Here is a 57,671-nt window from a genome sequence, read left to right as displayed (position 1 = left end):
GCCAGGTCAAGGTCTTCAGTCACGCGTCAAGGTGTACCACCGTGACCCCGTCCGTCCCCGCGGCCCAGGACGCGTCGCTCACCGCGCCGACGAGGCGGATGTGCCCGCGCTCGCACATCCGCGCCGCCAGCCGCAGCAGTTCGCCGCGCTGCCACGGGTCCAGGGCATGGTCGAAACCGTCGGCGAGGACGGTGAGCGTCTGCATGGCCGCGGGCACCTCTCCGGCCGGGTCGACCTCCAGGACGCCGGGCCCCGTGAGCAGGACCAGCGTCAGGGCGAGGTGCCTCAACTCGCCGTCGCCGAGCCGTTCGAGGGCGGTGCGGATGCCGTCGCCCCGGTCGAGCACGGCGCGGACCGTGCCGTCGCCGAGCGGTTCGGCGAGGACGTCCGCGACGGGTCCTGCGCATCCGGCACGCACCGCGGCGACGAGTTGCGCGTGCCGCCGGCCGCACTCGGAGCGGGTGCGCCACAGGACATCGGCGAGGTTGTCGCAGCCGCCGAGGAGCCGGCCGGAGCCGAGGGGCACGGGGAGGCGCATACGGTCGGGCCGTGGGGTGCAGGGGAAGACCGAGCGCAGGGCGACGACCATCTGTTCGGCAGCGGCGAGGACGCGCCGCTGTCCGTCCGTCTTGCCTGCCACGCGCAGCGGCAGCAGCGCGGTGCCGAGCCGGTCGTCCGGCAGCGGGGCGCGGGTGACGGGCGCCGATCCGGCCGTGTGCCAAGCGGCCTGTACGGCGCGGCGCCCCGGGTCGCGCAGGGCGGTCTCCAGGAGGACGAGGCCCCCGGCCGTCAACCGCTCGCCCACGATACGCAGTTCGGGCTCGGCCTGGACGGCGACGTCGAGGTGGACCGGGCCCTCGGGACCGTCGGCCGTACACCCGATACGGAAGCCGCGGCGGCGCTGGGCGTCGGGGCGGGCCCGCTCCGGGACGCAGGTGACCGGGTCGGCGAACACCTCGCCGAGCTCGGCTCCTCCGCCGAGCCGCGCCAGTGCCTCGTACGCCCGCAGCGCGCTCGTCTTCCCACAGCCGCTCGGACCGGCGAACAGGGTGAGCGGGCCGAGCGGAAACCCGGCCCGCCGATGCCCGGCGAACGCCGACAGCCGCAACTCGGTGACACAGGGCCGGTCCGGACAGCTCCCGCGGGTCGTGGGCGCACAGGGCACCGAGGGCGAGGGTGATACGGATGACAGAGGCATATCCGGACCGTAGGACCGCGCCCGTCAGCCGAACCGTTCCTCCCTGTTCGGCTTCCTACGATCGGGGGACGGCAGTGGCTTCACGGGCCGGCGACGCCCTCCATCAGCGCGCTCACCTCGGTACCCGGCGGCGTCAACAGGAACACATTGCGGTCGACGCGATGCATCCCGCTCGCCAGCCCGAAGACGACGCCGGTGCTGAAGTCCAGGACGCGCTTGGCGACCTCGCTCTCCGCGCCGGTCAGGTCGAGCAGGACCGGGACGCCGGCCATCAGGGTCTCGGCGACCTCGCGGGCGTCGCCGAAGACACTGACCCTCAGGACGACGAAGCGGCGGCGTGGCTCGGTGGCCGCTTCCGGAAGCGCTCGGTGGTCCACCGCGGACGGCCAGGCGTCACGGCCGCGCAGCGGTACGACCTGGGCGAGCCCTTCCCACTGTTCATCGGTGACGTCGTGACCGTTCACCTGTACCCCCGAACTGACTCGCCTTCACTGCCTGCACCAGCCAATTCTTACGCCACACCACCCGTTCGGCCCAACCGCGACACGGCCCCGGGACCGGCACATGACAAGGGTCACTCCGGTCCGGATCCTGCCGGGTCGCCCCCTCTTACTGCGCTCACACTGGACTCTTCACCTCCGTCGGCACCTCACTCACCGGGCGCGCCTATGGTCCGGTGGCGTGTACGTGGCAGAACGGGTGACTCCCCCTCAGCAGGCAGCAGCGCAGGCACGGGCCCGGTCCGAGGTGTCCGCGTCCGGATCCCCCGCCCAATGGCACCGCGTCCTGACCCTGCTCGCCGACATCAGCCTGTTCGTCGGGACGCGCGGGATCTGGACGCAGGAAGTCGACACAGGGCACCGCAGCGTCCGCTAGGCTGATGCAGCCAGTCTGCGAGCCCTTAGAAGGCACGAACCGGCTTGCCCGGGGACACGGTTGTGGTTGGTGTCGACCAGGCTGGCGTCACCGGGGTCCCCCGGTGTGGGGCCTTGTCACCGGTCCCGCGCCCGTCAGGGCGGATGCGACCTCGATGGCGCAGCCAGCGGCAGCCGAGGAGCGCGACGAGGTGTGAACAACTGAGCACACAAGCTCATCCGTTCACGGCCGAGAAGGTGACCTACGGCTATCCCCCACTGGCGCCCCTGCTGTGGGTGGGGCACGGCGCCGCGGCGGCCACGCTGCTGAGCACGGGCGCGCTGGTCGTCGCGACCGTGCTGCTGTGGCGGATGCTGCCCGTGGCGTGGCGGCCGGCGGCGACCATGGTGTGCCTCGGTTTCGGGGTACTGCCGTCGTACGGCCGACTCGGCTATCCGGCGATCGTGGCGCTGGCCCTGCTGGTGCCGGTGGTGGTGCGCTGGCCGCGGATCGGGCGGGGCGGGCGGCTCGGGGCCGCCGGGGTGGCGCGGGCCGCGTGCCTGGGGGCCGCGTGCGCGGCGCAGCAACTGCCGTGGTTCCTGGCGCCGTTCCTGCTGGCCGGGATCTATGCCGTGCGGCGCGGGGAGCTGGGGTCGCGGGCGGCGACGCCGGTGCTGCTCAGGGTTGCCGGCATCGCTGCCACGGTATGGCTGCTGATCAACACGTACTTCAGCGTGAGCGAGCCGGGTGCCTGGCTCCGGGGCATCGCGCTGCCGCTGACGCAGGGCGCGGTGCTGCACGGGCAGGGGCTGGTGGATGTCTCGCTGTACCTCACGAACCGCAGCGGCCGGCTCGACTGGTACTCCCACGCCAGCCTGCTGCTGGCGGCGGCGGCGCTGCTGGTGCTGTTCGTGCTGTTCGTACGGCGGTTGGGTCCCGCGGCGACCGTGCTGCCGTGGTGTGCCTTCTTTCTCGCGACGCGTTCGCAGGACGGCTACTACCTGCTGATGACTCCGCTGTGGCTGGCGGCCGCGGTGAGCGCGCCGGCGTCGGAGTTCGCCGGGGCGTGGCAGCCGCGTGCGCTGTCCGGTCCCGGCCGCGGTCCGGTGCGGATCGCCGCGACGGTGCTCCTGCTCGCCCCTGCGCTCGGGAGCGCGCTCTGGGCGGCGACGGGGACGCCGCCGCTGCACATGCGGGTGACTTCGGTGCGGCGGGCCACGGCCGACACGGTTTCCCTGCTGGACCTCCGCGTCACCAATACGGGCGGCGCCGCGCTCGCGCCGCACTTCATGCTCACCACGGGCCAGGGCACGCACCCGTACTGGTCGATCGTACGGGGCCCGGCCATGCTGCCCGCCCACACCACAGCGCCCTACGAACTCCTGCCTCCCGGCGGGAAGTTCACGCTTCCGGGGCCACGGGGCCGGATCCGGCTGCGTGCTTTCACCGCCGGACCGCAGACACTGTCGAGCGCGGATGTGCCGCTGCGCGCGGGTGGTTGACGCCCCGTCAGGCGGCGGTGCGGACGAAGCGAAGCGTGGTGGTGATCGTGGTCAGGCCGCGGATCATGCCGAGCTGGTTCCAGCCCATGCCGAACTGCTCGCGGTTCACGGAGAATTCCGCGTCCAGGGTGAGAGAGTCGGCGTCCGAGCCGATCAGACGTGCGGTGAAGGACTGGGGCCGACTGACGCCACGCGCGGTCAGCTGACCGACGACGTGCACCTTGTCACCGTCGCGGAGTTCGGCGCTGCGGACCGCGAAGGTGATCTCGGGGTGGTTGTCGGCGTCGAAGAAGTCGGCGGACCGCAGGTGCTTGTCGCGCTTGGCATTGCCGGTGTCCAGGGCGGTGGCATCCAGGGTCACGGTGCCGATGGCGGAGCCGTCGGACCGCACCTCACCCTGGCCCGTGACGGCGGGGAAGGTGCCCTTCACGGTGACCATGCCCCACATCGTCTTGTGCCGGAGGGCGACGGTGGAGGCGGTGGTGTCGAGCTGCCACAGTCCGGTTTCCACAGCGACGGTCATGATCGTTCCCTGCTTTCCTGATACGTGCCTGGTGTTCAAATTTGGATGACCTCACGCTAGCCGACTATCCAAATCTGAACAACCCCTCGGTCCAAAAATGGACAACAGGTAGACTCAGATCCATGGCCGACTCCGACGCACCCACCGCCGATCTGCCCGAATGCCCGTCCGCGCAGGGTGGCGGACTGCTGCCCACGGAGCTGCGCGCCTGGATGGTGCTGCTGGCCGCGACGGGAGCCGTCGAGCAGCGGCTGCGTGCCGTGGTCAAGGAGCGGCTGGACGTCTCGCACGACGAGTTCCTGGTGCTGTGCCTGCTGGCCGAGCAGCCCGAGGCGGCCCTGCGCATGACCCGGATCGCGGAACTTCTCGGCCGCCCCAAGACCCGGCTCACCTACCAGATCGCCTGCCTCCAGCACACGGGCCTGGTCACCCGCAGGTCGGTCTGCGGCGACAAGCGCGGCATCGAGGTCGCCCTCACGGACAAGGCCCGCAGCGTGCTGACGGAGGCCTCCGACGCCCTGGCCGAGACGGTCAAGGAGTCACTGGCCCAGTTCATGGGGCCCGCTCAGCGGGAGGCGATGTGCGGTCTTGTGCCCGACCTCGTCGAGGAGACGAAGGGGCACTGACGTCCCGGCCGTCCCGCTGCTCGAAGTGACTGGGGGATGACGCCGGGGCGCGGTGGTGCGACCGAGGTGCGCACGATGGTCGCGGGGAGGGGGTCGGCGGTGAGTGCCACCGGCCCCCTTCCCCAAGGCGGATGCCGGACCTACGCCGCCAGCAAGGGCGCGGGCTCCACCGGCGCCTGCGGCTGCGGCGCGTCCGCCTCCGCCAGCAGATCCATCAGCGTCGCCCGCGCGCGAGCCACCCGCGAGCGGACCGTCCCCACGGGGCAGTCGCTCACCTCGGCGGCCTCCGCGTACGGCAGTCCGAGCAGCTGGGTGAGGATGAACGCCTCCCGGCGCTCGTCCGGCAGCACCGCCAGCAGATCGAGCAGCGCGACGCCGTCGTCGAAGCCGGGCAGGTCCCGCGGCTGGGCCAGCTCGATGGCCAGCTGCCAGTCCGGTACGTCGGACCGACGTGGCCGGGCGGCGGCGTACCGATAGCCGTCGATCACCGCGCGCCGGGCGATGGACAGCAGCCAGGCGCGGGCCGAGGAACGGCCCTCGAAGCGGTGCAGGCTGCCGAGCGCCCGCAGGAACGTGTCCTGCGCCAGGTCGTCGACGGCCTGTGGGTCGGCGCAGAGATGGGCGACGTACCGCAGGACGTCGCGGTGCAGCGCACGGACGAACTGCTCGACGGCGTGCGCGTCTCCGCCGCGGGCGGCGAGCGCCCAGGCGGTTATCGAGTCGTCGAGGCTTGCCTGGTCAATGACTTCTGTCTGGCCAAATACTTCTGTCTGGCCAACTACTTCCGTTCTGCCGTTTTTGTCGCGCGAGTGCGGCAGGGCAGGAGTGATCACCTGGTGTCCTTCTCGGTCATCCGGAATCGGACCGACGGCGCACGCGGGTGCGGCGGTCCGGTCAGTGGGGAGACGGCCGTAAGACGTCTGCGCGGGCGTGAGGCACTGGCTCACGCCGCCTACGTGGACGTACGGCCGAGGCCCGAGGCGCGCACGGGCGGGCTCGGGTTACCGGCTGTCTTCAGACGACAGCGGTCCCCAGGGGCGGACCCCGAGACGTGATCGCATGGACGAGAAGGAGAAGCCGCGGCGCCCGATCCGAGCGCCGACGGCGCACGACGAGGCGGGGGCGGTGCGGCGGGGCCGGAAGCGCGAGCAGCAACCGCAGGGGGGCCGCGAGCCATCCGGCCACGGCGCGCAGGATACGGAAGGCGGCGCGTTCGCCGTACGCCAGCCACAGGCCGCTCAGCAACGCGGCGAGCAGGTGGGCGGCGAGCATGCCGAAGGACGACGAACCGCCCATCGACAGGGAAGTCAAGGAGGACAGGGCCGACATGGAGTCCGAAGCCGTTTGTCCCATGTGATCCATATGGCTCATGTCCATATGGGCCACGCCCATGGAGTCCATGGCGTCCATATGCATCGAGCCCGTGTGCGCGGAGCCCATGTCCATGTCCGAGTTCATGGAGGTCGAGCCGTTCGCCGTCCCTGCCTGCGCGTACGAGAACGCCTTGTGCAGGGCGGTCTGGGCGATGACCGCGACGGCCACGACGAGGGCGAGGCCGCGTTCACGGCCCGCCAGGCACCAGCCGGCGACGCCGGTGCCGGCCGCGCCCGCGGCCAGTGTCCAGGCGGGTACCTGGGAGCCGGACATCAGGACGTGGCCCAGAGCGGCGAGCACCACACAGACGGCCGCGAACACCGCGGCCCGTACTGTGCGAGAACACCACCCTGCTGTCATGGCGACACATCCTCGCATCCTGACGTCGGCCGTCACCCGTGGGTACGGAAATCCACCCCGCACCGCACTCAACTCGAGGCGCGTGATCCACGCCACGACAACCCTCGGGAACCTACCGGGAGTCGACTCCGACGGCTGTACCAAGAACGTTAATTACAGCGAACGCGACGCTCACGACCCCGGCCGGACCACCACCGCGGGGACGTGCACCGGGTCGCTGTGCCGGAAGTGCAGCGTGAACGCCACGAGATCACCGGTCCGCCAGTCGGCGCCCGCCCGCAGGACCGAGTCGATCCCTTGCGGCGACATCGACAGCTCGCCGCCCGCGGGCACGGCGGCGGACTCCACGCCCTCGGCGTAGGCGGCCCCGCCGCCGGTCATACGGTGGCGGCTGAGCGTGATCTTCCCGCGGACGTCCTCCGAGGTGACTCCGGTCAGCCGGTCGTCCGCGCCGCCGGAGTTGGCGATGTCGAAGAAGGCCGCGGTGTCGGTGGTGTCGCCGTACGGCAGGAACACGCGCGCGTTCGAGACGTCGATGCGGGGCGGGGTGCCCGCCTTTCCGGCGCTCACCCAGGTCGTGAGTCCGCCCAGCGTGACGCTGCATGCGGCGACGGGGACCAGGGCGGCCAGCAGGGTGTCGGTGAGGCGGCGGCGGGTGGGGCGCCAGGGATGGCGGGTCGGGTTCATCGCGTACGCCCTCCTGCTCGCGCCGGCTGCCAGGCCCGCAACCGCAGGCTGTTCCCCACCACCAGCACCGAGCTGAGCGACATGGCCACCGCAGCGAACATCGGGGACAGGAGACCCACCATGGCGAGCAGCAGAGTCACCGCGTTACAGGCGCGTCGGCGAGTGGGGCGCGTCGGGTTCATCGCGTACGGCCCCCCGCTCGCGCCGGCTGCCAGGCCCGCAACCGCAGGCTGTTCCCCACCACCAGCACCGAGCTGAGCGACATGGCCACCGCGGCGAACATCGGGGACAGGAGACCCACCATGGCGAGCGGCAGCGTCACCGCGTTGTAGCCGAAGGCCCAGACGAGGTTGGCGCGGATCGTGCCCAGGGTGCGGCGGGCCAGGAGGATCGCGTCGGCCAGGGCGTCGATGTCACCGCGTACGAGGGTCACGTCGGCTGCGCCGGCCGCCACGTCCGTGCCGGTGCCCATGGCGATGCCGAGGTCGGCTCCGGCCAGCGCGGCGGCGTCGTTGACGCCGTCGCCGACGACCGCGACGCGTTCACCGCGCTCCTTCGACTCCCGTACGAGGTCGGCCTTGTCCTCGGGTGTGCAGCGGGCGTGCACCTCCTGGATGCTCAGGTCGGCGGCGACGGCCCGGGCGGCCGCCTCCCGGTCGCCGGTCGCCAGGACCGGACGTACGCCCAGGCGCCGCAGCCGGTGGACGGCCCGGTAGCTGCCGGGGCGGACGACGTCCCCGAGTTCGATCAGGGCCTGGGCGACGCCGTCCACCCGGACCAGGACCGGCGTGTGCGCGGCGGCCTCCGCGACGGGCAGCGCGTCCGCCAGGGCGACGGGCAACTCCTCGTCGGGGGCGAGGACTTCGACGAGCCGCCCCTCGACCCGTCCGCGCACGCCGGACCCCGCCTCGGCCCGGAAGTCGCTCACGTCGGGCAATGACCGCCCCCGTCGCGCGTACGAGGTGATCGCCCGGCCCAGCGGATGCTCCGAGCCCTGCTCGACTGCGCCGGCCAGTCGCAGCACGGCCTCGCGGCCGAGGCCGCCAGGCACCGCGGTGACGCGGGCGACGGTCATGTGGCCGGAGGTGAGGGTGCCGGTCTTGTCGAGGACGACGGTGTCGATGTGCCGCAGCCCCTCCAGGGCCTGCGGTCCACGGACCAGGACGCCGAGCTGGGCGCCCCGGCCGGTGGCGGCCATCAGCGCGGTCGGCGTCGCCAGGCCCAGCGCGCACGGGCAGGCCACGACGAGTACGGCCACGCACGCGGTGATCGCGGCCTGCGGATCGGCCCCGGCGCCGAGCCAGAAGCCGAGCGTCGTGACGGCGAGCGCGAGCACGACGGGGACGAAGACGCCCGCGACCGTATCCGCCAGCCGCTGCGCCCTCGCCTTGCCCGCCTGAGCTTCCGTCACCAGCCGGGTGATGCGGGCGAGTTGTGTGTCGGCGCCGACCGCGCCGGCCCGCACGAGCAGCAGTCCGCCCGCGTTGACGGCCCCGCCGACCACCGCAGCGCCCGGCTGCACCTCGACCGGCTCGCTCTCGCCGGTGACCAGGGACAGGTCCACCGCGGAACTGCCCTCCACGACCTCGCCGTCGGTGGCCACCCGTTCCCCGGGCCGCACCACGAAGACCTGGCCGACCCGCAACTCGCCCATGGGCACCAGACGTTCACTGCCGTCGGCGCGCACCGAGACGTCCTTGACCGTCAGTGCGGCCAGCGACCGCAGCGCCGCTCCCGTCCCGTGCCGCGCCCTCGCCTCCAGGAAGCGGCCCGCCAGCACGAACAGCGGTACGCCGACGGCCGCTTCGAGGTAGATGTGCGCCACGCCGTCGGAGGCGGAGGGCAGCAGACTGAACGGCATCCGCATCCCCGGATCGCCGGCACCGCCGAGGAAGAGTGCGTACGCCGACCAGGAGAAGGACGCCACGACGCCGAGCGACACCAGCGTGTCCATGGTCGCCGCCGAGTGCCGCAGCCCGCGCATCGCCCGCACATGGAACGGCCACGCACCCCATACGGCGACCGGTGCGGCCAGGACGAAGCACAGCCACTGCCAGTTGCGGAACTGGAGCGACGGCACCATCGACAGCACGAGCACCGGTACCGCGAGCAGCGCGGTGATCGCCAACTGCCGTACGTCGTCGGGAAGTCGGCCGGCTTCCGGATCCTCCCGGCGCTCCTTCTCCGGCTCGGGCAGCGCGGCCGTGTACCCGGCCTTCTCCACCGTCGCGACCAGATCCTCGGGCCGCACGGACGCCGGGTGGCTCACCCGGGCGCGGCCGGTGGCGAGATTGACGGTCGCCGTGACGCCGTCGAGCCTGGCGAGTTTCTTCTCGACGCGGTTCACACAGGCCGCGCAGGTCATGCCGCCGACGGTGAGGTCGGTGGACACCAGGGTCGCTTCAGCCACCGTGTCCGCCCCCGTGTGTCGTGTCGCCGTCGTCGTCGCCGTCGGATGTGGTTCCGGGGGCGTGTATGCCGGGTGCGACCGGTCCGGCGGTGGCGCCGACGGCGTACGACACCGTGAACAGCAGGGCCAGGAGCAGGAGGAATCCGCAGAGCGCGGGCGGGGGCAGCAGCTTGCGCAGCGCCGCGCCCGCGCCGGTGGGGAGTCGTCGGGAGTCGTCCATCACCTTCAGCAGTCGGGTCCGGTGGGCTCCGAGTTCCCGGGCGGCCCTGTGGCGCGCGTCACTGCCCGCCGGCCGCCTCCCGCTCGATCCGCTCGAACTGGGCACCCATCGCCTCGGCCAGCGCGTTGGCCGCCGACAGCGGGCGGACCATGACGGTGAACTCGTCGATCCGCCCGTCCTCGTCGAAGTGCAGGAAGTCGCAGCCCTGGAGCTGCTTGCCGCCGACGGTGGCGGTGAACACGAGCGCGTGGTCGCGGCCGTCGGGGTTGGCGATCTCACGGACGTACGTGAAGTCCTCGAAGACGCGGAGGACGCCGCGCAGGATCGCGCCGGTGATCGCCTTGCCGGTGTACGGCTTGAAGACGACGGGGCTGGTGAACACGACGTCGTCGGCGAGCAGCGCTGCCACGGCTGCGGCATCGCGGTTCTCGACGGCCTTGCGGAAGGGGTGCACGAGATCACCTCACAGTGACTACTTACTCAACAAGTTGAATAAGCATATCGGCTATCACTGTGGTGCTATTGGGTTTCCAATACCCGACATTGGATTCCTCATTGGATCCCTATGGCGGGCCCGCCCTACCGTGGATGCATGTCAAAAATCCTTTTCGTACTGACCGGCACCGACCACTGGACGCTCGCCGACGGCACCCGCCACCCGACCGGCTTCTGGGCCGAGGAGGCCGTCGCCCCGTACGAGGCGTTCAAGGCCGCCGGTCACGAGATCGTGGTCGCCACCCCCGGCGGTGTCGTGCCGACCGTCGACCAGGCCAGCCTGGCGCCCGAGTTCAACGGGGGCCAGGAAGGCGCCGACCGGGTCGCGGCCGTGCTCGCCTCGCTCACCGAGCTTCAGCAGCCGGTCAAGGTGGAGGAGGTCCGGCTCGACGACTACGACGCCGTCTTCTATCCGGGCGGTCACGGCCCGATGGAGGACCTCGCCGTCGACGCCGCCTCCGGCAAGCTGCTGATCGAGACCCTGGACTCCGGCAAGCCGCTCGGCATTGTCTGCCATGGCCCGGCGTCGATGCTGGCCGCGGTGCGGGCCGAGGGCGGCAACGCCTTCGCCGGCTACCGGGTCGCGGCCTTCACCAACACCGAGGAAACCCAGTCCGGGTTCGCCGACAAGGCGAAGTGGCTGCTCGAGACCCGGCTCGTCGAGGCGGGCGTGGACGTGCAGGTCGGCGAGCCCTGGGTGCCGCACGTGGTCGTCGACCGCAACCTGGTCACCGGCCAGAACCCGGCCTCCTCCGCCCCGCTCGCCACCGAGCTGCTGAAGAAACTGGCCTGAGCGAGCAGGGCCGCAAGCCATAGCGAAGAGCTAGGCTCACCGCTATGAGGCATAAGGATTCCGATGGCCCCCACGGGTCCCGCGAGCCCCGGGACCCGGACGGGGCGCCGCACTCCCCGCCCCTGGACCTGAACCTCGTCCGTACGTTCCTCGCCGTCTACCGCTCCGGCTCCTTCACCGCCGCCGCCCAGCTGCTCGGCATCTCGCAGCCCACGGTGACCACCCAGGTCAGGGCCCTGGAACGGCAGTCGCAGCGCGAGCTGTTCGCCCGGCTGCCGCGCGGGGTCGCGCCGACGCCCTACGCCCATGACCTGGCGACCAGGATCGCGGGCCCGCTGGACGCGCTGCTGGCCGCCACCGGACACGACCCGGCGGAGGCCGCGGCCACCGCTCCGGTCCATCTGGCCGGGCCCGCCGAACTCCTCTGCCTCCGGGTGCTGCCCGCGCTGGCACCGCTCATCGCGGACGGCGTGCAGGTGCGGATCACGCCGGGCCTGACCGACCCGCTCCTCGACGAACTGCGCTCCGGCCGCCACGACCTCGTCATCGCGACCGCTCGCCCACGCGGCCGGACGCTGGCCGCGGTGCCTCTGCTGGACGAGGAGTTCGTCCTCGTCGCCGCCCCGACGTGGGCCGAGCACGTCGCCGGACGCCTCACCACGGAGGGTCCCGGCACCCTCCACTCCGTCCCGCTGATCACCTACGCCGAGGACCTGCCCATCGTCCGCCGCTACTGGCGCCACGTCTTCGAGCAGCGCCTGAACTGCCGCGCCGCCGTCACGATGCCCGACCTGCGGGGCGTCCTGGCGGCGGTCACGGCGGGCGCCGGCTTCACGGTCCTGCCCCGCTATCTCTGCGCGGCCGAACTCGCCGCCGGCGCCCTGGTCCTGCTCCACGAGACGGACGATCCGCCGATCAACACCGGGTATCTCGTCCAGCGCCCGGGAGCACCGGAGAACCCGGACGTCGCCCGGGTACGGGAGCGGCTGCTGGCGCTGGGGCCCACGTGGTGACGTCCTCGGCCCCGGCGGCGTACGCGCTCCCGGTCCGGGTGTCGCCCGACCGTCAGCGCAGCACGGAGGTCACCCGGTAACTGCCGGACGGAATGCGGTAGTTCGCGGCCCCGTCCGCGTGGCCCAGGTACTTCACACCCGGCACCCGAGACAGCGGTGTCCTGCCCTCGCGGACCGTGTCCGGGTCGGCCGTCGGGACGCTCAGGGTCGCCGTCGTGTTCGGCGGGACCACGGCACGGTGGGTGAGCGTCCCGCCGGTCACCGTCCATTCGCTGACGATCTCGCCGTACGGGGAGACATACGAACCGGCCACCCGCGTGACCTTCCCGGTGGGGTCGATGTGCGGCCGGAGGAAGAAGTGCCGGAAGCCGGCGTGGGCCGGGTCCTTGGCGATACCGGCCATGTCCTCGTACATCCACTCCACGATGGCGCCGTAGGAGTAGTGGTTGAACGAGTTCATCCCGACCGGGCCGAAACCGTCTTCCTCGGAGTAGGAGTTCCAGCGCTCCCAGATGGTGGTGGCGCCGTTCTTCACCGAGTACAGCCAGGACGGCATGGCGTCCTGGTGGAGCAGTTCGTACGCCAGGTCCGCGCGGCCTTCGGCCGTGAGCACGGGGGCGAGGACGTTGACGCCCAGGAAACCCACGGAAAGCGTGTTCTCGGCATAGTCGACCCGGGCGCTGTCCGGGTGGGCCTGCTGGTACGCCTCCGAGTTCTCGATGTTCTCGGCGAGCAGGGCCACCAGCTCGCGGCGCTGCGCGTCCGTCTCGTACAGGCCGAGTTTGAGCGCCCACAGCAGCGCGGTCTGGGAGTTGTCCTCCGCCGGGGCGGGCTCGCCCCAGTCCTGCGGCTTGCCGAGGCCGGAGCGGAGCACGAGCCTGCCGGACGCGTCGGTGGCGAGGTACTTGGCGAGGAACTTCTTCCTGATGTTCCCGGACAGCTCGTCGTACGCGGCGGCCTCGGTCGTACGGCCGGTGGCGCGGCCCATGTCCGCCACGAGCCGGGTCGAGTACGCGAAGTAGGCGTCGCTCATCAGCTGTGCGCTGGTGTTCTGGAACGACAGCCAGTCGCCGAAGATCGCGCCCTGACCGGCGTACGCGTCACCGGACTTGGCGCGGATCCAGTCGATGTACTTGGTCATGGCGGCCCAGCTGCGGTCGATCACCGTGGTGTCGCCCGACATCTGCCAGACGGTCCACGGGACGATGACGCCCGCGTCGGCCCAGCCGCTCGCCGGGGCCGGGAAGGCGTACCGGGAGCCGGGGGCGATACACGGGAACTGGGCGCCGTCGAGGCCGTACGCCGTCTGTGACGCGATCAGGGTTTCCTGGAAGTGGCTGAGGAAGTTCACGGCGTCGCCGTTGTAGAGGGCGGTGTTGCAGAACACCTGGGTGTCGCCGGTCCAGCCCTGGCGTTCGTCGCGCTGCGGGCAGTCGGTGGGGACCCAGAGGTAGTTGCCGCGCTGACCCCAACGGACATTGCTGAACAGCTGGTTGACCAGGTCGTTATCGGTGGTGACGGTGCCGGTGTCGCGGATGGCGGAGGTGGCGACCTTGCCGGTCACGCCGGAGACGGTGACGGTGGTGTCGGGGGTGACGGTCCGCACCTGCACGTAGCGGAAGCCGTAGAAGGTGAGCGAGTCCTCGTGGGTCTCGCCGTCCTCAGCGCCCTTGAGGACGTAGGTGCTGGTCGCCTTGGCGGAGCGCAGGTTGGCCAGGTAGACCGAGCCCTCGGGGCCGTCGGCGCCCGCGCTGTCGTCGTTGAGCATCTCGCCGAAGCGGAAGACCACTTCGGCGCCGGCCGGGCCCTTGAGCGTGTAGCGGGGGACGCCGACCAGGTTCTGGCCCAGGTCGAGGACGGCGGTTTCCCCGGTGCGGAGGGTGACCTCGGCACGCTCGGCCTGCGCCGGGTCGGTGGTCGAGCGGTCGGGGTCGACGACGATACGACCCTTGCCGTTGGGGCTGCCCTCTTCGCCGGTGACCTTGTCGTAGACGGTTACGGACTGCGGGCGGCGGTCCCACTCCGACATCAGGCGTGCCGTCTCCCCGGGATAGGCGACCAGCTTCGAGTCGGGGAACTTCGCGGCGAAACCGTTTACTTCGACATCCGACCAGGCGCTGTCGTCGAAACCGTTTGCCGCCCAACCTGGCAGTTCCTTGCGGGCGTCGTAGGTCTGCCCGTCGTAGATGTCGTCCGCCCGATACGGGCCGGAGTCGGTGGCCTTCCAACCGGTGCCGGGTGCGGTGACCACCGTCTGGGTCGTCCCGTCGGCGTACCGGATCAGCAGCTTCGCCTTCAGAGCAAGGGGGTTGCCGTCCTTGCTGTAGTACCTGCTCGCCGGCGCGCCGTCGACCGGTTCACTGACGCGCGAGTTGTACCAGCCGTTGCCAAGAACGGCGCCGAGCGTGACCCGCCGCTCGCCCGCGAGCAGTTCGGTCACGTCGTACGTCATGTAGTTGACGGCGGTGTCGTAGTTGGTCCAGCCGGGCGTGAGCAGCTCATACGTGCTGCCGCTGCCCTGCGGCACGGAGACGCGGCGGCCGTTGAGGTAGGCCTCGTAGACGCCGAGGGCGGATATGTAGAGGCGGGCTTGCGTGATGCGGGCCTTGCGGAGAACGGTTTCGTGGCGGAGCAGTGGCGCTCCGGCGGTGTTCGGACGCTTGCCCGCCATGCTGATCCACTTGGCACCGTGCCAGCCGGTTGCACCGTCGGTGCTGAGGAGACCGGTTTCGAAACTGGCGGTCGGGGTGGTGGAGACCTTGCGGCCATTCTCGTCCCAGACCCGTACGGTCCAGAAGTAGCGGGTGGAGGGATGGAGTTCGGGGCCCGTGTACGGCACCGCCACGGAGTCCGCCGAGTCGATCCGGCCGCTGTTCCATACGTCCGCGCGGCCGGGGGCGGTCGCCACCATGATCTGGTACGCCGTCTGGCGTCGGCCCCGGGCCGGCGAGCGCAGGTGCCAGCCGAAGCGGGGGGCGGGGGCGTCCACGCCCAGGGGGTTCGTTCGGTGTTCCACTGTCAGGGCGGAGACGGAGGTCTCAGCTGACGAAGGCGGCGCGGCATACGCCGTACCTCTTCCGGTCGCCACTGCCGCCGCGGCCGCCGTACCCATGCTCACGGCAAGCACGGTTCTGCGGGGTATGCCATTCGTTTCGCGGTCGATTCCGTTGTCCACGCCGTCATCCCTTCGGCTATGACTCGGGTTGTATCGATTCACTGCGATCGGCGGGGAAACTAGTGGCACTTGGGACGGCTGTCCATGGCTTTGGCAGAGGAAACCGCAGCGGACCGCGGAGGCCTTTTGAAACTTTTCAAAAACGGAATGTGATGTTCAAAGCCGATCACCGAGGGGCCGCCGAACGCAGGACGCGACGACCACGAAGGGCCACAGGGACTGCATCGCCGTCACGAGACGTTCGGCCACCCCGATGGCACCGTCTTCCTGCTGCATCTCGATCAGAAACCAGAGGGCGGAGACGACCATCAGAACGGTCGCCGCGATCGAGGGCGCCGGCCTGAGCCCCCACGGCGGGGCTCCGCCGCGCACGGCGGCCAGCACCGGCCACACCGCCAGGAGCGCAAAGCCGACCACCGCCACCGAACCGTGCCGCAGGGACCCCCCGCTGGTCGGCGGCGGCACCAGCGCCACCACCACCGCCGCCACTCCGCCCCCGCCCAGCGCCACGCGCCCGGCGAACGAGGCCGGCCGCAAGCCCCATGCGGTCATCAAATGACAGATACCCAGGGCGAACAGCGCTCCGGACATCACCCAGAATCCTGCCGACCCGTAGGCCGCCAGCACGCTGATCGTCTGGGTGGCGGGGTCGTAGGCGGGCCCTTCGAGCCGTGCCGCGACCGTCCAGCCTCCGATGAGGAGGACAGGCGCACACCCCGACGAAAGCAAGGCCCACAACGGAACAAGTCGCATCAAGACACCGTAAAACGCCCCACCCTTTGCGCCTCGCATACACGCAGGCGATGGAGACGGTGCCCTGTGTCAGTCGTCGGGGATGCCGCTGCCGCTCAGCGCGGGGACCGTGGCCTCCGGGTGGGCCAGGGAGCGGGCGCCGAGGCGGAACTGGCGACGCCGTCGACCTGGTGGCGCTGTTCGAGCTGCACGCGCGGCTCGTTTACGACGCGGCGATCCGGATGGCGGCGAGGAGCGAGGGATGACCCACCGCGTCTACGTCCACCAGCACATCGTCCCGCCCTTCTACCGCGACCTGCTCGCCAAGGCGGGCAGCGCCGAAGCCGGGGGCCGCGCGCTGCCCGACTGGAAACCCGAGGCGGCGTTGGGGGTGAGGCCGAAGCCGCCGCCCGGCCCGGCGGCTCAATGACTTCGCCGCGTCCCTCACCGTCGAACACCCGGGCCGCTTCGGCTGCTTCGCCACCCTGCCGATGCCCGACGCCGCCACCTCCGCCTCCGCGACCGCACCCGCCCTGGACGACCTGGGCGCCGACGGCGTGATCCTCCTCGCCGACAACCAGGGCACCTACCTCGGCGCGGCCGGCCAGGACGAACTGTGGCGGACCACGAACGACCGGTCCGCCGTCGCCTTCGTCCACCCGGCCGAACTCCCGGCGCCCGCGGTCGAGAACATCCCGTCGTTCGCCGCGGACTTCCTCCTCGACACCACCCGGGCCGCCTTTCTCCTCGTACGCAACGGCATCGTCCGGCGCTACCCGAAATTCCGGTTCATCCTGAGCCACGCGGGCGGCTTCGTGCCGTACCCGCACTTCCGCTCTCCCTGCCGCCGGTCCGTCACCGAGAGCCGAGCCGGTTGATGTCCTCGTTGCCCAGCACCCTCGGCCCCGCACCCTGCTGCTCGACGACGGCGAGCATCGCGAGGCCCAGGTGCTCGGTCGTCGTGGTGTGGCGTGGGGCGAGGCGGCGCAGGACGGGGAAGGCCCAGGACGTGAGCCGGTACAGCACCCGGTAGCTGCCCGTGCGGGACACCTCGCCGTGCAGGGGCTGGATGAAGCCGGGGCGGAACATGTAGGCGTAGAAGTCCATCGCCAGCAGCGCGTTCTCGGTACGGCCCTTGACCCGGGCCCACATCGTGCGGCCCTTCTCCGTGCTGTCGGTGCCCTGGCCCGAGACATAGATGAAGGTCAGGGCGGGGTTGTCGGCGCCGACCACCCGGGCCGCGGCCAGCGTGTAGTCGAACGTGACGCGGGTGTACGCCGCTTCGTCGCGTCCTGCCGACGACACGCCCAGGCAGAAGAAGCAGGCGTCCAGGCCGGTCAGCTCGTCCCGGATCGCCTGGAAGTCGGTGAAGTCGGCGTGGACGACTTCACGGACCTTCGGATGGGGCACGTTCAGGGGGCTGCGTACGACCAGCAGGACGTCGGTGACGCTGTCGTCCAGCAGACAGGCGCGCAGGACGCCCTGTCCGATCATGCCGGAGGCGCCGAAGATGACCACACGCATGTCTGCTCCAGGGAGTTGCGGAGGGGGCTGGGGACTCAGGAACGCGCGCGGGCGAGGGTCCCGGCGATGAGGGTGGTCAGGGTTTCCCGCAGGGACGGGGCGAAGTCCATCCGGTGTGCGGCCAGGGAGGGGTCGTCCCGGTAGGCGGCGAGCATGGCCGCCGAGGGGCGGGCGTGGGTCCACACCGCCCCGGCCGCCATGATCATCTGGCCGCACAACTGCTCGGCGTGCTCGCCGAGTTCGGGCAGGTGGGCGCGGGCCAGTGCGGCGAGGTCGGCGACGTTGCCGAGGGCGACCTTCTTGTAACGGGCGGCGACCTCGGGCGACACGTTGTGTTCCAGCACGCCGGCCTGGGCGCTCAGCAGGTCACACAGCATCCGCCGGTCCGCGAGGGTGCGGGTGAGCGTGGCCGCGAACTGCTCGCCCCGGCGGGCTGCCGAGGCGTCGGCGTCGAGGGCGGCATCCAGGCGCTCGGGCAGCTCGTTGTCCCACTCCTTCCAGGCGACGTCGAGGAGTTCCAGCAGGATCGCTTCGCGGGACTCGAAGTAGCGCAGCACGTTCGACTTGGCCAGCCCGACCCGGCGGCTCAACTCGTTGAGGCTGACCGCGTTCACGGACATCTCGTCGAGCATCGCGGCCGCGGTGTCGAGGATCGCCCGCCGCCGAATCTCGCGCTGCTCCTCGCTGCGCGCGCGCTGGAAGGTCGTCATGCACCCCACCTTACAGACTCCCGGTCTTTTGGCATCAGACCGACGGTCCCTTACGTTGGGAAGCACCCAACAGACCGGCGGTCTGAAATGGCCCCGCCTGGGCGCAGCGGTCACCCGGCATGGACGGCTGGCACGGCAGGCGGCCAGCCCCACCATCGGCCCGCGGGTCCTCGACCACGCCCCGTTCGACCTCATCGCCAAGATCCCCTCCTCACAGAATCGAGCACCGTCATGTCCAAGGTCTGGTTCGTCACCGGAAGCTCCCGCGGCCTCGGCCGCGCCATCATCGAGGCCGCCCTGGAGGCCGGCGACCAGGTCGTCGCCACGGCCCGCAAGCCCGCCCAACTCGACGACCTGGCCGACCGGTACGGAGAGCGGGTCCTTCCCCTCGCTCTCGACGTCACCGACAACAACCAGGTACAGCAGGCCGTTCAGGAGGGCATCAAGACCTTCGGCCGTCTGGACGTCGTGGTCAACAACGCCGGCTACGGCGATATCGCCTCCATCGAGGACGTCGTCCCCGAGGACTTCCGCGCGCAGATCGACACCAACTTCTACGGCGTCGTCCAGGTGACCAAGGCGGTCCTGCCGTTCCTGCGCGAACAGGGCTCGGGGCACGTCTTCCAGGTGTCCTCGATCGGCGGGCGGGTCGGCTCGCCCGGACTTGCCGCCTATCAGAGCGCGAAGTGGGCCGTGGGCGGGTTCTCCACCGTCCTGGCCCAGGAGGTCGCCCCGCTGGGCATCAAGGTCACCGTCCTCGAACCGGGCGGCATGCGCACCGACTGGGCCGGCTCGTCCATGACGGTCCCGCCGATCAGCGCCCCCTACCAGGCCACCGTCGGCGCCTTCGCCGACATGATCCGCGGAGCCGACGCCGCCCGCTCCATCGCAGAGCAGGCGGCCGATCCCGCCAGGATCGCGGCGATCGTGATGGACCTCGCCGGACGCGAGGACGCCCCACTGCGGCTCCTCCTGGGCCGGGACGCCATGCACTACGCCCAGGCCGCCGCACAGGCCCTGACCGACGCCGACTCGACCTGGCGCAGCGTGTCGGAATCCGCCTCCGATCCCGCGTCCGCCTGATCCGGGAGTCGCCGACTCCTGATCGCCACCTGAGCGTCCGCCGCCTCCTGCGACCGGCAGCAGCCCAGGCGGTGGCCTGCGGGAGCTTCGGGAGTCGGGTGCCACCGGACGACTCACGCCGGACCTCAGACGTGCGCTGCGGCGCGAGCTCCGTCACCCGGAGGCGGCGGAACGGCGGATGCGCGGGCTGGTCCTGACCGTGGGCTCAGGACGGCCCCGACGACGTCGACAACGGACCGTGCCTGTGCGCACCGCACCACAAGCTCTTCGGCAAGGGCGTCACGAAGGCTCCGGTCTACGCACCGAAGCGACAACCGGCTCCAACCGTCGCACGCGGAACCGGTCGCGTCGCAGCAAGGGCCGCTCTATGAGGACGTACGAGGCGAGGGCCGCCGCGACCGTCGCCGCGACGCCGGCGGGGAGCAGCCGGTCGCCGTCCACGCCCAGGTCGGAGAGCAGCCGGATGACGGGGTAGTGCCACAGGTACATCCCGTAGCTGAGGTTGCGCCCGACCCACGTCAGGGCGGGCACCGACAGCAGACGGGAGTGCCACGTCCGCGGGCACAGGTCCAGCGCGGCCACGACCACGGCCGACAGAACGGCGGCGGCCAGCAGTCCGACCGTGTACCACACGGGGTTCCACCCGCTCGGTTCCGTGATCGGGATCCGCCAGGCGACCAGCCCCAGCAACGCGAGCGCGGGCCAGCACAGCCGTCCCGCCCATCGGCGCAGCAGCGCCAGCCGGGGGTCGTCGGTGCGCAGTCGGGCCAGTACGACGGCCAGCAGGGCCCCGACGAGGAGCTGGTCGGCGCGGGTGTCGGGGCCGTTGTAGATGCGGTGTGCCGCCGTGGGATCCCACAGCGCCAGCCGCCAGAGCACGGGCAGGATGCACAGTGCCGCGAGCCAGGCCAGGACCGTCCGCGCCGTCGCGTACCGCAGCAGCACCAGCAGCAGGAGTGGCCAGGCCAGATAGAACTGCTCCTCCACTCCGAGGGACCAGGTGTGGCTGAGCGGGGCGGTGAGGTCGGAGTACGGCCCCGGCTCCCCGGCCCGTACGAGGTTGACCACCGAGACCGCGGCCAGCGCCGCCGCTGCCCACGCCCCGTCGAACAGCGGCAGCGGGAGCGCCACGGACAGCAAGGCGGTGACCGCGCACATCACCAGCATGGCCGGCCCCAGCCGCAGCCACCGCCGCCGGTAGAACGACCCCAGGCCGATGCGGCCGGTCCGGGCGTACTCGGCGACCAGCAGCCGGGTGATGACGAAGCCGCTGATCGTGAAGAAGACGTCCACCGCGACGGAGCCTCCGGGCACCCAGTCCGGCTCCACGTGATAGACGATCACCAACGCCACGGCGACCGTCCGCAGTCCGTCCAGCCCCGCCACCCGCCCACCACGCAGCGCCGACGAAAAGCCCCGCCCTCCGTCTCTTCGCCGTTCCGCCGCCGACGGGTCGAGCGGCGGCGCCGCCTGCATGCTCAGGCTCTGCTCCGTGTCCTCGTCTGCCGTGCTCGGAATGGGGGTGCTCATAAGAGCGGCGTCTGCCCAGCCTCGCAGTGATCACACAAATTCACAGGTTCCCGACAGCATCAGGGCAGCTGTGCGGCCACCAGAGCCGGGGGCGGCGTCCGGCCCCGGCGTGGCGTCGGTGAGACTTGCACGGTGTCCAGCACAGACGAGACCGGTCAGGCCGCCCCGCGCGCCTCTGCATTCGACGCGCCGCCGAGCGCTCAGCCCCCGCCCGGGCAGGCCACCGGGCCGGGTGCGCGCATGCCGCGCTGGCTGCCGCGCGCGATGATGCTCGCGCTCGCCCTCATCGCCGTGTTCCAGCTGGGCAGCTGGGCCTTCCACCAGCTCCTCGGCCTGCTGATCAACATCCTGATCGCGTTCTTCCTCGCCCTCGCGATCGAGCCCGCGGTGAGCCGGATGGCCTCGCGGGGCATGCGCCGCGGGCTGGCCACCTTCCTCGTCTTCCTCGGCCTCGCCATCGCGACCATCGGCTTCGTCACACTGCTCGGGTCCATGCTCGCCGAGCAGCTCATCAAGATCGTCGAGGACTTCCCGGCCTACCTCGACTCCGTCATCAACTGGATCAACGTCCACTTCGACACGAAGCTGAAGCGCTTGGACGTCCAGGAGAACCTGCTCCGCTCCGACTGGCTGCGCAACTACGTCCAGAACAGCGCCACCGGCGTCCTCGACGTGTCGGGCCAGGTCCTCGGAGGGCTCTTCCGGCTGCTGACGATCGCGCTGTTCTCGTTCTACTTCGCCGCGGACGGCCCCCGAATGCGCCGCGCAATGTGCTCCGTACTACCGCCCGCCAAGCAGGCAGAGGTGCTGCGCGCGTGGGAGATCGCCGTCAACAAGACCGGCGGCTACATATATTCGCGCGGCCTGATGGCGCTCATCTCCGGAATCGCGCACTACATACTTCTGGAGTGGCTGGGCGTGCCCTACGCGCCCGTGCTCGCCGTCTGGGTGGGCCTGGTCTCCCAGTTCATACCCACCGTCGGCACCTACCTCGCGGGCGCCCTGCCGATGCTCATCGCCTTCACCGTCGACCCCTGGTACGCGCTGTGGGTGCTGCTCTTCGTCGTGATCTACCAGCAGTTCGAGAACTACCTGCTACAGCCCAAGCTGACCGCCAGGAGCGTCGACATCCATCCCGCGGTCGCCTTCGGCTCCGTCATCGCCGGCACCGCCCTGCTCGGCGCCGTCGGCGCCCTCATCGCCATCCCCGCGGTCGCCACGCTCCAGGCGTTCCTCGCGACCTACGTGAAGCGGTACGAGGTCACCGACGACCCACGTGTCCAGGGGCGCCGGAGCAGGGGCTCCCGTTCCGACCTCCTTGCGCGTGTGCGCCGGTTGAGGGCGCGGAAGCTCGGAGAGAAGGCGGCGGCAGAGCCCGCGGAGGCCTCCTCCCCGACGGACGACGGGACGGACGAAGCGTCACGCCGCACGACCGCTTCGGATCGCGCGTAGTGGGAACGCCTGCCACCCGGGAACACGATGATGGCGGCCGTCGCCTGGCTGCGGCGACGGCCGCCGGTGTGCGCGGACCTCGTCCCCCCTGTCACAAGCGAGGTCCACGCACGAGGATCGTCCTCACGGCCGCTCGGGGCGACGCGGGAGTGTGCCCCGACTCGAACCGGGCCGGGAGGACGAGGGCGGAGTCCGTTCAGGTCCGTTGCAGGGCTGAGGCTCCGGCCACCTGACGGGTGTGTCTCTCATGACCCGGGGGCACGGGGTCGGTCATGGCCCGCTGCACGGGCCGACGCTGCCTCTTCTATGAGCAGGCAGGTCTCTACTGACAGCCTAGAGCGAGCGGCGCTGAAGGCAATAGACAAGGATCCGGTCTCCGACTCTGGAGGACGCCGTCACCGGCGCGCGTCCGCCCTGAGTTCGCGGACGTACGCGCCGTCGAGCGCCTCGGCCAACGTGGCCCTCGGGGTGAACACGTGGCCGAGTCCCACGATGCGGAGCATTTTGAGGATGACGGGGTGCGGACAGACAAGGGTCAGACGTCCGCCCCGTTCCTCGACGCGTCGCCGTGCGCGACACAGCAGCCCCAGCCCGGAACAGTCCAGGAAATCGACAGGACCGAGATCGATCACCACCTCGGTTTCCGGCCGGCCCGTCGCCGTGTCCAGCTCAGCGGTGATGCGGAGGACGACGGCTATGTCGATTTCGCCGAACAGCTCGACGACCGTTCGTCCTGCCGTCTCGTATGTGCGAACGTGCGGGGAGGGGGGAGTGGCATTCCCTGGCATGGCGGCATCACCGTGGGTTCAGCGGGTTGCCCGCCTCGGTGCGGGCGACGACGGAGGTCCACAGCCACCGGGAGCACGGGTGACGACAGCGCGACTCTAGGCCGAGGTACAACAGAGCACGCACGGCTATCGAACAGAAACGCTTCACCCAAGAGGATATTCCTTCTTTAGAGGGAAATGTCTTCGGATCGCCTTGACATTCCACCCAGGGGCCTCGGAGCCATGTCCGGAGCGCCGTTTTCCGCCCTGTCCGCCGCCTCGGCCGCTTGCACATCTCACCGGCCGCCCCGGGTTCCGCTAGGCTCGCAGCGTGACGGCCGACCAGGCACCCGCGGATCACTACAGCATCGTCGCCGTCGCGTCGTCCGCGGGCGGTATCCAAGGACTGAGCGCGCTGCTCGGGGCACTTGGCCCCGATCTGCCGGTGCCGGTGCTGGTCGTCCAGCACCTCGACCCGCGGCACCGGACGGTGCTCGCCGAGGTCCTCGCCCGCCGCACCGAACTCCGGGTCAAGCTCGCCGAGGCGGAGGAGGTCGCGCTGCCCGGCACCGTCTACATCGCCCCGCCCGACCGGCATCTCCTCGTCGGCTCCGACAACGTCCTGACCCTGACCAGCACCGAGCTCGTCCACTTCGTACGCCCCTCCGCCGACCTCCTGTTCGAATCGGTTGCCGGTGCCTACGGGCCGGAGGCGATCGCCTGTGTGCTCACCGGCACCGGCCGGGACGGCGCCATGGGAGTCGATGCCGTCAAGTCGCGCGGCGGCACGGTGATCGCCCAGGATCCACAGTCGGCGGAGTTCTCCGGGATGCCGCAGGCGGCGGTCGACACGGGAGCGGTGGACTTCGTGCTACCCCTTGCGGAGATCGCCGCGGTGGTGCGCGGACTTGTCGAGGCCAAGAGGCAGTGATGCGCTGATGGGCGAAGAGCGGGACGTGTCGGACGGCGAGGCGCTGGAGGAGTTGCTCGGCTTCATCCGGGAAGCCCGCGGCTTCGACTTCACCGGCTACAAACGCTCCACGCTGACCCGGCGCATCCACAAGCGGATGACCGACGTCGGCAGCGGCTCCTACCTGGACTACCAGGATCTCCTGGAGACCAATGCGGAGGAGTTCGGCGCCCTCTTCAACACGATCCTGATCAACGTCACCTCCTTCCTCCGCGACCCGGACGCGTGGGCCTTCCTCCAGCACGATGTGGTCCCCGAGCTGCTCGCGGCGCTCACGCCGGACGAGGAGATCAGGGTGTGGAGCGCGGGCTGCTCCAGCGGCGAGGAGGCGTTCTCGCTGGTCATCATGTTCGCGGAGGCCCTCGGTCTGGAGGAGTGTCTGCGCCGGGTCAAGGTCTACGCCACGGATGTCGACGAGGAGGCGCTGCGCGAGGCCCGTGCGGGGCTGTACCAGCCGAAGTCCCTGGAAGCACTCCCCGTGGATCTGCGGGAGAAGTACTTCGAGCAGAACGGCACGCAGTTCAGCTTCCGCCCCGACCTGCGGCGGCGGGTGATCTTCGGACGGCACGACATCACCCGGGACGCCCCGATCTCCCGGCTGGACCTGCTCGTCTGCCGCAACACCCTGATGTACTTCAACACCGAGGCCCAGACACAGATCGTCGACCGCTTCCACTTCGCCCTGCGCCCAGGCGGCGTCCTCTTCCTCGGCAAGGCCGAGATGCTGCTCAACGACGCCGAGCGGTTCGAGGTCGTGAACATGCGCCAGCGCATCTTCAGGCGCCGGGCCGGCGACGCCGGGCTGCCGTACCACCCCGCCCCTCCGAAGATCAGATCCGGCGCCGGCGTCGAGCTGCACTCCGTCGCGCGCACCCGCCAGCTGCGCGACCTGGTCCTCGACGCCGGACCGGCCCCGTTGATCGCTCTCGACGGCGACGGATCGGTCGTGGTGATCAACAGCCAGGCGAGGATCCAGTTCGGCCTGACCACCACCGACATCGGCCGCCCCTTCCAGGACCTGGAGATCTCCTACCGCCCGGTCGAACTCCGCTCCCTGATCGACCAGTCCACGCACGAGCGCCGGACCCTGCGGGTCAACCGGGTCGAGCGCAGGGCGGGCGACGACGTCCAGTACTACGACATCCTGATCCACCCGCTCTCCGGGCCCAGCGGCCTGCACGTCGCCACCACGATCTCCTTCACCGACGTCACGCTCGCCACCCAGCTGAAGACCGAGGTGAAGAGGATCCGGGAGGACCTCGAGACGGCGTACGAGGAACTCCAGTCCACCAACGAGGAGTTGGAGACCACCAACGAAGAGCTCCAGTCCAGCATCGAGGAACTGGAGACGACCAACGAGGAACTCCAGTCCACCAACGAGGAGTTGGAGACCACCAACGAAGAGCTCCAGTCCGGCAACGAGGAACTGGAGACCATGAACGAAGAGATGCGCATCCGTACCGACGAACTGGACGAGGCCAGGGCATTCCTGGAGGCGGTCCTGACGAGCATCGCGGCGGCAGTGGTGGTCCTGGACAAGGATCTGAAGGTCAGGAGCTGGAACCGGGGTGCCGTCGACCTGTGGGGTCTGCGCGCCGACGAGGTGCTGGACGAGTCCTTCTTCGAGCTGGACTTCGGACTGCCCACCGATGTGCTGCGGCCCGTGGTGCAGCGGTGCCTGGAGACCCGCAAGCGCTCCGGACCGGTCGGCGTGGAGGCCACGAGCCGCATTGGCCGACCCCTCACCTGCGATGTCTTCTTCTCCCCGCTCGGCGGACGCGACGGCGGCGTCGTCCTGATGATGGAGTCGAGCCGAAGCGACACCGCCGGCTGAGCGCCCGGCGTACTCTGGGCCTCATGGACCCGCAGGGGCGCGAGGACGGTCTCGGCCTGGCAGCAGTGGCACGGAATCGTGCCGCGCTGGCCCGCGAGCGTGCGGACCGGGCGGAGGCGGCCGCCGAGCGGCACGAGCTCCTGGCCGCCAAACCCGGGCACGAGTTCCATGCCCATATCGCTCGGACGCACCGCAGAACGGCCGCGTGCCAACGCGCCTCCGCCCGCCTCCAGGAGAGCTTCGCCCTTCGCGCGACGGCCTGGGACAGCGGACACGGCACCCGGCCGCAGTTCATGGCCGTGGTCGCCGAGATGTGCGGTACCCGCAGCGCGGCGATCACCCTTCTCGACTCCGGGCGGAACCAGCTCGCCGTCGCCGTGTCCGACGAGCGCTCCCGCGCCGCGCAGGATCTCGAGTACGTGCTCGGCGAGGGTCCCGGTCAGGACGCGGCGGCAGGACGCCGGCCGGTCCAGGTGGCGGGGCGGGAGATCGAGGACCGCTGGCCGGGGTACGGGCCGTCCCTCGCCCCTCTGGGCATCGCCTCGGTGGCAGCCCTACCGCTCCAGACCCAGGACCACTGCATCGGGGCACTGACCGTCTTCGATCCGCCGCCCTCCGCCGCCAGACCGGCCCACCTTGCCGAGGTCGCCGAGGCCCTCACCCGCATCGTGCTCCTCGGCCCCGACGCCGACCCGGAGCTCTATGGCGGGACCGACCACCGAGACGCCGTTCACCAGGCAGCCGGGATGGTTTCCGGACGGATCGGCTGTTCCGTCACCGACGCGCTGGCGCTGATCAAGGCACGGGCATTCACCGAGGGCGTGTCCCTCGACACGGTCGCCCGGCAGATCGTGCACGGGGACCTGAAGCTCACCTGAGAAAGAGGTGCCATGACGCCCGAACAACGGCTGGCCGACGCGTTCGTCGCCCTGGCCGGCAGCACGACGGACGGTCCGTTGGACGTACCCGGAACCCTGACCGTGCTGGCGAAGCGTGCCCCGTCCCTGCTCGGCGCCGGCGCCGCGGCCGTGGTGTTCGCCCCCGACGGCTACGAAGCGGCACACGTGGCGGGCTCCGACTCCGATGTGTCCCGCCTGGAAAACGCAGCGGTCGGGTGGCGGGAGGGGCCCGGCCACGACTGCCACCAGGCCAACAGGCCCCCGCCCCAGACGACCCTCGACAGCCTTCCCACCAGGCAGCGGTGGCCGCACTACACCCCATGGGCCCTGCGACTGGGCTACACCCGCGTGGCGGCACTCCCCCTGCGTGAGCCCACCGGAACGAGCGGTGCGCTCGTCCTGCTGTCCGGCGAACGGCAGGTCCTCGCCCCGGACGCACTCGCCCTCGGCCAGTCCATGGCGGACTTCACCGCCGTCATCCTGGAACGCGCCCGCGAGGCCGCCCGCAGCCGGACCCTCACCGAACAACTGGAACTGGCCCTGACCGGCCGCGTGGTCATAGAACAGGCCAAGGGCGTCCTCGCGGCCCGCTGGTCGGTGACACCGGCCGAAGCCTTCGACCTCCTGCGCAAGCACGCCCGCGCACGCCAGCGGTCCGTGCGGGACGTGGCCCGAGAGGTGGTCGAAGGCCACGGGGATCCCGATCTGGCCGGTCCCGCGCAGTGACACCCCGTCAGAACGAGCGTCGAGATGTGTCAGGACAGTGCACAGGCTCGCAGAGGCGTGAGCGTGTGCTGCGGTCAGACTTCAGCCGGCGTGGGGAAAAGGTGGCAGGTCGAGGCACTCCCTGATCCAACGGACCGCCTGCTCCGGGTCGGCCACGACCGGGACCCCTTCGGGCACCGGCGGCCGTCGGACCACGACCACCGGCACTCCCGCCTCGCGGGCGGCCGTCAGCTTGGGCGCGGTGGCCGCTCCCCCGCTGTCCTTGGTCACGACGACGTCGACGCGGTGGCGGCGCAGCAGTTCCCGCTCCCCGGCAAGGGTGAAGGGGCCGCGGTCGAGCAGCACCTCCATGCGCGCCGGGTACGGGGCCTCGGGCGCGTCGACGGACCGTACGAGGAACCACAACTCGTCCAGGGACGCGAACGCGGCCAGGCCCACGCGCCCGGTGGTGAGGAACACTCGTCGGCCGAGCCCCGGCAGCAGCCGCGCGGCCTCCTCCAGCGAGCCGGCCTCGTGCCAGACATCCCCTTCCACCGGCACCCAGCCGGGACGCCGCAGAGCGAGCAGGGGAACACGGGCGCCGGCGGCGGCCCATGCCGCGTTGAAACTGATCGTCCCGGCGAAAGGATGCGTGGCGTCGACGAGCACGCTCACCTCGTGCTCACGCAGCCACCCCGCCAACCCCTCTGCACCGCCGAAGCCGCCGACGCGGACCTCTCCCGGGGGCAGCCGAGGGCCGGCGACGCGGCCGGCGAGGGAGCTGGTCAGCTTCAGGCCGGGTGTGCCGTGGAGCAGTTCGGCCAGGCGGCGGGCCTCCGTCGTCCCGCCCAGGATCAGCACGTGCACGAAGTCCGCTTCCTTCCGGCGTGTGAGGCATGAACAGCGAGGCCAAGGGCGGTCGCAGCGCCCAACTCAAGCACACCGGCCTGCGCCCCGGCTGAACCACCGGGGAGGAGCTGACCGACGGGCGTGCGATGGCCGGCGTGGTGACGGCCGCGGGCGACGACCCGCACGTCACGCATGGGGCGCTGATCCGGGCGACCGTGCAGCGGCTGCCCGCCGGGGGCGGCGAACGCCTCGCCCGACCTACAGGAGCGGGAGTTCGCCGCCCAGGAGCACGGCTTCACCGCCGTCAAGCACCAACGTGAGGTCGGCACCGGCTACTTCGACGATGGTCACCTCCGCCGTCCGCGCCGATCCGACCTGACGCGTGGCACCCCCGCCCCCGGACTGACCGACCGCCGCGTGTCCCACCTCACCATCCGAATGCCGGACGCGATCCACCGCACCGGAGGAACGTTCCGTAGGCTGGCCTGTGCAGCTGGTTCGCCCCGTCCGCCAGGCGGGATGCGTCGCAAGAGGGAACCCGGTGGGAATCCGGGACTGCCCCGCAGCGGTGAGCGGGAACGACCGCCGTCATACGCACTGGGTCCGGAGTGCCGGACCCGGGAAGCGACGGCCAGTAGGTGTCCTCCGGTCAGGAGGGCGTGCCCGCGAGTCCGAAGACCTGCCAACTGCCCGCGTGCGAACCACTCGTGCGCGGACATCCCGGTGACCTCGTGGGCGGGTCGGCGTACCTATCAGGCGGATGACCGCGCCTTGCCGCGCGGGGTCGGGTCCGCCCGGTTCCGTCACCCCTTCGCGTCCTCGTCCCGTCGCCGGGATCTCAGGGATTCATCTCGCGAAGGAGATCTCCGTGACCAGCAAGACCGCAGCCGCGGCAGCACGGGCAACCGTGTACGGCTACCCCCGCCAGGGCCCGGACCGGGAACTGAAGAAGGCCATCGAGGGGTACTGGAAGGGCCGCGTCACCGCCGACGCCCTCCGCACCACGGCCGCCGAACTGCGCCGTACGAACTGGCAGCAGCTCGCCGAGGCCGGCATCGACGAGGTCCCGACCGGTGACTTCTCGTACTACGACCATGTCCTCGACACCACCGTCATGGTCGGCGCCATCCCCGCCCGCCACCGCGCCGCCGTCGACGCGGACGCCCTGGACGGCTACTTCGCCATGGCGCGCGGCACCCAGGACGTGGCGCCGCTGGAGATGACCAAGTGGTTCGACACCAACTACCACTACCTGGTCCCTGAGCTGGGCCCGGACACGGTGTTCACGGCCGACTCGACCAAGCAGGTCACGGAGGTGAAGGAAGCCCTCGCCCTGGGCCTGACCGTCCGCCCCGTCCTGGTCGGCCCGGTCACCTACCTGCTGCTCGCCAAGCCCGCCCCGGGCGTACCGGCGGACTTCGACCCGCTCGTCCTTCTCGACCGCCTCCTGCCCGTGTACGCCGAGGTACTCGCGGACCTGCGCGCCGCGGGCGCGGAGTGGATCCAGCTGGACGAGCCCGCCCTGACCCAGGACCGCACCCCGGCAGAGCTGAACGCCGCCGCCCGCGCCTACCGCGACCTCGGCTCCCTCACCGACCGGCCCAAGCTGCTGGTCGCCTCCTACTTCGACCGGCTCGGCGACGCCCTGCCGGTGCTGGCCAAGGCTCCGGTCGACGGCCTCGCCCTGGACTTCACCGAGGCGGCCGCCGCCAACCTGGACGCCCTCGCCGCCGCCGGTGGACTGCCCGGCAAGCGCCTGGTCGCCGGTGTCGTCAACGGCCGGAACATCTGGGTCAACGACCTGTCGGCCTCACTCACCACCCTCGGCACCCTGCTCGGGCTGGCCGACCGGGTCGATGTGTCGGCCTCCTGCTCCCTGCTCCACGTGCCCCTCGACTCCGCCCGGGAGCGGGACATCGAGCCGCAGATCCTGCGCTGGCTCGCCTTCGCGCGCCAGAAGACCGCCGAGATCGTCACCCTCGCGAAGGGCCTCGCACAGGGCACCGACGCCATCCTCGGTGAACTCGCCGCCAACCGCGCCGACCTGGCGTCCCGGGCCGGCTCGCCCATCACCCACGACGAGGCCGTCCGGGCCCGCGCCGCCGCCGTCACGGAGGCCGACGCCCGCCGCTCGGCGCCGTACGACGAGCGGACCACCGCCCAGCGGGCCCACCTCGGCCTGCCGCTCCTGCCGACCACCACCATCGGCTCCTTCCCGCAGACCACCGAACTGCGCACGGCACGCGCCGACCTGCGCGCCGGGCGTATCGACGAGGCGGGCTACGAGGAGCGCATCAGGACCGAGATCCAGGAGGTCATCTCCTTCCAGGAGAAGACCGGCATCGACGTCCTCGTGCACGGCGAGCCCGAGCGCAACGACATGGTCCAGTACTTCGCCGAACAGCTCACCGGCTACCTCGCCACGCAACACGGCTGGGTCCAGTCGTACGGCACCCGTTACGTCCGCCCGCCGATCCTGGCCGGCGACATCTCCCGGCCCGAGCCGATGACGGTGCGCTGGACGTCGTACGCCCAGTCCCTGACGGCCAAGCCGGTCAAGGGCATGCTGACCGGGCCGGTCACCATGCTCGCCTGGTCGTTCGTCCGCGACGACCAGCCCCTCGGCGACACCGCCCGCCAGGTCGCCCTCGCCCTGCGCGACGAGGTGAACGACCTGGAGGCGGCCGGGACTTCGGTGATCCAGGTGGACGAGCCCGCGCTGCGCGAGACCCTGCCGCTGCGCGCCGCCGACCACCCGGCCTACCTCGCCTGGGCCACCGAAGCCTTCCGGCTCAGCACGAGCGGAGTGCGGCCGGACACCCAGATCCACACCCACATGTGCTACGCCGAGTTCGGCGACATCGTCCAGGCCATCGACGACCTCGACGCGGACGTCATCAGCCTGGAGGCGGCCCGCTCGCACATGCAGGTCGCCCGGGAACTGGCCGCGCACGGCTACCCGCGCGAGGCCGGACCCGGCGTGTACGACATCCACTCCCCGCGCGTTCCGAGCATCGAGGAGGCCGCCGAACTCCTGCGTACCGGCCTGAAGGCGATCCCCGCCGAGCGGCTGTGGGTCAACCCGGACTGCGGCCTGAAGACCCGCGGCTGGCCCGAGACCCGCGCCTCCCTGGAGAACCTGGTCACCGCGGCCCGCACGGTCCGCACGGAGCTGCCCGCGTCCTGACGCGCACGGGTCGTCGGGGCCGAGGCGCATACGGCGCCTCGGCCCCGACGATCGGCACAGCCCTGCGCCAGACAGGGACCGCTCAAGGCGTGTCTCCCGTCACCAACGTCCCCGGACAGCACACCTAGGGCCTGCGGCTCGTTTCCGCAGGCGGCGCCGGTCGGGCGGGCGCACCGGGTGATCGGCTTCGACTCCGCTCACGGTGATGATTCCTCTTGAGGTCAGCGGGACAGCACGCAGTCACCGCACAGGGGCCCCTTGCCATCCGGCGCGGCGCGGTAGATCAGGCAGCAACTGCGGCGTCGGAACGCTCCGTCGGACGTCGTGGTACTGGCGTCGCGCAGTGGGGGCCGGTCCAGGAGGAGCGAGGTGAGGGTGCGGGTCCGTGCGGTGAGATCCGGGCGGGCCGCCATGATCATGGTTGCCGCTCCGTTGACGGCCGAGGCGGTATTGCCCCGCAGGATGTGCGGGGAGACCGAGAACTCCGCCATGGTGTCGGCGAGTTCGCGCAGCGGGCCGTCCAGCAGGCGGCTGCTCAGTTCGTCGGCGAGCCGGGCCGGTGTGTCTGCGGGTCCGCCGGTGAAGGTGTCGTCGGGCAGCGACAGGGGAATCGGGCCGCCGATCACGGGCTGCCAGCGCAGATCCGCGAGGCCGGGAGCGAGGACCAGGCCGTGCAGTACGGCGGCGGCCAGGGCGGGAGAGACCAGCCGGGCGGCCAGTCCCAGGTGGGCGACGGAGGCCGCCACCCGCGTCTCGACCGCGCCGGGCGGCTGCCCGCCGGCCGCGGCCAGCCAGTCCCCCACACCCGTCACACGGGCTGCGAGCAGCGGACGGGACATCGGCTGCCAGGGCTCGGGCGGCTCCGTGCCGGGCGGGTGGGCCTGTACGGCGAAGAACGGACCGAGCGCTGCGATCTCCTCGATCACCGCGCTCGCCGTTGGGGGACCTGTCATGCCGGGAGGGGGTCCAGCTTCTGCGAGGGTACGGCGGCGTCCGGACGCCTGGGCTTCAGCAGGCGCTCTGCCAGCGGGCCCATGGCCATACCGAAGAACACGATGCCGAAGCCGATGCCGACATTGGCCTGGGTCGTCCGGCTGAACAGTTCGGGGCCTGCGGCCTCCACGGGCAGGCCGGCCGCCGCGCCGGCGAACACGCCGCGCAGGATGAGCTTCTTTTCCATGTCGAGTTGTCCGTACGGAGACCGGCAGGACGACCGGCGTGGGCGCCGGACGGGGCGTGGAACACGGGGAACGTACGGCCCGTCTCTCCGGCCGGTCAATCAAGCCCGCCCCAAAACCGGTTCAGGACATCGCCGCGCCACCTCGGCGGCTCCTGAACCACCATGCGCCGCCGCCGAGCAGGAGGACAGCTGCCCCGATGCCGATGGGTACGGCGACGGGCAGGCCGTCGTCCCCGTCCGTGCTGTCCGCCACGGGCTCCGCCGATGTCGACGTACCGGTCGTCGGCTCACCGGAGGTGCTGTCGGACGAAGGTGCGGCCTTCGTGGGCTCCTCCGTGGGGGTGGGACTGACGAGTTCGGCGCCGGGTGCGGCCGGTTTCAGGTCCAGGCGCGGTGCGGGGTGGCCATGGCCGTGGTCGTCCCCACCGGTGTCGTCCAGTTCGATCCAGCGGTCGACCTGGCCGTCGCTGTAGCTCTGGAGGGTCTTGAAGACCAGCGACTTGGCGTCGGGCAACTGCCGTACGGTGACGACGTATTCGGCGTCCTCCCCTACGGCGAGCTTCGGTCCGGACACGGTGTAGCCCCGGCCGCTGGGGGCGAGCTTCCAGCCATCCGGGCCTTCCTTGTAGGTGACGTCGCCCGGCGTGATGCCCTTGGGCAGGATCACCTCCAGTCCGGTGATGCCGGCGGACGCCGACTCCGACTCCGCGGTGAAGGTCAGCGCGACGTTCTGGCCGAGGGCCTGGGCGCCCTCCGCCTCGACCTCCGTGTGGGCGGCGGCCGGGCCCGCGGTGGCGACAGCGGCCGCGAACGCGACTGCGGTGAGGGCACCAAGACGATGCAGGTTGCGTACCAGGGTGAGGCGATGCACTGGGAACTCCCTCGTTCCGTAGGTGTTTGGTGTGGGTGCTGCATTCAACGCCGGGCACGTCTTGCGCCGGGCGTTCGACTCAGGCCGCGGCGCAGTGGCAGCGGCTCATGCCGGACACGGTGTAGGTCTTCTCAGCCATGGCGGGTGCTCCTGTCTCGCGGTTTTCCGGTTCTCTGTTTGCGTCCACCCGCGCGCAGCGCTCGGCGTCGTCCAGCCACTCGATCAGCGAGGTGCGGGCCCGGGCGACCCGTGAACGCACCGTGCCCACCGGGCAGTCACTCACGCCGGCCGCCAGCGCGTAGGGAAGTCCCACCAGCTGGGTGAGGACGAATGCCTCACGCCGATCGTCCGGAAGCGTGTCCAGCAGCTCGGCGAGGGCGATGCCGTCGTCGAAGCCGGGCAGATCACGCGGCTGGGTGCGCTCGACGGCCGACTGCCAGTCGTCGGTGTCCGACAGGCGGGGACGGGAGGCGCTGTGGCGGATGTTGTCGATCACCGCGCGGCGGGCGATGGACAGCAGCCAGGTCCGGGCCGAGGAACGTCCCTCGAACCGGTGCAGGCTGCCCAGGGCCCGCAGGAACGTGTCCTGGGTCAGGTCGTCGGCGCTCTGGGGATCGGCGCCCAGGAACGTGACGTAGCGGCGGACGTCTCGGTGGAGGGCGTGGACGAAGCGCTCGACGGCGTCGGGGTCGCCACCGCGGGCGGCGAGTGCCCAGGCGGTGATCGACTCCTCTCTCGACGTCTGTTTCGTTTCTTCGCGCTCTGAAGACAGGGCAGGCGTGATCACCTGGCGCCTCTCCTTCTCGGGGATCCGGGGAACCGGTTTCCGGGCGGCCGGGCACGGGAGTGCGCGGCCGATGCCCGAGGCGGGAGCCGACAGCTCCGTGGACGGCCTCGGGGAACCGACTGTCGTCAGGCGACAGCGGTCCCGGCGGGCGGTCCTCGAGAGGTGATCGTCTGTGTGAGAAGGAGCTGCCGCAGCACACGCCCCGAGCAGCCCCGGCGGGCGCGGACGCGTGGACGGTGCGGCGGCACAGGAAGCCGGAGGATCAGGCGCAGCGGGGCGAAGAGCCGGCCCGCGAACGCCCGCAGAACACGGAAGGCGGCGCGTTCGCCGTGCGCGAGCCACAGGCCGCACAGCAGCGCGGCCAACAGGTGGGCGGCAAGCATGCCGGTCGAGGACATGCCGCCCATGTCACGGTCCAGGGAGTGCGCGGCCCCCATGTGGTCCATCGACCCCGTGGAGTGCATGGCACCCTTCCCGTGGCCCATGGAGCCCATGGACGCCTGCACGGCGTCATGCTCCGCCCCAGCGCCCGGACCCGAGGGCGAACCGCACAGCAAGTAGCCCAGCCACTGCCGGCCGAGCGACGTGCCACCGGACGGCTGCGGGTGTACGACCGCCTGGGCGAGCGAGAACGACGCGTGAAGGACGACCTGGGCAGCGACCACGACGGAGCCGACCAGGACCGGCCCGCGCTCCCGTCCGGCCAGCCGCCAGGCAGTACCGCCGGTCACCGCCGCCCCCGCGGACATGGCCCACCAGGGCACCGAGGTCCCCGACATCATGACGTGCCCCAGGGAGGCGAGCAGCACACAGACGGCCGCGAACACAGCGGCCCTGAATGTGCGAGAACACCACCCAACAGTCATGGCGGCCTCATCCTCGCAGTCCGGGTCTCACACGTCACGAGGGGGTACGGACGTGCCCCTGGTGTCCGACTCAATGCAGCCGTTGTGATCCACGCCACAGCAACTGGCGGGAACTAGCAGGTCGTTCCTGCCGACTACTGCCAAGGACCCGGGAAGGTCTCCAGGGGTTGAGGAGGGGCGCCGGTGGCGGCGGAGCAGAGTGGGATCCGGACAGCGGCCGAGGGACACCCGGCGCGGGCGACCACGGCCATGACCGCGCTGCTGACATGCGCCATGGCTTTCTCGATGATGCAGCTGTTCCTGCTCGGCGCTCTCGGACCGCGGCTGGTGGACGACCTGGATGTGTCGCCGACGGTGCTGGGCCTGACCACGACCGTCGGCTTCGGGACGGCAGCCTTGCTCTCGCCGGTCGGTGGGCGCGTGGTGGACCGCATCGGTCCGCGCCGCTGCCTGGTCGCGCTGCTGCTGGTGTCGGCGGTGGCTCTGGCATTGATCGGGTCGGCGCCGGGGGCGGGGTTCCTGCTGGCGGCGGTCGCGCTGGGCGGACTGCCGCAGGCGCTGGCCAACCCGGCCACGAACAAGACGATCCTGGCGGCCGTTCCCGTCGAGCACCGTGGCCCGGTGACCGGGATGAAGCAGTCGGGCGTCCAGCTGGGCGCGTTCGCTGCCGGACTGCCGCTGGCCGCGCTGGCCGGGGTCGTCGGCTGGCGTGGCGCGGTGTGGACGGCAGCCGCGACGGCCGTGCTGGCCGCGGTCTGGGCGGCACGCACGCTGCCCGCCGATCCGCCCCCGAAGTACGCGCCCGCCTCATGGATCCCCCGGGGCACGATCGCCTGGCTGGCCGTCTTCTCACTGCTGCTGGGCTGCGGCATCGCCTCCGTGAACACCTACCTCGCCCTGTACGGCGTGCGCCGGCTCGACCTCGGCCCGACAGCGGCCGGCGCCCTGGTGGCGGTGCTCGGCATCGCGGGGATCGCGGGACGGGTGGGCTGGTCCAAGGTCGCGGGGCGGCCGGCGCGTGCGGTGTGGCTGCCGGGCGGACTGGCGGCCGGAGCGGTGGGGGCGGCGCTGCTGCTCGCGGCCTCGGCCTACGCACATCCACTGGCGTGGATCGCGGCGGTGGCCGTGGGTGTCTTCGCGGTCTCCGCGAACGCGGTCTCGATGGTGCTCGTCATGCAGCGTGCGGCGCCCGGCCGGGCCGGACAGGACTCGGCGCTGGTCTCGGCCGGCTTCTTCGCCGGATTCGCGTTCGGCCCGCCGCTGTTCGGTCTGCTGGCCGCCGCCGGCCACTACGGGCAGGGGTGGCTGCTGGTCGCGGGTGAGTTCGTGGGCGCGGGTGCGGTGGCGCTGGCCTGGGCGGTCCGGGAGCGGCGTTCGGCCGTGGCGCCATGAGTCCGGCGCGCACGGCCGAGGACGGCATCGATACGTTCCCGGACGTCCCTCACTGGGCCGGCCCCGTACTCGATTCCGTCCTGGACCGGGTGGCCGTCACCCGGGCCGAAGTCGGCGACCGCTTCCCGCTGTTCGCGGACCCCGCCGGCGGCCGGTGGACGACGAGCGGGCGGGGTTCGTGGACCGGCGGCTTCTGGGCGGGACTGCTGTGGCTGCGCGCCCGGCACACGGGCAGGGCGACCGATCGTGAGGCCGCGGCGCGGTGCACGAGTCGGCTCGCGCACTGGGTGGACGCCGACACCGCCACCCGTGGACTGATCTTCTGGTACGGCACCGCACTCGCCGACACCCCCGAGTCCGCCGCCCTCCGCGCGCGGGCGGCCCACGCCTGCCGGGACGCGTACGACGCCGAGCTCGGCCTGCTTCCCTGGGGCTCGGCGTTCGGCGGGCCCCGTCTCCTGGCCCGCGTGGACGGCGTACCCGGCACGGTCCCCTTGCTTGCCTCGGTGGACCCTCAGACCGCCGCATCACACCTACGCCGCCACCTCGAACTCTGCCTCGGCGCAGGCACGTTGCCCGCTCGGGGCGCCGCGCCCGGCCAGGACCCCGCGCCCGCTCGGGACCCCGCGCCCGGCCAGCACCCCACCCCCGCTCGAGACCCCCTGCCCGGTCAGGACCCCGCGCCCCGCCAGAGCAGCTCCCTGTGCTGGTCCTGGTGGTACGAACGTCCGGGACGCTGGATTCCCTGCGACGACCCGCCGTCCGGCTGGAGCCGTGGCCGGCCCTGGCTGTTGCTGGCGGTGGCCGATGCCGCCCATCGTCTCGGCCATGACGACCTCGCCGACCACGTACGCCAGTTGTCCCCCGCATGCGTGGTTCCGGCGGCTGACGACGGGCGTCCGGAATGCCCGCTCGACACCTCCGCCGCCGCCATCAACGCGGTGGCCCTGCTCAAGCTCGGCCACCGCGACCAGGCCGTCGCCCTCCTCTACCAACTGGTCCGCACCCATGTCACGGACGACGGCCGTCTCCTGAACGGCTGCTACGACCTGGCCTCCGGGACGGCCACCCGGCACGAGCTGGTCTGGGGCGACTTCTTCCTCGCCTACGCGCTCGCCGCGCTCACCGGCCTCGTCGACGTCCACGAAGCCTGAGCGCTCCCGCTGGAAGCGCGCCGGCGCCGACTGGTCGCTCCCGAGCGGCGGAGCCGCAGACAGAGGACCTCCCCAGGGCCGCTCAGGTGGTGCGCAGGACCCGGCGCGCGACCGATGTGATGTGCAGTTCGTCCGGGCCGTCGAGGATCCGGGCCGCCCGGCCGGTGCGCAACAGCGCGGGCAGCGCGGTGTCCGGGCCGAGCCCGGCCGCGCCGTGCACCTGGATCGCCGCGTCGGTCACCTGCTGAAGGGTGCGGGCCGCGGCCACCTTGGCCAGGCCCACTTCCACATGTGCGTCGAGCCCGGCGTCCAGGCGGGCCACGGCCTCGTACACGAGCGGACGGGTCGTGCGCAGGGCGAGCAGCGACTCGAAGACGTGGCGCTGGACGAGCTGGAGGTCGCCGAGCGGGCCTCGGGAGCGGGTCCGGGTCACCGCGCGCTCGCGCATGAGGTCGAAGGCCCGTGCGGCCTGCCCCAGCCAGCGCAGGCAGCGCAGGGTGCGGCCGAGTTGGAGCCGTTCGCCCGCGACGGTGAGGGCCTTGCCGCGCTCGCCGACGAGGTGGTCCTGGTCCACGGTGACGCCGTCCAGTTCGATCTCGTACTGTCCGCCCGCGCCGAGGACGGGCAGTTCCCGGATCACCCGGAAGCCGGGCGAGCGGGTCGGCACCAGAAGCAGCGACAGCCCTTCACGGTCCGCCGGTTCGCCGTCCGTGCGGGCGAGGACGGTGACGAGGTCGGCGTCGGCCGCCCCGCTGGTGAACCACTTCCGCCCGCTCACCCGCCAGCTTCCGTTCTCCCCCGGCACGGCGCGGGTGGCGGTGAGGAAGGGGTCGGTGCCCGGCGTCTCGGGCTCGGTCATCGCGTAGCAGGCCCGTATCTCCCCGGCGACCAGCCGCTCGGCGTACCGGTCGCGGACGCCGGGGCTGCCGTGCCGCCACAGCATCAACGCGTCGAGCAGGGGTGCCGAGCCGAGGGCGGCCGGTCCGTGGTCACTGGCTCCCTCGGCCTCGGCGACATGGGCGTACGAGCGCAACGGCAGCCCCTGGCCGCCGAGTTCGGCGGGCAGCGGCAGCGCCCACAGCCCCTGTGCCTTTGCCTCCTGCCGCAGTCCGCGCAACAGGGCGGCGGCCTCCGGTCCGCCGGCGTCCAGCAACGGCTCGCAGGGCACCACCCGGTCCCCTACGAACGCTGCGACGCGCTCTCTCAACTCGGCCACGTCCGAAGGACACTGGGGCGCCCCGGTGATCTCGCTCATGTGACTTTCCCTCATTTTCCTCAGGGGTCACGGGAACCCCGGCCGCCGACCGTCCGACCTGTCTCTTGCATGGAACAGGTCGGGGGCGAGGGCCTCCGGGTTCCCGCGCGGCAGGAAGGGAGAGGCATGGCGACTCCAGCCACACCGGCCATGGCGAGGACGGCCGGTCCGCTCGACGGGCTTCGCTTCGAGGGCTCTGGTCCGCCGGGCGCGGCGGACGCACTGGTCGCGGAGCATCTGCGGCTGCTCGGCGCCCGGCCCGACGGCGGCTCCGGGAGCCGGTTCACCGTGACCGGGCGGGATGTCGGCGCGGTCTCCGCCCGCACCGTCTGGGGCGAGGCCGCGACCGACGAGGCCACCGTCCAGGCGGTCACCGGCATCATGGCTGTGCACGGCCGACGTGACGGCGCCCCGCGCGGCCTCGCCGTGGACTACGCCGCGACCGCCACCGGCATCCTCGCCGTGCAGGGCCTGCTGGCAGCGCTGCTGGCGCGGGCGCGCGGAGAGGGGCACATCTCGGACGTCGAGGTGAGCGCCGAACGGGCCGGTCTGCTCGCCGTCTCCCAGTATCTCGCCGCGGCGGGGGCCGAGGAGGACGAGGCCGCCGAACTCGCGCCGGGCGGGCCACCGTTCGCGTCGGCCGATGGCACCGTCTTCGAGCTGGAGACGCTCGACCCAGGGGTGTGGGCGTCGTTCTGGCGCACGCTCGGCGCCCCCGATGAGGCGATACGACAGGGGTGGCGCCCCTTCCAGTTCCGCTACGCCACCGCCTGCGCGCCTTTCCCGCAGACACTGCACGACGCGGTGCGGGCGAACACCTGGCAGCAGATCCGGCAAGCTGCGGAGGCTTCCGGCGCTGATACCTGTCCGCTGGGGTCCATCGCCGAGCGAGCAGCCGAGTACGACGGGGCAGCGCCCTGGGAGCTGACCCCGCACCACGCGACGTACACCTCACGGGGAACCACCGAAAGCCTGCCCCTCGCCGGATTCACCGTCCTGGAAGCCGGCCGCCGCATCCAGGCGCCTCTCGCCGCCCACCTCCTCGGCCTGCTGGGCGCCGAGGTGATCCGGATCGAGCCGCCGGGCGGCGACCCGTTGCGCGGCATGCCACCCGCCTGCTCGGGCGTTTCGGCGCGCTGGCTCGCGCTGAACCGGGGCAAGAAGGCCGTCGAGGTGGACATCAAGTCCGCTGCCGACAGGGAACGGTTGCGCGAGATGGCCGCCGACGCCGATGTGTTCCTGCACAACTGGGCGCCGGGCAAGGCCGCACAGCTCGGCCTCGACCACGAGGACCTGGCCGCGGCCAACCCCGCGCTCGTCTACGCGTACACCAGCGGCTGGGCCGACCGGCTGCCCGGCGCCCCGATGGGCACCGACTTCATGGTGCAGGCACGTACGGGCGTGGGCGAGGCCGTCCGGCCCGCCGACGAACCGCCCGCCCCGTCCCTGATGACTCTGCTCGACGTCCTCGGCGGCCTGCTGGGAGCCGAGGCGATCACCGCGGGGCTGCTGCTGCGCGAGCGCACCGGGCACGGGGTACGCGTCGACTCGTCGCTGCTCGGCGCCGCCGATGTGCTCACCTCGCCCGCCCGGGCCCGCGCCGCGCAGGGACTCGACCCACGCGGCCCGGCCGGATTCCGCCGTCCGCCGCGCACCACGGACGGCTGGATCGCCCTCGCGGACCACGCCGCGATCCCGTACGACGTGAGCGAACTGTCCACCGGACAGGTGCTGGAGCGGCTGCACGGCCGTGGTCTGGCCGCCGTGCCGGTCGTCACCGACCTCGCCGATCTCCTCTCCTCCGGCCCGATCAAGCGCGACGCACACGGCGCCCCCGCCGTCCCGACCCCCTGGAGCTTCGCATGACCGTGGATCTGCACGACCTGCTGCCCGCCGAGTTGCGCCGCGGCTGGGCGGTCGACGGCACGTGCCCCGACCTCGACCTCTACAGCCTCTACCGCGCCCGCCAGGTCGCCGACCTGCACCGCACCGCGGTTCTCGACGCCAAGGGAAAGCTCTGTTACACCGCACTGGACCGCAAGGTGCGATGTCTGGCCGCCGGGCTGTCCGAGCTCGGCATCGGCGCCACAGATGTGGTCGGCATCCAACTCCCCAACGGGCGCAACGCCGTCATCGCCGATCTCGCCCTGGCCGCCCTGGGTGCCGTCGCGCTGCCCTTCCCCGTCGGCCGGGGCGAGCGCGAGGCGGCCTCGCTGCTGCGCAGAGCGGAGGCGGTCGCGGTCATCGCCGCCACCGAGCACCGCGGCAACCACCACGCCGCCGACCTGCTCCCGCTGACCCGTGAGCTGCCCGCGCTGCACACCGTGGTGGCCGCCGGACCGGGTGCGGCGCCCGAAGGCACCGTCTCCTTCTCGGCCCTGCTGCGTACCGACCCCATGTCCTTCACGGCGGCCCGCCCCGACCCCGACTCCGCCGCCCGCATCCTCGTCTCCTCCGGGTCCGAGGCCGAGCCGAAGATGGTCGCGTACTCGCACAACGCCCTGGCAGGGGGCCGTGGCAACTTCCTCGCCTCCCTCATCCCCGACGGACAGCCGCCGCGCTGCCTCTTCCTCGTGCCGCTGGCCTCCGCTTTCGGCAGCAACGGCACCGCCGTCACGCTCGCCCGCCACGGCGGAACGCTCGTCCTGCTCGACCAGTTCACGCCCGAGGCGGCCCTGGACGCGCTCGCCGCACACGAGCCCACCCACGTGCTGGGCGTGCCGACCATGATCCGGATGATGCTGGACTGGATCGCGGAGGGACCCCACCCGGCGTTCACTCCCCCGACGGCCGTCATCGTCGGCGGCTCACCGCTCGACGAGGCCACGGCCGAGGACGCCCGCCGGGTCTTCGGCTGCCCGGTCGTGAACCTCTACGGCTCGGCCGACGGCGTCAACTGCCACACGGGGCTGGGCGACGAACCCCTGCGGGGAGAAGGGCCCGGCATCCTTGCGGGCCACCCCGACCCGCGCGTCGCCGACATACGCATCGCCGTCCCCGGGACACCCGAACTGGAAGAGACTCCCCGGGGCTCCGTCGGCGAGATCGTCGCCCGCGGCCCCATGACCCCGCTGTGCTACGTCGCCGCCCCCGACCTCGACGCCCGCTACCGCACCGCCGACGGCTGGGTCCGCACCGGCGACCTCGGCCTCGTCGAGGACGACGGCAGCCTGCGCATCGTCGGCCGCCTGAAGGACGTAGTGATCCGGGGCGGAGCCAACATCAGCCCGGCCGAGGTGGAGATCGAACTCGCCACGCACCCGCTCGTACGGGACGTGGTGTGCGTCGGCGTGCCGGACTCGCTGATGGGCGAGCGGCTCGCGGCCTGCGTCGTACCGAGGGGCGAGGCGCCCACGCTGGAGGAGCTGGCCTCGCACCTGGACGCGCGCGGCCTGGAGCGGCGCAAACACCCCGAACGTCTGCTGGTCGTCTCGGAGTTGCCGCTGACCCCGGCGGGGAAGCCGGACCGGGTGCTGCTGCGGGAACGGTGTTCCAGCGAGGCGCCGGAGTCCCTGGTGCAGGCCCAGGCCGTCTGACCCGCACGAGCGCGGGGCCGCCGGAAGTCTCCCGGCGGCCCCGCGCTCGTATCAGGAAGAACCCCTTACGAGGCCGTTTACGAGGCCATGGCCTTCTCGATCGTCTCCGCCGCGTTCTTGTAGACGGCCAGCAGGTCCAGGTCCCTGCCCGGATAGTTGACGATCTCCACCTGCTCCGCCCCCGAGTCCGGCAGCACCTCGCCCGTCGTCATGTGCACGTTGTCGAAGACGTACGCGGGCTTCTTCTTCGCCAGGTCGGACAGTTGCTTGGCCGTCACGGCCTCGGGGCCGTACATGCCGGTCGTTTCCGCGCCCGTCATCTTCGCCGACCACACGGAGAAGACCTGCGCGACGACGGCCGGGGCCCTGCCGTCCGGCCACGCCTCCTTCAACTCCTTCTGTAGCGTGCCGTATTCGCTCTTGAAGGACGTGTCCCATTTCGCGGCGGCAGCCTCGGTCCCGAACAGCTTGCCCAGCCGGGTGACTTCGGCACTCGCCTTGTCGGCGTCGTTGTCGAGGCTGACCTCGACCAGTTTCGCGTCCGACCCGGCGGCTTCCTTGATCTTCTCCGCGTACGGCTCGAAGGGTGCGTAGAGCACGAAGTCGGCGCCCGCGATGGCCGTGAGGTCGGACGGCTTGGGGTCGTAGTCCGGGGCGTGCTGCGCGGACGACGGGACGATGACCTTCACGTCCTCGGCGCCGGCGGCCTCGGCGAAGGCACCCTCCCAGGTGGTGGTGGCCACGACGACGGGAGCGTCGTCGCTCTTGTCTCCCTTCGTGTCCGCGCTGTCGGCCTGGTCGGAACCACACGCCGTAGCGGTGAGCACGAAGGCCGTGGTCAGGCTCAGTGCGAGGACGGAAGGGACACGGGCGATGCGGACGCGGATGCGCGCCATGAGCTGATTCTCCGTTCGGGGACGAGATGGGCGGCCAGGACGACGACCCCGGCCGTCAGGACGAGCACGGGCCCGGGCGGCCAGTCGAGCTTCAGCGCGACGAGGAACCCGGTGAGGTTCACGACGACGCCGATGCCGACCGCCCAGGCGGTGATGGACTTCAGGGAGGTGCCCAGCCGCCGTGCGGCCAGCGCGGGCAGCAGGGTCAGCGCGTCGACGAGCAGCGCGCCGGTGAGTTTGATGGCCCCGGCCACGGACACCGCGACCAGGACGAGGAGCACCAGGGTGAGCAGGTCGACGCGTACCCCGGAGGAGAGGGCGAGTTCACGGTCGTAGAGCAGAAGGGCGAGGTCACGGCGGCGCCACCAGAACAGGGCAGGTACGACCACGGCAAGCACGCCGAGCAGCCACAGGTCGGCCGTACCCACGGACAGGATCGAGCCCCACAGCAGAGCGAACGCGCCCTGCGCGTTGACCCCGGAGACGGACAGGACCAGCAGTGCGGCGGCGATCGCCAGACTCATCAGCAGGCCCATCGCGCCTGACAGGCCGTCCGGTGTGCGCGCGAGGGGCGCGACCCCGGCCCCGGCGAGAGCGCAGGCGACCAGCGCGCACAGCATGGGGTCAAGGCCGGTCAGCAGCCCGATCGCGATGCCCAGCAGGGCGACGTGCATCATCGCGAACCGCACCGGCATGATGTCGAGCCCGACGATCACGACCCCGATCACGGGCAGGCCGATCGCGGCCAACAGCAGGGCGGCTCCGGCCCGTTGAACCGGTACGAGCTGGAGGAGCGGCCCGAGGTCGGCAGCCGCGAGGCCGTTCACCGCACCTCCCTGAGGCTGCCGGCGGCCATCTCCAGCACACGGTCGCAGCGGTCGGCCAGCGCCCGGTCGTGCGTGACGACCAAGACGGTCACCGGCAGGGACAGCAGGACGTCGGCGGCCTCCTCCTGCCCGGCGAAGTCGAGCGCGGCCGTGGGCTCGTCGGCCAGCAGCACGCCGGCTCCGGCGGCGACACAACCGACCGCACGGGCCAGGTACATGCGCTGCAACTGGCCCCCGGACAGCGTGTGCAGCGGCCGGCCGGTCAACGCCGCGACGCCCAGCTTCTCCGCCGCCTCCACGGCTTCGGCCTCGACCCCGCTGCTGGCCAGCAACTCACGTGCCAGTAGCGGGAAGCGGCCCACCGCGGGCTTCTGCGGAATCCAGGCACACGCCCTGCGCCGCCACGCCCACTCGGCGGCCGTCCCGGTGCCCCGGCCGCCGACCAGGATCTGCCCGTCGCCCTGCCGGTGCAGGCCCAGCACCGCGCGGATCAGCGTGGTCTTGCCCGAACCGTTGGTGCCGGTCAGCGCGACCCGCTCGCCCGCCCCGATGTCGAGATCCACCCCGCGCACGGCCGCCACCCGGCCGTGCCGGCAGGCGACTTCACGCATCCGCACATCCAGACCGTCCATCCCACCTCCTGCTCGTTCCCCAAGAGGAGTCGGAGCACGAGGGCGATGAGTTCCCGGCCGTCGGACACGTTCGCTGCCTTCTAGCCCATCAGCTTGCGGATCTCGGTGATGAGACCGACGAGGGCCTCACGCTCGGGGACGGTCGTTTCCGGGTGCCACAGGTCCACGAGGAGACAGGTGCGCGGCCTGGCGCCGTTGTTCCACGCCTCGTGCACGAAGGAGTAGTCGAACAGCAGGCACTCGCCCTCCTGCCAGCGCCGAGTCTCGCCGGCGACCGTAATGCCACACCCCTCGGGGATGTCGACCGCAAGGTGCAGATTGATGCTGAAGTTCCACAGGTCGCAGTGCGGGGCGATCGAGGCACCGGGAAGCAGCGTCGAGAAGTGGCTCTCCAGGAGGGGGCAGAGCTTGCCCTGCTCGATGACCTCGCGGGTGAGGATGGTGTACGCGGTGGGCACCAGGGCGGCCGAGGACTCGACCGGCCCGCCGTCGCGGAAGAGGTACAGCGCCTGCCAGTTCTCCTGGCGGCTCAGATAGTGCTCGTAGTCGGAGAAAGCGCTCTGGCGATCGGACCACGCGTCCACGAGCTCCAGCTTGATGGCGCCGTGTCCGGCTTCGAAGGCGCGGACGACGGGTTCGATGTCGGGGTGCTCGTAGGGATCGTGCCAGGGCGTCTGGGAGATCCCGGGCATGATCCACTTGGCGTCCTTCTGTAGCGGATGGCGCTCCTGCCGCTTGGCGTACACCATCTCCTCGACGCGTGTGATGGAGCCGGTTCCGTGCCGGTCCTTCACGTCCTGGAAGATCTCATCTATTTCGGGTGTCATGTCTCCCTCTTTCTGGCCCGCATCCGCCCTTGAATACTTACCGTCCGCCCACCCGAGCGATGCCCTGCCATATTTCGGCCAGCGAGTCCGGGCGAGCCATTTCCGCATGACTGCAGGCGATGCGCGCAACTTCGAGTCGGCCTGATATGTGTTCGTTCCACACAGTCGCAGCGCACACGTCAGTGGGCCTTCCGTGGCCCGCCTCGTAGAATTGGACATCCCCATCGAATTCTCCGGGAATGTGCTCCGTCATGATCTGGTGATTATTCCTGTATATCGCAGCGATTTCTGCGAGATGCCGCTCGGCGAGTTCGGTGAACAGGCTGCGGTCCCGGCGCAGTGCCGCCACGATCTCTGTCATCGTGAGTGGCTCCTCGCCGTTCTCGGCCTGCACTCCAAAGAATTCGGCAAGTCCTGCCGCTACTTCCTCCTCTGTGATCGGGAGCGGCGTCGCGGTCTCGTGCGCAGGGTAGGAGTCCAGCAATGCGAGGGTCTCTACCTGCTCGCCTTGTGCCCGTAGCTGGACGGACATCTCATGGGCGACGACACCGCCGAAGGACCAGCCCATCAGGTGGTAAGGACCCGATTCCTGTACAGCACGGATCTGCCGGACGTAGTCGGCTGCCATCTCCTGTATCGAATCCGGGAGCGCGTCCTTGCCGTCCAGACCTCGCGCCTGGAGGGCATAAACGGAGTGTTCCGGGGAGGCGATTCCAGCCAATGGCGCATAGCACCAGCCGATGCCGCTCACGGGGTGGACGCAGAAGATCGCCGAGCCGCCTCCGTGGTCCTTGATGGGCAGGAGCACGTCGAACGCCTCCCCGACCGAAGATTGGCCCAGCTCTTCAGTAAGAGTGGCAACGGTGGGCGCGGCGAAGAGAGCTCGAATGGCGAGCTCGTCGCCAAGGACATCCCGGATGCGGCTGATCAGCTGAACTGCCAGCAGGGAGTGGCCGCCCAACTCGAAGAAGTTGTCGTCGATTCCAACCGCGGGCACGCCCAGGATCTCCGCGAACAGCCCGCACAGGATCTCCTCCCGTGGGTTCCGCGGACCGCGCCCGGCCGCGTCCGCTTCGTACACGGGCGCCGGCAGAGCCCGCCGGTCCAGCTTGCCGTTGGCGGTCAGCGGGAGCCGGTCGAGGACCACGAACGCGGTGGGGACCATGTATTCCGGCAGCAGGCCGGCCGCGTGCGCGCGCAGGGCTTCGGTGTCCAGGGTGTCAGTGCCGGTCTCGGCGACCACGTAGGCCACGAGGCGTTTGTCGCCGGGCTGGTTCTCACGGGCCACCACCGCGATCTGGGACAGCCCCGGGAAGCGGCCCAGTACGGCTTCGATCTCGCCGAGTTCGATGCGGAAGCCGCGGATCTTGACCTGGTCGTCGACCCGGCCGACGAACTCCAGCAGGCCCTCGCCGGACCAGCGGGCCAGGTCACCGGTGCGGTACATACGGCTGCCGGCCGGGCCGAAGGGATCGGCCACGAACCGCTCCGCCGTCAGATCAGGACGCCCGAAATACCCTCGGGCCAACCCGGCACCCGCCAGGTAAAGCTCCCCGGCGACCCCTGCCGGAACCGGCTTCAGATTGCCGTCCAGGATGTAGGCCTGCGTGTTGTGCAGCGGGCGGCCGATCGACGGCGCTCCCGTGATGGGGGCGTCCGTGGACCAGACAGTGGCGTAGACCGTTGCCTCGGTCGGGCCGTAAATGTTGTAGACGCGGCCGGCTCGGAGTTCGTCCTTGACCTCGGCGGCGGCCTGGGCGGTCAGGGCCTCGCCGCAGAACACCACGGTTTCCGCCGTGGTGCGCACGTCGCCCTGGGACACGATCCGGGCAAGCGCGGACGGAACTCCACTCACCAGGACCGACGAACGGTTGTCGGCGTTCCGGTCGTCGAGGGCCAGCAGATCACGAAGCACCTCGATGCGACCGCCGGTCAGCAACGGGCCGAACATCTCGAACACGGAGACGTCGAAGTTGAGTGACGTGGTGAACAGGACGTGGGCCAGGGGCCGTTCACCGAACTCGTCACGGGCCCAGGCGACCAGGTTGGCCACGTTGACATGGGTGACGACGACGCCTTTGGGGCGGCCGGTGGAGCCCGAGGTGTAGATGATGTACGCCGGGTGCAACGGTTGCAGGGCGCTGATCCGGTCACGGTCGGTCGGATCGGTGGCAGGCCGGCTCTCCAGGGCGGCGACAACCTCGGGAGAGTCCAGGACCAGGCGGGGAGTCCGGGATCCGTCCGGGAGCATCCGCTCGGTCTCCTCGACGGTGAGGACGAGCGCTGGATCGGCATCCTCCAGCAGGTAGGCGATCCGGTCCGCCGGGTACGCGGGGTCGACGGGCATATAGGCAGCTCCCGCCTTGAGTACGGCGAGCAGCGCCACCATGGTCTGCGCGGTACGCGGCAGAGCGAGAGCGACGAACTGTTCGGGGCCGACCCCGTGCGCGATCAGGTGGTGGGCCAGGCGGTTGGCCCGCTCGTTCAGCTCGCCGTAGCTCAGATCCGTGTCCGAGGCCAGGACTGCCGGGCGCTCTGGTGTCAGGGCAACCTGCGACTGGAAGAGCGTGGGAAGAGTCGCGTCGGCCGGCTCGGCCCCGGTGTCGTTCCACTCCTCCAGGATCTGCCGTTGCTCCGGCGCGGAAAGGATCTCGATCCGGCCGAGCGGCCGGTCCGGATCCGCGACCGCCGCTTCCATCACTCGCACCATCCGGGTCACGAGGACTTCGACGCTCTCCTGGTCGAACAGGTCCGTGCTGTAATGCAGCAGGCCACCGATTCCGGCCGGACGGCTGTCGATCCCATACTGCTCGGTGAAGTTGAAGCCCAGGTCGAACCTGCTGAACTCGACCGGGACCGACTCCTGAGCCACTGTCAGGCCGGGCAGGTTCAGCGCACTGCCGCCGGTGGCGTCCAGGCCGAAAATGACCTGGAACAGGGGGTGGCGGGCCAGCGACCGCTGGGGGTTGATCGCCTCCACCAGTCGTTCGAACGGTACGTCCTGGTGGGAGTACGCGGCCAGGTCGGTCTCCCGGGTCCGGGCGAGCAGTTCCCGGAACGTCGGGTTCCCCGAGGTGTCGTTGCGCAGGACCAGGGTGTTGACGAAGAAGCCGACGAGGTCGTCCAGTGCTTCGTCGGTGCGTCCCGCGACCGGGGTTCCGAGAGGGATGTCCGAGCCCGCGCCCAATCGGTTCAGCAGAGTGGCGAGAGCGGCCTGGAGCACCATGAACAGCGTGGTGTTCGTCTCCTGGGCCAGGCCGAGCAGCGCACGGTGCAGCTCGGTGTCGATCCTGATCCGGACGGTGTCACCGCGGTAGTCGGCCACCTTCGGCCGAGGGCGGTCGAAGGGCAGCTCAAGCTGGTCGGGAATTCCGTCCAAGGCGCTTGTCCAGAAGTCCAGTTGCCTGCTCACCAGGGAGGTGGTGTCTTCCTCCGCGCCAAGGAGTTCGTGCAGCCACAAGGTGTAGTCGGCGTACTGCACCGGGAGCGCGGACCACGCCGGTGCCTGGCCCTGGAGCCGGGCGCGGAACGCGGTCTCCACGTCACGTCCGAGCGGCCCCATCGAGGCGCCGTCGCTCGCGATGTGATGCACGAGCAGCAGCAGGACGTGCTCGTCGGGGCCGACGGTGAACAGCGTCGTCCGGAGCGGGAGCTCGGCGGCCAAGTCGAATGCGTACTGTCCCGCGTCGCGCAGCGCTGTCTGCAACTCGCTTGCAGAGCAGGCGACTTGGTTCAGCTTTACGTCGACGGCGTCCGTTCCCAGCACCACTTGGGCCGAGCTTCCGTCGATCTCCTCGAAGACCGTCCGCAGGCTCTCGTGCCGTACCACCACATCGTTCAATGCCTGTTCGAGGACATCCGCGTCCAGGTCCCCGGTGATCCGGAACGCCACCGGGACGTTGTACGTGGCATTCGCACCCTCCAGCTTGTTCAGGAACCACAGCCGGTTCTGCGCGGGTGACAGCGGGATCCGTGCCGGACGCTCCGTCGTGGTCAACGCGGACCTGGCTGAACCCGCTTCCGCGATCTGGTCGGTGAGCGTGGCGATGGTGGGGGTTTCGAAGAGGGCGCGCACTGGCAGTTCGATGTTGAGGGTGGTGCGGATGCGGCTGACGAGGCGGGTGGCAAGGAGGGAGTGGCCGCCGAGTTCGAAGAAGTTGTCGTCGATACCCACGGCCGGTATGCCCAGGGTCTCGGCGAACAGTGCGCAGAGGGTTTCTTCTTGGGGGGTTCGTGGGGTGCGTCCCGTGCCGGCGGCGGGCATGTCGGGGGCGGGCAGGGCCCGGTGGTCGACCTTGTTGTTGGTGGTCAGCGGGAGCCGGTCGAGGACCACGAACGCCGAGGGCACCATGTACTCCGGCAGCAGCCCTGCCGCGTGTGCGCGCAGCGCTTCGGTGTCCACTGTGCCGGTGCCGGTCTCTGCGACCACGTAGGCCACCAGGCGTTTGTCGCCGGGCTGGTCCTCGCGGGCCACCACCGCCACCTGCGCCAACCCCGGGAAGCCGCCCAGTACGGCTTCGATCTCGCCGAGTTCGATGCGGAACCCGCGGATCTTGACCTGGTCGTCGACCCGGCCGACGAACTCCAGCAGGCCTTCGCCGGACCAGCGGGCCAGGTCACCGGTGCGGTACATACGGCTGCCGGCCGGGCCGAAGGGATCGGCCACGAACCGCTCCGCCGTCAGGTCCGCACGCCCGAAATAGCCCCGGGCCAGCCCGGCACCTGCCAGATACAGTTCCCCGGCCACTCCTGCCGGGACCAGCGAGAGGGCGTCGTCCAGAACATAGGCGCGCATGCCGTCCAGCGGACGCCCGACCGGTATCGGCGCGGGCACCACATCGGCCGCGGTCCAGGGGGCCTGGGTCGCGAACAGGGTGGTCTCGGTCGGACCGTAGGCGCCGCGCACGACGGTGTCCGGGCAGTGCTCCAGTACCCGCCGTACCGCGGTCGGGGAGATCAGGTCACCGCCGGTGATCACCTCCCGCACGTTCGCGAAGCAGTCCGGGTTCTCCTCGGCCATCACCCGGAACAGACCCGCGGTGATGTCCAGGCCGGTGATCTCCTCCTCGACGATCAGACGGGCCAGCTCGGCGACGCCCAGCTCGCCTTCGGGTGTGATGACGGTGCGTCCGCCGTGCAGCAGCGGCACCCAGAAGGCATACGTCGAGGGGTCGAAGGCGTACGAGGCCAGCAGCAGCACCCGCTCATGCGCGCCCGCCCCGAACATGCCGTCCACGACCAGGTCGAGGACGTCGCGGTGGGTGACCGCCACCCCCTTGGGACGCCCCGTCGAACCCGACGTGTACATCACATACGCCAGCTGCTCCGGCCGGCCCTCCACGCCCGGGTCACCGACCGGCAACCCGGCCAGCTCCACATCCTCATCCACCACCACAACCACGCCGGCAGCAGGCAGACCACGCTCACGCATCGCACCGTCGGCCAGCAGCACCGGCGCGGACGTCTCGTCCACGATCCACTGCATCCGCTCCAGCGGATACCCACTGTGCAGCGGGAGGTACAACGCCCCGGCCTTCAACACCGCCAGCAGCGCCACCACCAGATCCACCGAGCGCTCCATCAGCACCGCAACCGGTGCCTCCGGACCCACTCCCAGACCCAGCAGCCGATGCGCCAGCTGATTCGCCCGCTCATCCAACTCCCGGTACGTCAACTCCCGCCCGGCACACCGCACCGCCACCGCACCCGGGGACCGCAGCACCTGAGCCGCAAAAGCCGCCTGCACCGAACCAGCCCCGAGCCCCTCACCAGACTCCGCGCCGGCACACAACCCCAACAACCGCACACGCTCGTGCGTATCGATCACGTCGATTTGACTGATCGTCTGTGCCGGATCAGCAACAACGGATTCCAGGACGCGTACGAGGCGGGTGAACAAACGCTCCACGGTCTCCCGGTCAAATAGATCTGCGGCGTACGTGACATACGCTCGCACCGGCCCAGGAAGACCTTGATCGGTGTACTTCATGAGGAAGTTCAGCGACATGTCGAACTTCGCTGTCTGCTGTTCCCCCACGATCTCCTGGACTGTCAGGCCGGGCAGATCCAGGGCATTGCCGTCGCCGGTCTGAAGATTGAGCAGGACCTGGAACAGTGGGTGACGGGCCAGTGAGCGCTGAGGGTTGACCGCCTCGACCAGCCGGTCGAACGGCACGTCCTGGTGGGAGTACGCGGCCAGGTCGGTTTCCCGGACCTGCTCCAGCAGTTCCAGAAACGTCGGATTCCCCGATGTGTCCGTCCGCAGGACCAGGGTGTTGACGAAGAAGCCGACGAGGTCGTCCAGTGCTTCGTCGGCGCGTCCCGCGACCGGAGTTCCGATCGGGATGTCCGTCCCCGCGCCCATCTTCGTCAGCGCCACCGCCAGTGCCGCCTGCGCCACCATGAACGTGGTGGCGCCCGTCGAATGTGCCAGATCGGCCATCCCGCGGTGCACTTCTGCGTCCAGCTCGAAGAAGACCGAGTCGCCGCGGTAGCTGGCCACCTTCGGCCGGGAGCGGTCGAAGGGCAGCTCAAGCTGGTCCGGGATTCCTTCCAACGCCTTTGTCCAGAAGGCCAGCTGTTCACTCACCAGGGACGTGGGGTCTTCCTCCGCGCCGAGGAGCTGTCGCTGCCACAGGGTGTAGTCCGCGTACTGCACCGGCAACGCCGGCCACGACGGCTCGAGTCCCTGAAGCCGGGCCCGGAACGCGATCTCCAGATCACGCCCCAGCGGCCCCATCGAGGCCCCATCACTTGCGATGTGATGCATGAGCAGCAGCAATACCTGCTCATCGGGATCGACGGTGAACAACGTTGCCCGCAGCGGAAACCCGACCGACAGGTCGAACACATACTGACCGGCCTCCCGCAGCAGCGCGTCCAACTCGTCCGCACCACAGCTGACCCGATGCAGCTTCACGCCGGCCGCATCCTTGTCCAGGACCACCTGGACCGGGTCCCCGTCCACCTCCTGGAACACCGTCCGCAGGCTCTCGTGCCGTGCCACCACATCGCCCAAAGCCTGTTCGAGCACATCGGCGTTCAGCTCCCCGACGACCCGGAACGCCGCCGGAACGTTGTAGGTGGTACTCGCCTCTTCGAGCTTGTCGTGGAACCACAGCCGGTTCTGTGCCGGTGACAGCGGGATCCGCTCCGGGCGTGCCATCGCGGTCAACGCGGGCCTGGCCGCCCCTGCTTCCGCGACCCGGTCGGCGAGGGCGGCGACCGTGGGGGCCTCGAACACGTTCCGCACCACCAGCTCGGCCCCCAGGACCGAACGTATGCGGCCGGCCAGGCGGGTGGCGAGGAGGGAGTGGCCGCCGAGTTCGAAGAAATTGTCGTCGATGCCGACCGCGGGCACGCCCAGAATCTCAGCGAACAGCCCGCACAGGATCTCCTCCTGCGCAGTCCGCGGGCCCCGCCCGCCCACCACCGTCACCTCGTACACCGGCGCCGGCAAAGCCCGCCGATCCAACTTGCCATTCGTGGTCAACGGCAAGCGGTCCAGCACCACGAACGCCGAAGGAACCATGAACTCCGGCAACAACCCACCCACATGAGCGCGCAAGGCGTCCGCGTCCACGCCCTCGCTCCCGGCTTCAGCGACCACATAGGCCACCAGGCGCTTGTCACCCGGCCGCTCTTCCCGCACCACGACGGCAGCCTCCGCCAGGCCCGGGAAACGGCCCAGCACCGACTCGATCCCACCCAGTTCAACCCGCAGCCCGCGGATCTTCACCTGGTCATCGACCCGGCCCACAAACTCCAACTGGCCGTCCCCCCGCCACCGCACCACATCACCACTGCGGTACACCCGTGCCTGAGGATCGTCCGAGAACGGGTGCTTGACGAACCGCTCCTCGGTGAGCTCCGGGAGATTCCAGTAGCCCCGGGCCAGTCCGGGGCCGCCGACCCACAGTTCGCCAGGAACGCCCGGGGGCACCAGAACACCGTTCTCGTCCATGACGAACACCTCCGTGTTCGCCACCGGCCTGCCGATGGGGATCTGCCCGTTCCGGGGGGTGTTCCGGTCCACCCGGTAGCACGTGGTGAAGACCGTCGCCTCGCTGGGCCCGTACCCGTGGATGAGCCGCTCGGGTGCCCATGGCCCGTCCACCAGCGCGTCCACCACCGGCCGGTCGATCGCCTCGCCGCCGTAGAAGACGGACGTGACTCCGGCGAGGAGGTCGGGGCAGTCCTGTAGGTGCTGGCGCAGGAGGGGGGCCGTCAGCCACATCATGGTCACCTTGCAGCGACGTAGAGCGGCCTTGAGAGTGCCGGCGTCGAGGAGAACCTCCTTGTCCATGACTGCCATGGCAGCTCCGGACGTCAGCGCGGGCCAGCATTCGAAGGTGAAGGCGTCCCAGGAGAAGTTGGAGGGCTGGGCGACGACGTCGCCGGGCCCGAGGCCGGCGAACACGTCACTGTCGACTATCCGGCAGAGCGAGCGGTGTTCGATCATGACGCCCTTGGGGGTGCCGGTGGAGCCGGAGGTGAAGATCACGTGGGCCAGGCTCTCGGGGCCGGCCGGCACACCGGGGTCCGTGTCCGGCCGGGCGGCGATCTCGTGCCAGTCCTGGTCTATCAGCAGTCGCTCGGCAGAGGTGTCCCCCAGTCGATCCTGGAGGCGGGCATGGGTGATGACCAGCGGAGCATCGACGTCCGCCACCATGAACTCCAGTTGATGTACCGGGTATTCATGGTTGAGCGGCACATAGACAGCGCCTGCCTTCAGTACGCCCAGGACGGCGACGACCGCGTCGAAGCCCCGTTCGACACAGATCGGAACCAATTGCTCCGGGCACACACCCCGGGCGATCAGGTGGTGGGCGAGCTGGTTCGCCCGCGCGTCGAGCTCGCTGTAGGTCAGCTCTTCCACGCCGCAGAGCACCGCCGGCGCGTCCGGCGTTCGGGCCGCCTGTTCCTGGACCATCTGGTGCAGGGTGGTGTTGTCGGCGTAGGGCGCCGCCGTGTCGTTGCACTCGACGACGAGCTGTCGATGCTCCTCCGGGGAGAGGAGGCCGATGCGGCTCAGAGAGAGGTCCGGGTCCACCGCGACCGCGGCGAGCAGTCGCTCGAAACAGGCTGCGATCCGTTGTGCGGTATCCGCAGTGAACAGATCGAGGGCATACCCCAACCGTCCGCTGATCCCGTCGGGGACGCCATCCCCCGCGTGCTGCTCGAAGAGTTCAAGGGTGAGATCGAACTTGGCGACCTCAGTGTCACCCAGACTCACGTCCGCGGTCAGGTCGGGAAGGTCCAACCAGACGGACGTGTTGTTCTGCATGGCCAGCAGTACCTGGAAGAGGGGGTGCTGGGCAGTAGAGCGCACCGGGTTGAGTTCGTTCACCAAGAGCTCGAAGGGGACATCCTGGTGAGCGAAAGCCTCCAGGGACACCTCCCGTACCCGAGCCAGCAATTGCTGGAAGGAGGGATCGCCGGTGGTGTCGGTCCGGATCACCAAGGTGTTCACGAAGAATCCGACCAGGTCGCCCATCGCCTCATCGGTCCGGTTGGCAATGGGGGTGCCTACCGGAATGTCGTTTCCCGCGCCCAGCCGGGAGAGCAGCGCGGCGAAGGCAGCCTGCACCACCATGAACAGACTGGCCTGGTGGGTACGGCCCAGACTGGTCAGGCGTTGGTGCAGCTCTGCGTCCAGCTCGAAGAAGACTGTGTCGCCGCGATGGCTGGCCGCCTTCGGCCGGGGGCGGTCAAAGGGCAGCTCGAGCTGGTCCGGGATTCCTTCCAACGCCTGTGTCCAGAAGGCCAGTTGTTCACTCACCAGGGAGTTGGGGTCTTCTTTCGCACCGAGGAGTTCACGCTGCCACAACGTGTAGTCCGCGTACTGCACGGGCAACGCCGACCACGACGGCTCCGCCCCTGCACACCGTGCCGCATAGGCCAGGCTGATATCGCGGGTCATCGGAGCCAGCGACCATCCGTCGGATGCGATGTGATGCGTCAGCAGGAACAGGACATGTTCGGTCTCCGACAGGGCGAACAGACGGAACCGGACCGGCGGGTTCACCGCCAGATCGAAACGCTCCGCAGCAAGAACCGAGATCTCCGTGGGCAAGGCAGTCTCGTCGGTCTCCACCACCTCGAAGTCCTGCATCGCCCGCATCGCCGGCAGGATCTGCTGGAACGGCACGCCCTGAGCATCCTCGGGAAAGACGGTACGCAGGCTCTCATGCCGGTCCACCACGTCCTCGAGTGCAGCCCGCAGCGCGGCCCGGTCCAGTTGCCCCGAAAGACGCACGGCGAGGGGAAGGTTGTAGGTGGCACTCGTCTCTTCGAGCTTGTCGAGGAACCACAGCCGGTTCTGTGCCGGTGACAGCGGGATCCGCTCCGGGCGTGCCAGCGCGGTCAACGCGGGCCTGGCCGCCCCTGCTTCCGTGACCCGGTCGGCGAGGGCGGCGACGGTGGGGGCCTCGAACAGGGTGCTTACCGGCAGTTCGGCCCCCAGGACCGATCGGATGCGGCCGGCCAGGCGGGTCGCGTGGAGTGAATGTCCGCCGAGTTCGAAGAAGTTGTCGTCGATGCCGACCGCGGGCACGCCGAGTATCTCCGCGAACAGGCCGCACAGGATCTCCTCGCGTGGGGTCCGCGGACCGCGTCCGACTCCGGCCGTCGCCGGCAGGTCGGGGGCGGGCAGGGCCCGCCGGTCGAGCTTTCCGTTGGTGGTCAGCGGGAGCCGGTCGAGTACCACGAACGCCGAGGGCACCATGTATTCCGGCAGTTGATCTGCCGTATGTGCGCGCAGGGCTTCGGTGTCCACCGCGTCGCTGTGGCCCGGCTCGGCCACCACGTAGCCCACCAGCCGTTTGTTGCCCGGCTGGTCCTCACGCACCACGACCACGACCTGCGACAGCCCAGGGAAACGGCCCAACACCGTCTCGATCTCGCCGAGTTCGATGCGGAAGCCGCGGATCTTGACCTGGTCGTCGGCCCGGCCGACGAACTCCAGCAGGCCCTCGCCGGACCAGCGGGCCAGGTCGCCGGTGCGGTACATACGGCTGCCGGCCGGGCCGAAGGGATCGGCCACGAACCGCTCCGCCGTCAGATCAGGACGCCCGAAGTAGCCCCGGGCCACCCCCGTACCCGCCAGATACAGTTCGCCGGCCACTTCTGCCGGGACCAGCGACAGGGCCTCATCGAGAACATAGGCCCGCATCCCGTCCAGCGGACGCCCGATCGGCAGCGGCGCCGGCAGCTCGCTGCCGTCCGTCCACGGCTGCTGCGTTGCATACAACGTGGTCTCGGTGGGACCGTACGCGCTGCGCACGACGATATCCGGGCAGTGCTCCAGCACCCGCCGCACCGCGGTCGGGGAGACCACGTCACCACCCGTGATCACCTCACGCGCACCCGCGAAGCAGTCCGGATCCTCCTCCGCCATCACCTGGAACAAACCTGCGGAGATGTCCATGGCGGTGATCTTCTCGTCAGCGATCAGCCGGGCCAGCGTCGCCACACTCAGATCACCTTCCGGCGTGATGACCGTCCGCCCGCCATGCAGCAGCGGCACCCACAAGCCATAGATCGAGGGATCGAACGCATACGGAATGACCATCAGGACCCGCTCGTGCGCGCCCGGCTCGAACATGCTGTCCACGACCAGGTCGAGGATGTCGCGGTGGGTGACCGCCACGCCCTTGGGACGACCCGTCGAACCCGACGTGTACATCACGTACGCCAGCTGCTCCGGCCGGCAGTCCACGCCCGGGTCACCGACCGGCAACCCGGCCAGCTCCTCATCCTCGTCCACCACCACCAGGGCAGCACCACCAGGCAGGCCACGCTCGCGCATCGCCCGGTCGGTCAGCAGCACCGGCGCGGACGTCTCGTCCACGATCCACTGCATCCGCTCCAGCGGATACCCACTGTGCAGCGGGAGGTAGAACGCCCCGGCCTTCAACACCGCGAGCAGCGCCACCACCAGATCCACCGAACGCTCCATCAGCACCGCAACCGGC

Annotated in this window: 43 protein-coding genes, 4 pseudogenes and 1 riboswitch (1 of these 48 running past the window's edge); of the genes and pseudogenes, 19 read left to right on the top strand and 28 right to left on the bottom strand. The window is 70.6% G+C overall.

Going from position 1 to position 57,671, the window contains the following annotated elements:
• The 3 genes from KCH87_RS03840 to KCH87_RS03830 form a co-directional block, all read right to left on the bottom strand.
• On the bottom strand, positions 1-23 hold the 5' end (the start) of the coding sequence (locus KCH87_RS03840; RefSeq protein ID WP_210584116.1) for a nucleotide pyrophosphohydrolase. Its footprint begins 331 nt before the window's first position; the window shows 23 of its 354 coding nt (coding positions 1-23); the start codon lies at positions 21-23; its stop codon lies beyond the left edge, outside the window.
• Positions 20-1,198 carry an ATP-binding protein gene (locus KCH87_RS03835; RefSeq protein WP_210584114.1) on the bottom strand — a complete coding sequence of 393 codons (1,179 nt, stop codon included), beginning with the start codon at positions 1,196-1,198 and terminating at the stop codon, positions 20-22. The genes KCH87_RS03840 and KCH87_RS03835 overlap by 4 nt, the downstream gene beginning before the upstream one ends.
• Positions 1,199-1,278: 80 nt before the next feature.
• Positions 1,279-1,662, bottom strand: coding sequence for a cell division protein SepF (locus KCH87_RS03830; protein ID WP_210584112.1), 384 nt, complete (start codon positions 1,660-1,662; stop codon positions 1,279-1,281).
• 283 nt (positions 1,663-1,945) lie between these two features.
• Between KCH87_RS03830 and KCH87_RS03820 the strand changes: the two are divergent.
• A pseudogene (locus tag KCH87_RS03820) lies at positions 1,946-3,555 on the top strand (hypothetical protein).
• A gap of 7 nt (positions 3,556-3,562) precedes the next feature.
• Here KCH87_RS03820 and KCH87_RS03815 read toward each other — a convergent pair.
• Entirely contained in the window at positions 3,563-4,078 is a 516-nt protein-coding gene (locus tag KCH87_RS03815; RefSeq protein WP_210584109.1) for a YceI family protein, read from the bottom strand.
• Positions 4,079-4,200: 122 nt separating this feature from the next.
• Between KCH87_RS03815 and KCH87_RS03810 the strand changes: the two genes are divergently transcribed.
• Positions 4,201-4,704, top strand: coding sequence for a MarR family winged helix-turn-helix transcriptional regulator (locus KCH87_RS03810; RefSeq protein ID WP_210584108.1), 504 nt, complete (start codon positions 4,201-4,203; stop codon positions 4,702-4,704).
• A gap of 140 nt (positions 4,705-4,844) precedes the next feature.
• On the opposite strand, the gene KCH87_RS03805 is transcribed toward KCH87_RS03810, so the two are convergent.
• From KCH87_RS03805 to KCH87_RS03780, 6 genes are all read right to left on the bottom strand, one after another.
• Positions 4,845-5,537: a sigma-70 family RNA polymerase sigma factor gene (locus tag KCH87_RS03805; protein WP_210584107.1), complete on the bottom strand. Its 693-nt coding sequence runs from the start codon at positions 5,535-5,537 to the stop codon at positions 4,845-4,847.
• A gap of 181 nt (positions 5,538-5,718) precedes the next feature.
• Positions 5,719-6,438 (bottom strand): hypothetical protein, encoded by a 720-nt coding sequence (locus tag KCH87_RS03800; RefSeq protein WP_210584106.1) that lies wholly within the window; start codon positions 6,436-6,438, stop codon positions 5,719-5,721.
• A gap of 171 nt (positions 6,439-6,609) precedes the next feature.
• Positions 6,610-7,125: a copper chaperone PCu(A)C gene (locus tag KCH87_RS03795; protein WP_210584105.1), complete on the bottom strand. Its 516-nt coding sequence runs from the start codon at positions 7,123-7,125 to the stop codon at positions 6,610-6,612.
• Positions 7,126-7,303: 178 nt separating this feature from the next.
• A complete protein-coding gene (locus KCH87_RS03790) occupies positions 7,304-9,490 on the bottom strand; it encodes a cation-translocating P-type ATPase (protein ID WP_210584980.1) in 2,187 nt (728 codons plus the stop codon).
• A 37-nt stretch (positions 9,491-9,527) separates the two neighbouring features.
• Positions 9,528-9,755 (bottom strand): hypothetical protein, encoded by a 228-nt coding sequence (locus KCH87_RS03785; RefSeq protein ID WP_210584104.1) that lies wholly within the window; start codon positions 9,753-9,755, stop codon positions 9,528-9,530.
• Positions 9,756-9,813: 58 nt separating this feature from the next.
• Positions 9,814-10,209: a nuclear transport factor 2 family protein gene (locus KCH87_RS03780; RefSeq protein WP_210584103.1), complete on the bottom strand. Its 396-nt coding sequence runs from the start codon at positions 10,207-10,209 to the stop codon at positions 9,814-9,816.
• 138 nt (positions 10,210-10,347) lie between these two features.
• Between KCH87_RS03780 and KCH87_RS03775 the strand changes: the two genes are divergently transcribed.
• Positions 10,348-11,043: a type 1 glutamine amidotransferase domain-containing protein gene (locus KCH87_RS03775; RefSeq protein WP_210584102.1), complete on the top strand. Its 696-nt coding sequence runs from the start codon at positions 10,348-10,350 to the stop codon at positions 11,041-11,043.
• 44 nt (positions 11,044-11,087) lie between these two features.
• A complete protein-coding gene (locus tag KCH87_RS03770) occupies positions 11,088-12,056 on the top strand; it encodes a LysR family transcriptional regulator (RefSeq protein WP_210584101.1) in 969 nt (322 codons plus the stop codon).
• A gap of 52 nt (positions 12,057-12,108) precedes the next feature.
• On the opposite strand, the gene KCH87_RS03765 is transcribed toward KCH87_RS03770, so the two are convergent.
• On the bottom strand, positions 12,109-15,168 hold the full coding sequence (locus KCH87_RS03765; protein ID WP_210584979.1) for an alpha-L-rhamnosidase: 3,060 nt from the start codon (positions 15,166-15,168) through the stop codon (positions 12,109-12,111).
• A 219-nt stretch (positions 15,169-15,387) separates the two neighbouring features.
• Positions 15,388-15,984 carry a DUF998 domain-containing protein gene (locus tag KCH87_RS03760; RefSeq protein WP_210584100.1) on the bottom strand — a complete coding sequence of 199 codons (597 nt, stop codon included), beginning with the start codon at positions 15,982-15,984 and terminating at the stop codon, positions 15,388-15,390.
• Positions 15,985-16,225: 241 nt separating this feature from the next.
• Here KCH87_RS03760 and KCH87_RS48805 point away from each other — a divergent pair, with 241 nt between their 5' ends.
• Positions 16,226-16,393 (top strand): hypothetical protein, encoded by a 168-nt coding sequence (locus tag KCH87_RS48805; protein ID WP_247195692.1) that lies wholly within the window; start codon positions 16,226-16,228, stop codon positions 16,391-16,393.
• Positions 16,394-16,433: 40 nt separating this feature from the next.
• A pseudogene (locus tag KCH87_RS03755) lies at positions 16,434-16,841 on the top strand (amidohydrolase family protein); the annotation flags it as partial.
• On the opposite strand, the gene KCH87_RS03750 reads toward KCH87_RS03755, so the two are convergent.
• Positions 16,819-17,487 carry an NAD(P)H-binding protein gene (locus KCH87_RS03750; protein ID WP_210584099.1) on the bottom strand — a complete coding sequence of 223 codons (669 nt, stop codon included), beginning with the start codon at positions 17,485-17,487 and terminating at the stop codon, positions 16,819-16,821. The pseudogene KCH87_RS03755 and the gene KCH87_RS03750 sit on opposite strands and share 23 nt — an antisense overlap.
• 35 nt (positions 17,488-17,522) lie before the next feature.
• Positions 17,523-18,197 (bottom strand): TetR/AcrR family transcriptional regulator, encoded by a 675-nt coding sequence (locus KCH87_RS03745; RefSeq protein WP_210584098.1) that lies wholly within the window; start codon positions 18,195-18,197, stop codon positions 17,523-17,525.
• Positions 18,198-18,428: 231 nt separating this feature from the next.
• On the opposite strand from KCH87_RS03745, the gene KCH87_RS03740 reads away from it, so the two are divergent.
• Together KCH87_RS03740 and KCH87_RS03735 are read left to right on the top strand one after the other, a co-directional pair.
• Positions 18,429-19,280 carry an SDR family NAD(P)-dependent oxidoreductase gene (locus tag KCH87_RS03740; RefSeq protein WP_210584097.1) on the top strand — a complete coding sequence of 284 codons (852 nt, stop codon included), beginning with the start codon at positions 18,429-18,431 and terminating at the stop codon, positions 19,278-19,280.
• 61 nt (positions 19,281-19,341) lie between these two features.
• Positions 19,342-19,561 (top strand): annotated as a pseudogene (locus KCH87_RS03735) (HNH endonuclease); the annotation flags it as partial.
• Here the strand turns inward: KCH87_RS03735 and KCH87_RS03730 are convergent.
• Positions 19,560-20,810 (bottom strand): acyltransferase, encoded by a 1,251-nt coding sequence (locus KCH87_RS03730; RefSeq protein WP_210584095.1) that lies wholly within the window; start codon positions 20,808-20,810, stop codon positions 19,560-19,562. The pseudogene KCH87_RS03735 and the gene KCH87_RS03730 sit on opposite strands and share 2 nt — an antisense overlap.
• 132 nt (positions 20,811-20,942) lie before the next feature.
• Here KCH87_RS03730 and KCH87_RS03725 point away from each other — a divergent pair, with 132 nt between their 5' ends.
• Complete coding sequence (locus KCH87_RS03725; protein WP_210584093.1) at positions 20,943-22,262, top strand: AI-2E family transporter; 1,320 nt, start codon at positions 20,943-20,945, stop codon at positions 22,260-22,262.
• A 395-nt stretch (positions 22,263-22,657) separates the two neighbouring features.
• Here the strand turns inward: KCH87_RS03725 and KCH87_RS03720 are convergent, their stop codons facing one another.
• The gene (locus KCH87_RS03720; protein ID WP_210584091.1) at positions 22,658-23,050 is read right to left on the bottom strand and encodes an STAS domain-containing protein; all 393 of its coding nucleotides are present in this window, start codon (positions 23,048-23,050) and stop codon (positions 22,658-22,660) included.
• A 310-nt stretch (positions 23,051-23,360) separates the two neighbouring features.
• On the opposite strand from KCH87_RS03720, the gene KCH87_RS03715 reads away from it, so the two are divergent.
• Genes KCH87_RS03715 through KCH87_RS03700 form a run of 4 tightly spaced genes read left to right on the top strand, consistent with a single transcriptional unit; the run spans position 23,361 to position 27,458 of the window.
• Positions 23,361-23,960, top strand: a complete 600-nt coding sequence (locus tag KCH87_RS03715) for a chemotaxis protein CheB (protein ID WP_210584089.1) — start codon at positions 23,361-23,363, stop codon at positions 23,958-23,960.
• Between the two features lie 7 nt (positions 23,961-23,967).
• The gene (locus KCH87_RS03710) at positions 23,968-25,833 is read left to right on the top strand and encodes a CheR family methyltransferase (protein WP_210584087.1); all 1,866 of its coding nucleotides are present in this window, start codon (positions 23,968-23,970) and stop codon (positions 25,831-25,833) included.
• 23 nt (positions 25,834-25,856) lie between these two features.
• The gene (locus KCH87_RS03705) at positions 25,857-26,711 is read left to right on the top strand and encodes a GAF and ANTAR domain-containing protein (RefSeq protein WP_210584085.1); all 855 of its coding nucleotides are present in this window, start codon (positions 25,857-25,859) and stop codon (positions 26,709-26,711) included.
• Between the two features lie 12 nt (positions 26,712-26,723).
• Positions 26,724-27,458, top strand: coding sequence for an ANTAR domain-containing response regulator (locus KCH87_RS03700; protein ID WP_210584083.1), 735 nt, complete (start codon positions 26,724-26,726; stop codon positions 27,456-27,458).
• A gap of 81 nt (positions 27,459-27,539) precedes the next feature.
• Here KCH87_RS03700 and KCH87_RS03695 read toward each other — a convergent pair whose 3' ends face one another.
• Positions 27,540-28,304: a cobalt-precorrin-6A reductase gene (locus KCH87_RS03695; RefSeq protein ID WP_210584081.1), complete on the bottom strand. Its 765-nt coding sequence runs from the start codon at positions 28,302-28,304 to the stop codon at positions 27,540-27,542.
• Positions 28,305-28,333: 29 nt separating this feature from the next.
• Here KCH87_RS03695 and KCH87_RS48800 point away from each other — a divergent pair.
• Together KCH87_RS48800 and metE are read left to right on the top strand one after the other, a co-directional pair.
• Positions 28,334-28,582: pseudogene (locus KCH87_RS48800) on the top strand (cobalt-precorrin-5B (C(1))-methyltransferase); the annotation flags it as partial.
• A gap of 181 nt (positions 28,583-28,763) precedes the next feature.
• Positions 28,764-28,988, top strand: a riboswitch (cobalamin riboswitch).
• Between the two features lie 166 nt (positions 28,989-29,154).
• On the top strand, positions 29,155-31,473 hold the full coding sequence (gene metE, locus KCH87_RS03690; protein WP_210584079.1) for a 5-methyltetrahydropteroyltriglutamate--homocysteine S-methyltransferase: 2,319 nt from the start codon (positions 29,155-29,157) through the stop codon (positions 31,471-31,473).
• 221 nt (positions 31,474-31,694) lie between these two features.
• Here metE and KCH87_RS03685 read toward each other — a convergent pair whose 3' ends face one another.
• From KCH87_RS03685 to KCH87_RS03665, 5 genes are all read right to left on the bottom strand, one after another.
• On the bottom strand, positions 31,695-32,426 hold the full coding sequence (locus tag KCH87_RS03685; RefSeq protein WP_210584077.1) for a (2Fe-2S)-binding protein: 732 nt from the start codon (positions 32,424-32,426) through the stop codon (positions 31,695-31,697).
• Positions 32,423-32,653 (bottom strand): hypothetical protein, encoded by a 231-nt coding sequence (locus KCH87_RS03680; RefSeq protein WP_247195691.1) that lies wholly within the window; start codon positions 32,651-32,653, stop codon positions 32,423-32,425. The genes KCH87_RS03685 and KCH87_RS03680 overlap by 4 nt, the downstream gene beginning before the upstream one ends.
• Before the next feature lie 121 nt (positions 32,654-32,774).
• Entirely contained in the window at positions 32,775-33,524 is a 750-nt protein-coding gene (locus KCH87_RS03675) for a DUF1775 domain-containing protein (RefSeq protein ID WP_210584075.1), read from the bottom strand.
• A 79-nt stretch (positions 33,525-33,603) separates the two neighbouring features.
• The gene (locus tag KCH87_RS03670) at positions 33,604-34,311 is read right to left on the bottom strand and encodes a sigma-70 family RNA polymerase sigma factor (RefSeq protein ID WP_210584072.1); all 708 of its coding nucleotides are present in this window, start codon (positions 34,309-34,311) and stop codon (positions 33,604-33,606) included.
• Positions 34,312-34,436: 125 nt separating this feature from the next.
• Entirely contained in the window at positions 34,437-35,177 is a 741-nt protein-coding gene (locus tag KCH87_RS03665) for a hypothetical protein (protein ID WP_210584071.1), read from the bottom strand.
• 183 nt (positions 35,178-35,360) lie between these two features.
• On the opposite strand from KCH87_RS03665, the gene KCH87_RS03660 reads away from it, so the two are divergent.
• Together KCH87_RS03660 and KCH87_RS03655 are read left to right on the top strand one after the other, a co-directional pair.
• The gene (locus KCH87_RS03660) at positions 35,361-36,569 is read left to right on the top strand and encodes an MFS transporter (RefSeq protein WP_374198949.1); all 1,209 of its coding nucleotides are present in this window, start codon (positions 35,361-35,363) and stop codon (positions 36,567-36,569) included.
• Complete coding sequence (locus KCH87_RS03655; protein WP_247195690.1) at positions 36,566-37,723, top strand: sugar ABC transporter permease; 1,158 nt, start codon at positions 36,566-36,568, stop codon at positions 37,721-37,723. Before KCH87_RS03660 ends, KCH87_RS03655 begins: the two co-directional genes overlap by 4 nt.
• A gap of 82 nt (positions 37,724-37,805) precedes the next feature.
• Here KCH87_RS03655 and KCH87_RS03650 read toward each other — a convergent pair whose 3' ends face one another.
• Complete coding sequence (locus KCH87_RS03650; protein ID WP_247195689.1) at positions 37,806-38,978, bottom strand: acyl-CoA dehydrogenase family protein; 1,173 nt, start codon at positions 38,976-38,978, stop codon at positions 37,806-37,808.
• Positions 38,979-39,104: 126 nt separating this feature from the next.
• On the opposite strand from KCH87_RS03650, the gene KCH87_RS03645 reads away from it, so the two are divergent.
• Complete coding sequence (locus KCH87_RS03645) at positions 39,105-40,844, top strand: CoA transferase (RefSeq protein WP_210584067.1); 1,740 nt, start codon at positions 39,105-39,107, stop codon at positions 40,842-40,844.
• Complete coding sequence (locus KCH87_RS03640; RefSeq protein ID WP_210584066.1) at positions 40,841-42,514, top strand: class I adenylate-forming enzyme family protein; 1,674 nt, start codon at positions 40,841-40,843, stop codon at positions 42,512-42,514. The genes KCH87_RS03645 and KCH87_RS03640 overlap by 4 nt, the downstream gene beginning before the upstream one ends.
• A 77-nt stretch (positions 42,515-42,591) precedes the next feature.
• On the opposite strand, the gene KCH87_RS03635 is transcribed toward KCH87_RS03640, so the two are convergent.
• The 5 genes from KCH87_RS03635 to KCH87_RS03615 form a co-directional block, all read right to left on the bottom strand.
• A complete protein-coding gene (locus KCH87_RS03635; protein ID WP_210584064.1) occupies positions 42,592-43,410 on the bottom strand; it encodes a metal ABC transporter solute-binding protein, Zn/Mn family in 819 nt (272 codons plus the stop codon).
• Positions 43,359-44,237: a metal ABC transporter permease gene (locus KCH87_RS03630; RefSeq protein ID WP_210584062.1), complete on the bottom strand. Its 879-nt coding sequence runs from the start codon at positions 44,235-44,237 to the stop codon at positions 43,359-43,361. The genes KCH87_RS03635 and KCH87_RS03630 overlap by 52 nt, the downstream gene beginning before the upstream one ends.
• Positions 44,234-44,869 carry an ATP-binding cassette domain-containing protein gene (locus tag KCH87_RS03625; protein WP_210584060.1) on the bottom strand — a complete coding sequence of 212 codons (636 nt, stop codon included), beginning with the start codon at positions 44,867-44,869 and terminating at the stop codon, positions 44,234-44,236. Before KCH87_RS03625 ends, KCH87_RS03630 begins: the two co-directional genes overlap by 4 nt.
• An 80-nt stretch (positions 44,870-44,949) precedes the next feature.
• The gene (locus KCH87_RS03620; RefSeq protein ID WP_210584058.1) at positions 44,950-45,696 is read right to left on the bottom strand and encodes an aspartyl/asparaginyl beta-hydroxylase domain-containing protein; all 747 of its coding nucleotides are present in this window, start codon (positions 45,694-45,696) and stop codon (positions 44,950-44,952) included.
• Positions 45,697-45,733: 37 nt separating this feature from the next.
• Positions 45,734-57,661 (bottom strand): non-ribosomal peptide synthetase, encoded by an 11,928-nt coding sequence (locus tag KCH87_RS03615; protein WP_308298743.1) that lies wholly within the window; start codon positions 57,659-57,661, stop codon positions 45,734-45,736.
• Positions 57,662-57,671: the final 10 nt, after the last annotated feature.

Source organism: Streptomyces sp. GESEQ-35, assembly GCF_017948485.1.
GTDB lineage: Bacteria > Actinomycetota > Actinomycetes > Streptomycetales > Streptomycetaceae > Streptomyces.
The sequence above is the reverse complement of the archived record's forward strand: the minus strand, read 5'-3'. Positions and strand labels throughout refer to the sequence as shown.

Excerpts from the sequence above, each read along its gene's own strand:
- KCH87_RS03705 (WP_210584085.1), top strand. The coding sequence starts at position 25,857 with ATGGACCCGCAGGGGCGCGAGGACGGTCTCGGCCTGGCAGCAGTGGCA.
- KCH87_RS03800 (WP_210584106.1), bottom strand. The coding sequence starts at position 6,438 with ATGACAGCAGGGTGGTGTTCTCGCACAGTACGGGCCGCGGTGTTCGCG.
- KCH87_RS48805 (WP_247195692.1), top strand. The coding sequence starts at position 16,226 with ATGACCCACCGCGTCTACGTCCACCAGCACATCGTCCCGCCCTTCTAC.
- KCH87_RS03775 (WP_210584102.1), top strand. The coding sequence starts at position 10,348 with ATGTCAAAAATCCTTTTCGTACTGACCGGCACCGACCACTGGACGCTC.
- KCH87_RS03835 (WP_210584114.1), bottom strand. The coding sequence starts at position 1,198 with ATGCCTCTGTCATCCGTATCACCCTCGCCCTCGGTGCCCTGTGCGCCC.
- KCH87_RS03680 (WP_247195691.1), bottom strand. The coding sequence starts at position 32,653 with ATGGAAAAGAAGCTCATCCTGCGCGGCGTGTTCGCCGGCGCGGCGGCC.
- KCH87_RS03700 (WP_210584083.1), top strand. The coding sequence starts at position 26,724 with ATGACGCCCGAACAACGGCTGGCCGACGCGTTCGTCGCCCTGGCCGGC.
- KCH87_RS03795 (WP_210584105.1), bottom strand. The coding sequence starts at position 7,125 with ATGAACCCGACCCGCCATCCCTGGCGCCCCACCCGCCGCCGCCTCACC.
- KCH87_RS03655 (WP_247195690.1), top strand. The coding sequence starts at position 36,566 with ATGAGTCCGGCGCGCACGGCCGAGGACGGCATCGATACGTTCCCGGAC.
- KCH87_RS03665 (WP_210584071.1), bottom strand. The coding sequence starts at position 35,177 with ATGACTGTTGGGTGGTGTTCTCGCACATTCAGGGCCGCTGTGTTCGCG.
- KCH87_RS03625 (WP_210584060.1), bottom strand. The coding sequence starts at position 44,869 with ATGGACGGTCTGGATGTGCGGATGCGTGAAGTCGCCTGCCGGCACGGC.
- KCH87_RS03750 (WP_210584099.1), bottom strand. The coding sequence starts at position 17,487 with ATGCGTGTGGTCATCTTCGGCGCCTCCGGCATGATCGGACAGGGCGTC.
- KCH87_RS03730 (WP_210584095.1), bottom strand. The coding sequence starts at position 20,810 with ATGAGCACCCCCATTCCGAGCACGGCAGACGAGGACACGGAGCAGAGC.
- KCH87_RS03815 (WP_210584109.1), bottom strand. The coding sequence starts at position 4,078 with ATGACCGTCGCTGTGGAAACCGGACTGTGGCAGCTCGACACCACCGCC.
- KCH87_RS03785 (WP_210584104.1), bottom strand. The coding sequence starts at position 9,755 with ATGGACGACTCCCGACGACTCCCCACCGGCGCGGGCGCGGCGCTGCGC.
- KCH87_RS03710 (WP_210584087.1), top strand. The coding sequence starts at position 23,968 with ATGGGCGAAGAGCGGGACGTGTCGGACGGCGAGGCGCTGGAGGAGTTG.
- KCH87_RS03760 (WP_210584100.1), bottom strand. The coding sequence starts at position 15,984 with ATGCGACTTGTTCCGTTGTGGGCCTTGCTTTCGTCGGGGTGTGCGCCT.
- KCH87_RS03810 (WP_210584108.1), top strand. The coding sequence starts at position 4,201 with ATGGCCGACTCCGACGCACCCACCGCCGATCTGCCCGAATGCCCGTCC.
- KCH87_RS03790 (WP_210584980.1), bottom strand. The coding sequence starts at position 9,490 with ATGACCTGCGCGGCCTGTGTGAACCGCGTCGAGAAGAAACTCGCCAGG.
- KCH87_RS03745 (WP_210584098.1), bottom strand. The coding sequence starts at position 18,197 with ATGACGACCTTCCAGCGCGCGCGCAGCGAGGAGCAGCGCGAGATTCGG.
- KCH87_RS03635 (WP_210584064.1), bottom strand. The coding sequence starts at position 43,410 with ATGGCGCGCATCCGCGTCCGCATCGCCCGTGTCCCTTCCGTCCTCGCA.
- KCH87_RS03770 (WP_210584101.1), top strand. The coding sequence starts at position 11,088 with ATGAGGCATAAGGATTCCGATGGCCCCCACGGGTCCCGCGAGCCCCGG.
- KCH87_RS03720 (WP_210584091.1), bottom strand. The coding sequence starts at position 23,050 with ATGCCAGGGAATGCCACTCCCCCCTCCCCGCACGTTCGCACATACGAG.
- KCH87_RS03640 (WP_210584066.1), top strand. The coding sequence starts at position 40,841 with ATGACCGTGGATCTGCACGACCTGCTGCCCGCCGAGTTGCGCCGCGGC.
- KCH87_RS03620 (WP_210584058.1), bottom strand. The coding sequence starts at position 45,696 with ATGACACCCGAAATAGATGAGATCTTCCAGGACGTGAAGGACCGGCAC.
- KCH87_RS03650 (WP_247195689.1), bottom strand. The coding sequence starts at position 38,978 with ATGAGCGAGATCACCGGGGCGCCCCAGTGTCCTTCGGACGTGGCCGAG.
- KCH87_RS03740 (WP_210584097.1), top strand. The coding sequence starts at position 18,429 with ATGTCCAAGGTCTGGTTCGTCACCGGAAGCTCCCGCGGCCTCGGCCGC.
- KCH87_RS03765 (WP_210584979.1), bottom strand. The coding sequence starts at position 15,168 with ATGGGTACGGCGGCCGCGGCGGCAGTGGCGACCGGAAGAGGTACGGCG.
- KCH87_RS03685 (WP_210584077.1), bottom strand. The coding sequence starts at position 32,426 with ATGACAGGTCCCCCAACGGCGAGCGCGGTGATCGAGGAGATCGCAGCG.
- KCH87_RS03645 (WP_210584067.1), top strand. The coding sequence starts at position 39,105 with ATGGCGACTCCAGCCACACCGGCCATGGCGAGGACGGCCGGTCCGCTC.